The organism is Listeria rocourtiae FSL F6-920, assembly GCF_000525975.1.
In the GTDB taxonomy this organism is placed as follows: domain Bacteria; phylum Bacillota; class Bacilli; order Lactobacillales; family Listeriaceae; genus Listeria_A; species Listeria_A rocourtiae.
Map to the genome: position 1 here is coordinate 1 of NZ_AODK01000001.1, position 40,484 is coordinate 40,484.

35 protein-coding genes, 8 pseudogenes and 1 riboswitch are annotated in these 40,484 nt (G+C 40.2%); of the genes and pseudogenes, 37 read left to right on the forward strand and 6 right to left on the reverse strand.

Going from position 1 to position 40,484, the window contains the following annotated elements:
* Both PROCOU_RS00005 and PROCOU_RS00010 read left to right on the forward strand, forming a co-directional pair.
* A pseudogene (locus PROCOU_RS00005) lies at positions 1 to 285 on the forward strand (acyl-CoA thioesterase); the annotation flags it as partial.
* A gap of 66 nt (positions 286 to 351) precedes the next feature.
* Positions 352 to 478, forward strand: a riboswitch (FMN riboswitch).
* Between the two features lie 247 nt (positions 479 to 725).
* Positions 726 to 1,334 carry an ECF transporter S component gene (locus PROCOU_RS00010; protein WP_036068913.1) on the forward strand — a complete coding sequence of 203 codons (609 nt, stop codon included), beginning with the start codon at positions 726 to 728 and terminating at the stop codon, positions 1,332 to 1,334.
* 17 nt (positions 1,335 to 1,351) lie between these two features.
* Here the strand turns inward: PROCOU_RS00010 and PROCOU_RS00015 are convergent, their stop codons facing one another.
* Entirely contained in the window at positions 1,352 to 1,600 is a 249-nt protein-coding gene (locus tag PROCOU_RS00015; RefSeq protein ID WP_036068878.1) for a ferredoxin, read from the reverse strand.
* 163 nt (positions 1,601 to 1,763) lie between these two features.
* Here PROCOU_RS00015 and PROCOU_RS16185 point away from each other — a divergent pair, with 163 nt between their 5' ends.
* The 28 genes and pseudogenes from PROCOU_RS16185 to PROCOU_RS00150 all read left to right on the forward strand — a co-directional run bounded on the left by PROCOU_RS16185 (position 1,764) and on the right by PROCOU_RS00150 (position 28,247).
* Positions 1,764 to 2,015 (forward strand): hypothetical protein, encoded by a 252-nt coding sequence (locus PROCOU_RS16185; RefSeq protein WP_051993962.1) that lies wholly within the window; start codon positions 1,764 to 1,766, stop codon positions 2,013 to 2,015.
* Positions 1,978 to 2,775, forward strand: a complete 798-nt coding sequence (locus tag PROCOU_RS00020) for a helix-turn-helix domain-containing protein (RefSeq protein WP_149023593.1) — start codon at positions 1,978 to 1,980, stop codon at positions 2,773 to 2,775. Before PROCOU_RS16185 ends, PROCOU_RS00020 begins: the two co-directional genes overlap by 38 nt.
* Positions 2,766 to 4,167 (forward strand): annotated as a pseudogene (locus PROCOU_RS19140) (RecQ family ATP-dependent DNA helicase). Before PROCOU_RS00020 ends, PROCOU_RS19140 begins: the two are co-directional and overlap by 10 nt.
* Positions 4,168 to 4,176: 9 nt before the next feature.
* A complete protein-coding gene (locus tag PROCOU_RS00030) occupies positions 4,177 to 4,761 on the forward strand; it encodes a CPBP family intramembrane glutamic endopeptidase (protein ID WP_036068879.1) in 585 nt (194 codons plus the stop codon).
* Positions 4,762 to 4,777: 16 nt separating this feature from the next.
* Positions 4,778 to 5,533 (forward strand): LysM peptidoglycan-binding domain-containing protein, encoded by a 756-nt coding sequence (locus PROCOU_RS00035; protein ID WP_036068914.1) that lies wholly within the window; start codon positions 4,778 to 4,780, stop codon positions 5,531 to 5,533.
* Positions 5,534 to 5,614: 81 nt separating this feature from the next.
* Positions 5,615 to 6,577, forward strand: coding sequence for an asparaginase (locus PROCOU_RS00040; protein WP_036068880.1), 963 nt, complete (start codon positions 5,615 to 5,617; stop codon positions 6,575 to 6,577).
* A gap of 21 nt (positions 6,578 to 6,598) precedes the next feature.
* Positions 6,599 to 7,291 (forward strand): (d)CMP kinase, encoded by a 693-nt coding sequence (cmk, locus tag PROCOU_RS00045; RefSeq protein WP_036068882.1) that lies wholly within the window; start codon positions 6,599 to 6,601, stop codon positions 7,289 to 7,291.
* A gap of 259 nt (positions 7,292 to 7,550) precedes the next feature.
* Positions 7,551 to 8,699, forward strand: a complete 1,149-nt coding sequence (gene rpsA, locus PROCOU_RS00050; protein WP_036068883.1) for a 30S ribosomal protein S1 — start codon at positions 7,551 to 7,553, stop codon at positions 8,697 to 8,699.
* Positions 8,700 to 8,871: 172 nt separating this feature from the next.
* Complete coding sequence (der, locus tag PROCOU_RS00055; protein WP_036068885.1) at positions 8,872 to 10,182, forward strand: ribosome biogenesis GTPase Der; 1,311 nt, start codon at positions 8,872 to 8,874, stop codon at positions 10,180 to 10,182.
* A gap of 13 nt (positions 10,183 to 10,195) precedes the next feature.
* Entirely contained in the window at positions 10,196 to 11,215 is a 1,020-nt protein-coding gene (locus tag PROCOU_RS00060) for an NAD(P)H-dependent glycerol-3-phosphate dehydrogenase (protein WP_036068887.1), read from the forward strand.
* Between the two features lie 83 nt (positions 11,216 to 11,298).
* A pseudogene (locus PROCOU_RS00065) lies at positions 11,299 to 12,286 on the forward strand (tyrosine-protein phosphatase).
* A gap of 406 nt (positions 12,287 to 12,692) precedes the next feature.
* Positions 12,693 to 12,969, forward strand: a pseudogene (locus PROCOU_RS00070) (HU family DNA-binding protein).
* Between the two features lie 273 nt (positions 12,970 to 13,242).
* Positions 13,243 to 13,810: pseudogene (gene folE / locus PROCOU_RS00075) on the forward strand (GTP cyclohydrolase I FolE).
* A 91-nt stretch (positions 13,811 to 13,901) separates the two neighbouring features.
* Entirely contained in the window at positions 13,902 to 14,666 is a 765-nt protein-coding gene (locus PROCOU_RS00080; protein WP_036068888.1) for a heptaprenyl diphosphate synthase component 1, read from the forward strand.
* A gap of 15 nt (positions 14,667 to 14,681) precedes the next feature.
* Entirely contained in the window at positions 14,682 to 15,395 is a 714-nt protein-coding gene (locus PROCOU_RS00085; RefSeq protein ID WP_036068889.1) for a demethylmenaquinone methyltransferase, read from the forward strand.
* 9 nt (positions 15,396 to 15,404) lie between these two features.
* Positions 15,405 to 16,370 carry a heptaprenyl diphosphate synthase component II gene (gene hepT / locus PROCOU_RS00090; RefSeq protein WP_036068890.1) on the forward strand — a complete coding sequence of 322 codons (966 nt, stop codon included), beginning with the start codon at positions 15,405 to 15,407 and terminating at the stop codon, positions 16,368 to 16,370.
* 11 nt (positions 16,371 to 16,381) lie between these two features.
* The gene (gene ndk / locus PROCOU_RS00095; RefSeq protein ID WP_036068891.1) at positions 16,382 to 16,825 is read left to right on the forward strand and encodes a nucleoside-diphosphate kinase; all 444 of its coding nucleotides are present in this window, start codon (positions 16,382 to 16,384) and stop codon (positions 16,823 to 16,825) included.
* A gap of 218 nt (positions 16,826 to 17,043) precedes the next feature.
* Positions 17,044 to 18,211: pseudogene (aroC, locus tag PROCOU_RS00100) on the forward strand (chorismate synthase).
* A 3-nt stretch (positions 18,212 to 18,214) separates the two neighbouring features.
* Positions 18,215 to 19,306 (forward strand): 3-dehydroquinate synthase, encoded by a 1,092-nt coding sequence (gene aroB / locus PROCOU_RS00105; RefSeq protein WP_036068892.1) that lies wholly within the window; start codon positions 18,215 to 18,217, stop codon positions 19,304 to 19,306.
* Positions 19,306 to 19,668: a chorismate mutase gene (aroH, locus tag PROCOU_RS00110; protein ID WP_036068917.1), complete on the forward strand. Its 363-nt coding sequence runs from the start codon at positions 19,306 to 19,308 to the stop codon at positions 19,666 to 19,668. The genes aroB and aroH overlap by 1 nt, the downstream gene beginning before the upstream one ends.
* 12 nt (positions 19,669 to 19,680) lie before the next feature.
* A complete protein-coding gene (gene hisC, locus PROCOU_RS00115; protein ID WP_036068894.1) occupies positions 19,681 to 20,766 on the forward strand; it encodes a histidinol-phosphate transaminase in 1,086 nt (361 codons plus the stop codon).
* A gap of 13 nt (positions 20,767 to 20,779) precedes the next feature.
* Positions 20,780 to 21,883 (forward strand): annotated as a pseudogene (locus PROCOU_RS00120) (prephenate dehydrogenase).
* 10 nt (positions 21,884 to 21,893) lie between these two features.
* Complete coding sequence (gene aroA, locus PROCOU_RS00125) at positions 21,894 to 23,168, forward strand: 3-phosphoshikimate 1-carboxyvinyltransferase (protein ID WP_036068895.1); 1,275 nt, start codon at positions 21,894 to 21,896, stop codon at positions 23,166 to 23,168.
* A gap of 313 nt (positions 23,169 to 23,481) precedes the next feature.
* A pseudogene (locus PROCOU_RS00130) lies at positions 23,482 to 24,734 on the forward strand (tetratricopeptide repeat protein).
* 30 nt (positions 24,735 to 24,764) lie between these two features.
* Positions 24,765 to 25,298, forward strand: a complete 534-nt coding sequence (locus tag PROCOU_RS00135; protein ID WP_036068896.1) for a ReoY family proteolytic degradation factor — start codon at positions 24,765 to 24,767, stop codon at positions 25,296 to 25,298.
* Between the two features lie 100 nt (positions 25,299 to 25,398).
* Entirely contained in the window at positions 25,399 to 25,992 is a 594-nt protein-coding gene (gene lhaT / locus PROCOU_RS00140; RefSeq protein WP_036068897.1) for a lipoprotein heptaprenylglyceryl N-acetyltransferase LhaT, read from the forward strand.
* A gap of 71 nt (positions 25,993 to 26,063) precedes the next feature.
* A complete protein-coding gene (locus tag PROCOU_RS00145) occupies positions 26,064 to 26,747 on the forward strand; it encodes a zinc metallopeptidase (RefSeq protein ID WP_036068898.1) in 684 nt (227 codons plus the stop codon).
* 243 nt (positions 26,748 to 26,990) lie between these two features.
* Complete coding sequence (locus PROCOU_RS00150; RefSeq protein WP_036068899.1) at positions 26,991 to 28,247, forward strand: BaiN/RdsA family NAD(P)/FAD-dependent oxidoreductase; 1,257 nt, start codon at positions 26,991 to 26,993, stop codon at positions 28,245 to 28,247.
* Between the two features lie 65 nt (positions 28,248 to 28,312).
* On the opposite strand, the gene PROCOU_RS00155 is transcribed toward PROCOU_RS00150, so the two are convergent.
* Positions 28,313 to 29,362, reverse strand: a complete 1,050-nt coding sequence (locus PROCOU_RS00155) for an AraC family transcriptional regulator (RefSeq protein ID WP_051993969.1) — start codon at positions 29,360 to 29,362, stop codon at positions 28,313 to 28,315.
* Between the two features lie 242 nt (positions 29,363 to 29,604).
* Between PROCOU_RS00155 and PROCOU_RS17620 the strand changes: the two genes are divergently transcribed.
* From PROCOU_RS17620 to PROCOU_RS00180, 6 genes are all read left to right on the forward strand, one after another.
* Positions 29,605 to 29,781 (forward strand): hypothetical protein, encoded by a 177-nt coding sequence (locus PROCOU_RS17620; protein ID WP_159101165.1) that lies wholly within the window; start codon positions 29,605 to 29,607, stop codon positions 29,779 to 29,781.
* On the forward strand, positions 29,738 to 32,236 hold the full coding sequence (locus PROCOU_RS00160; RefSeq protein ID WP_077913268.1) for an alpha-L-rhamnosidase-related protein: 2,499 nt from the start codon (positions 29,738 to 29,740) through the stop codon (positions 32,234 to 32,236). The genes PROCOU_RS17620 and PROCOU_RS00160 overlap by 44 nt, the downstream gene beginning before the upstream one ends.
* Positions 32,237 to 32,291: 55 nt before the next feature.
* On the forward strand, positions 32,292 to 32,666 hold the full coding sequence (locus PROCOU_RS00165; RefSeq protein ID WP_051993972.1) for a PTS sugar transporter subunit IIA: 375 nt from the start codon (positions 32,292 to 32,294) through the stop codon (positions 32,664 to 32,666).
* A gap of 62 nt (positions 32,667 to 32,728) precedes the next feature.
* Complete coding sequence (locus tag PROCOU_RS00170) at positions 32,729 to 33,211, forward strand: PTS sugar transporter subunit IIB (protein ID WP_036068903.1); 483 nt, start codon at positions 32,729 to 32,731, stop codon at positions 33,209 to 33,211.
* A gap of 3 nt (positions 33,212 to 33,214) precedes the next feature.
* The gene (locus PROCOU_RS00175) at positions 33,215 to 33,991 is read left to right on the forward strand and encodes a PTS mannose/fructose/sorbose/N-acetylgalactosamine transporter subunit IIC (protein WP_036068904.1); all 777 of its coding nucleotides are present in this window, start codon (positions 33,215 to 33,217) and stop codon (positions 33,989 to 33,991) included.
* On the forward strand, positions 33,991 to 34,812 hold the full coding sequence (locus tag PROCOU_RS00180) for a PTS system mannose/fructose/sorbose family transporter subunit IID (RefSeq protein WP_036068905.1): 822 nt from the start codon (positions 33,991 to 33,993) through the stop codon (positions 34,810 to 34,812). The genes PROCOU_RS00175 and PROCOU_RS00180 overlap by 1 nt, the downstream gene beginning before the upstream one ends.
* Before the next feature lie 133 nt (positions 34,813 to 34,945).
* Here the strand turns inward: PROCOU_RS00180 and PROCOU_RS00185 are convergent, their stop codons facing one another.
* From PROCOU_RS00185 to PROCOU_RS00195, 3 genes are read right to left on the reverse strand one after another with little or no spacing between them, the layout of a single operon-like run.
* Positions 34,946 to 35,386: a DUF1801 domain-containing protein gene (locus PROCOU_RS00185; RefSeq protein WP_036068906.1), complete on the reverse strand. Its 441-nt coding sequence runs from the start codon at positions 35,384 to 35,386 to the stop codon at positions 34,946 to 34,948.
* Positions 35,383 to 36,375: a serine hydrolase domain-containing protein gene (locus PROCOU_RS00190; RefSeq protein WP_036068907.1), complete on the reverse strand. Its 993-nt coding sequence runs from the start codon at positions 36,373 to 36,375 to the stop codon at positions 35,383 to 35,385. Before PROCOU_RS00190 ends, PROCOU_RS00185 begins: the two co-directional genes overlap by 4 nt.
* 6 nt (positions 36,376 to 36,381) lie before the next feature.
* Positions 36,382 to 38,016 carry an NAD-dependent malic enzyme gene (locus PROCOU_RS00195; RefSeq protein WP_036068909.1) on the reverse strand — a complete coding sequence of 545 codons (1,635 nt, stop codon included), beginning with the start codon at positions 38,014 to 38,016 and terminating at the stop codon, positions 36,382 to 36,384.
* A gap of 132 nt (positions 38,017 to 38,148) precedes the next feature.
* Between PROCOU_RS00195 and PROCOU_RS00200 the strand changes: the two genes are divergently transcribed.
* Entirely contained in the window at positions 38,149 to 39,264 is a 1,116-nt protein-coding gene (locus PROCOU_RS00200) for an NAD(P)/FAD-dependent oxidoreductase (protein ID WP_036068910.1), read from the forward strand.
* On the opposite strand, the gene PROCOU_RS00205 is transcribed toward PROCOU_RS00200, so the two are convergent.
* Positions 39,254 to 40,375 carry a hypothetical protein gene (locus tag PROCOU_RS00205; RefSeq protein WP_036068911.1) on the reverse strand — a complete coding sequence of 374 codons (1,122 nt, stop codon included), beginning with the start codon at positions 40,373 to 40,375 and terminating at the stop codon, positions 39,254 to 39,256. The two genes, PROCOU_RS00200 and PROCOU_RS00205, sit on opposite strands and share 11 nt — an antisense overlap.
* Positions 40,376 to 40,484 lie beyond the last annotated feature (109 nt).

Genomic DNA, 40,484 nt, shown 5'->3' on the forward strand with positions numbered 1-40,484 from the left:
CTATGTGGCGTCTACGGGGCGCTCTTCAATGGAAATTTTCGTTAAAGTCATTGCTGAGAATCTAAAAAAAATGGTGAGCGTTATTTAGCAGCTACTTCTTTTTTGACGTTTGTAGCTATTGATGATAATGGGAAAACAGTCGAAGTTCCGACCGTTCAGCCTCAATCAGAGGAAGAGAAGATGATTAGCAGGGACGCGGAGGAGCGAAGTTTGGCTCGTAAAAGGCGTTTAAAACAAAGTCGTGAGCTTGCGGCATCGTTATCCACTGAAATTCCATGGGGGTAAAGAGCAACTAGTTTTGCATGTAGGTATGGCTTATGGTACAATACGGGAGTAATACAATAAAATATAGTTCATCTTCGGGGCAGGGTGTAATTCCCGACCGGTGGTTAAAGTCCACGAACTGTTTCTTTTTTGAGATGGTTGATTTGGTGTAATTCCAAAACCGACAGTATAGTCTGGATGGGAGGAGATGTTGGTTCGCTTGTTTTTTGGCGTCCCTACTTGAAAAATTGACTTGTAATGGTCTGTTTGGATTGGACATTTTTAAACTACTGTTTTTTTGTGGTTTATGAAGTCTTATTTGAATGTACCTAACTTGTTTGGAATTTCACATACCATCCCTCGAATGCTTTTTTCGGGGGATTTTTTTTCGCGTAGTGTACGGTGTGAATAAAGGGAAACCGCAGATTCTTAGGATGAACATCTAAGGAGAAGTGATTTTGGTGAAGAAGTATTCTTTAAAGACATTTGTAAGTATCGCAGTATTGGGGGCGGTGGCGTTTGTCATCATGTTAATCCAGTTCCCATTATTGCCAAGCGCACCATTTTTGAAATTGGATTTCAGTGATATTCCTGCTATTATTGGCGGTTTATTATTTGGGCCGCTAGCAATTATTTTGATTGAATTTGTGAAGAATGTGTTGGAATATTTAGTAACAGGGAGCTTTGTCGGAGTCCCTATTGGAGAGTTGGCGAACTTCTTGTCGGGTATTTGTTTTGTGTTACCAATTTATTATGTTTTCCGCTACGCACGCTCAACAAAAGCGATGATTTTAGGTGCTGGAATTGGAGCGATTACAATGACGGTGATGATGTCGTTGTTCAATTACTTTATCCTTCTGCCGTTTTATATCAAGGTTGGTGGTTTACCTGCTGGAACGAATATTGCAACACTTGTTACAACTGCTATTCTACCGTTTAATTTATTAAAAGGTATTGTTGTTGGAGTAGTATTTACCCTTGTTTACGGCAGAATGCAATCATGGATTTTGAAAAATACGATTGTAAAATTAAAAATAAAAAAAGATAAAAAGCATCACGGTATGGTGTAATGCTTTTCTACGTATAATTATGATTCGAATTTTAGTGGATTGCCTTCAAATGGGTGATCCGCTATTTTTATGGACAGAGAGGGACAGGCCTCTTCGGCGTCTATTGCCGTATTTTCGAATTGTAGGGGAATAGGGTTATTGCCAGTGTTGTCGTCGAGTGTATTGTATGCCAGGCCTTCATCATTGTAGTCGAAAATAGAAGGCGCATGAATGGAACAGGCTCCACAAGCGATACACGTAGATTGGTCGACGATAGTATATTTCATGGGTTTTTGATACCTCCTGAGTTTTGGGCTCATTTTGATATTATAGAACCATTTGCAACTTCTGTAAATAAGGGGGTATAAATTTATTTTGTAAAATAAGGTGTCGAACAGGTGTTTTCGTGTTAGAATAGGTGAAAAGAATGCGGGAAAGGAGCTGATTGGTATGGATGAATTAGATAACTATTTATTGGCAGTTATTGCAGCTTTTCCATTGAAGCGAAAATCGGCTTTTTTGTTTGCTGTGGTAACGGGGAAGCGCACCGGTCAAGCGGTGCAGGATTCACATTTATTTGATGTGACACCATTATTTGGTTGTGTGCCGATGCTTAAACAAACAAACTTCGATGCTAGATTAGAACGGCTGCGAAAAAAAAGGATTGCTTACGATTGCAGAAGATGGCGTTGGATTGCTTAAGGAGGCAGAGATATCATTTAGGACGCGCTTTCCGTATATAGATGGTTTTGCATATCAAAATCGAACGAACTCCTTTTTTGAACGGTTGCTTTTGGTGATTCAGGTTTTGAGTAACTTTAAGCATGGTGTGAAGCATTATTTTCCAATTGTGCGTGATGATGTAGCGCAGTTAGCAGTAAAATATTGGCTAGCTGGGCATTTAACGGAAAGTACAAAAGAGGTAGTGCGTGGTCGTTTTTATTTGGAATTAGAGGAGTGGTTATGTGAAGTGAACGGCGCGCTTTATGTTCCGCGCTTTTCTGGCGGGAATTATATTGGAAAAACAGCACTTCAGGTGGCAGAGGAACTTGGCTGTACGCCTTGGGATTATTATTTTGAATGGCTAAATGGTTTGCATTATTTGTTTGCAAAGATGACGCAGAACTTTCCGCTTTTAGATACACTCATGCCAAATGCTGTGCAAGGTTTGACGAGTTCGGCTCGAAAAACCTGGCAACTTACCGAGCAAGGCGTTTCATTTGAAAAACTGGCGGTAAGGAGGAATTTGAAAGAGAGTACGATTCAAGATCATATTGTTGAAATTGCTGCGACTATACCTGAATTTAGCGTATATTCTTGGGTAGACCGTAGCACAATTACAGCTATTTCAGACCGAAAATGGCAATCATTGAAAGATATAAAACAAGCTTTTCCAACATTAGATTATTTTCAAATTCGATTAGCACTGATTGCTAAAAGGAGCGACATGATATGCAGTTAGAGCGGGAATTAGAACAATTTTTAGGGTTTAGTAATTTTAGAGTTGGTCAGCGAGAGGTTGTAGCCCATGTGTTGGATGGAAATGATTGTTTTGCAATGCTGCCCACAGGAACTGGGAAAACGGTGTGTTATCAATTGTCAGGATATTTACTTGAGGGGGTAGTTTTGATTGTATCGCCGCTTTTGTCGCTAATGCAGGACCAAGTGGAGCGAATGCGTGCGAACGGGGAAAAACGTGTTATTGCACTCAATAGTTTTCTTAGTTTGGAAGAGAAGCAGTGTGCGCTAGCTGATTTGTCGAGGTACAAATTTATTTTTATATCTCCGGAAATGTTGGGGAATAGAAAGATTCGGATGGCAATACAGCGTCTGACTATTGGACTTTTTGTCGTTGATGAAGCGCATTGCATTTCGCAGTGGGGGCATGATTTTAGACCCGATTATTTAGAGCTTGGTGCTGTTCGGGAGGAACTTGGCTCACCGACGACGCTGGTTTTGACAGCGACGGCTACGAAAAAAAGTACGAGCAGACATTAAAACACAATTACGCTTGGCGTCGTGTATCGATGTGATTCACTCTGTAGACCGACCAAACATCGCTATAGTTGTGCAAAAGGTGGAGTCTAAATTTGAGAAACAAACGCAGCTTTTGAAGTTAGCGGGGTCTCTAAAAGGTCCAGGTATCATTTATTTTTCTAGTAAGAGATTGGCAGAACGATATGCTTACGAAATTGCGGAACATCACGGACTGCGTACGGCTTTTTACCACGGGGACATGAGTGGGGAGGATCGGGTAACAATTCAGCAACAATTTATTCAAAATCAGTTGCATCTTATTTGTGCGACGAGTGCATTCGGGATGGGGGTTGATAAAGGGGATGTTCGCTTTATAATTCATTTTCATATGCCGGGTGATTTAGAGGCGTATTTGCAAGAGATTGGGCGTGCAGGAAGAGATGGTGCACCAAGTATTGCGATTTTGCTATACGCAGATGGTGATGAGGCAATTCAGTTGCAATTGCAAGATAGAGATTTGCCGGAAGAAGAATTAGTATATCTTAGCTCTGCATTAACAGAACAATTACCCATAACGGAACGACGATTTTTGGAGTTTTATCGTGAGCTTGGTTTGACGCCTGAAAGAATTAAGGAAAAAATTCAGTTTCGTAAGCGTTGGAAACGTGAAAATCTGTTCACACTTTTGAATTTTATCAAGGGGATTACGTGCCGGCGCCGATTTGTTCATAACTATTTTGAGGAGGTTGCAAAGGACGATATCGTGTCTAAATGTTGTGATATCTGTGGCGTAAATCTTTCTGATTTTGAAGGTGAGAATGAGGCAATAGAAGTACAGCAAGGGTGGCAGGAATATTTGGATTACTTATTGAGATGAGGATAAAATATGGTCGGGAAAATAAAATATATGACAAAAAAAGAAATAACAAGTATTTTTTTATGGCAAAATGGGTTGTTAATTCTACTCGGAATTGGTATTATTTTTATCAGTACTGGTATTTTGAATTGGTTAGGACAAATAAGCTTTGACTGGACTGGAGCTATCTATGGGCTAATTTTAGGGATTGGTTTGGGAAGCTTGAATGTTTGGCTGGATCGCTTATTGCCAGAGCGAGTGACGGATGACGGTGGTTTGAACCAGTTAATCTTTCACAATCGAAAACTGCTGGATATATTTTTGCTATGTTGTCTGATTGGTGTCGCGGAGGAGCTTGTTTTCCGTGGTATAATCCAATTTTATTTTGGTTTTTGGGCGAGTGTTATTTTATTCGTGCTTGTACATTTTCGATATTTAATTAAAGTATATCTGTTGTTCAATGTTATAATAACTAGTATAATTATTGCAGGACTATTTCAATTTAGTAATCAGAATTTAATCGCTGTAATAATCTTTCACATCGTTTTCAATTTTATTGGTGCGTTAGATATGAGAAATAGATATCAGAATAAAGGAGGGGTCGCGCGTGGTTAAGAAAGAAGACGAAAATATGGGTAGAAACGACGATCAAGAGTTTAAGCAATTAGGTGAAGAGTACGATGATGATTATATTGATTCGATTCCATCACGCTCCCAAAGCAGACGTGCTAATAAATCAAAGAAAGCAATTTTCCGCTACCCAATATTGAATTTATTAATTATTTTCTTTTTGCTTATTCCAATTGTGTGCTTAGGTGTGTACCTATTCGTGCTTAATTTTGGCTCTAATAGTGAAGACAAAGTAACAACGGAGAATGCGCAAACTGAGACGACAACGAAACCTAAAGAAGTAAATATTGCAAGTAATGAAGAGAAACTAAAAGAAGCAAGAGAGAAAGCAGCAGCTGATGCTAAGGCAAAAGAAGCGGCTGACAAAAAAGCTGCTTTAGAGAAACAGCAAGCAGAAGAAGCGAAGAAAAAAGAAGAAGAAGCTCAAAAAGCCGCGGCCCAAAAAGCGGAGCAAGATCGTATTGCAGCTGCAAAAGCTGAGGAGACGCGTAAACAAGAAGCGGAGGCCGCAGCTCAAAAAGCAGAGCAAGATCGATTGGCAGCAGAAGCAAGACAAAAAGAAGAGGATGAAGCAGCAAAGGCTGCCGCAGAAGCCAAAGCCTCACATACAGTCGTTGCCGGTGATACGTTATACAAAATTGCACGTCAAGCTTATGGCAATTCGAACGTAGCTGCTAATGTTGCAAAAATTAAGCAAGCAAACGGTATTACAAATGATAATGTACCAATTGGCACAGTGCTTAGGATTCCACAATAAGTTTGTGAAAAAAATAAAGAAAATCGAGAATGACAGAGAACCGTTTTTCTCGATTTTTTTCTGGAAAGTAAGGTGTGTTTGTTGGCAAAAGTAGCTCTAATTACGACTGGTGGAACGATTGCGAGTACGAAAACAGAGTCGGGACGCTTGGCCTCAGGTGAACTCTCAGGACAAGAGCTGGCAGAACTTTGTGAGTTGCCCGCAGAAATTCAGATTGATATTTTTTCGACATTCCAGCTACCATCGATGCATATTACATTTCAAGATTTACTATCACTAAAGAATTTGGTGATGCAGATTTTTGAGGATGATACATATGATGGGGTCGTTGTGACGCATGGAACTGATTCTTTGGAAGAAACGGCTTACTTTTTAGATTTAGTGATTAGTGATGTGAGGCCAGTTGTTGTGACTGGGTCGCAACGGGCACCAGGTGAAGCGGGGTCGGATGCATATATTAATATTCGCCATGCGATTTTTACAGCGAGTGCGGGAGAACTTCGTGACACAGGGACAGTCGTCGTTTTTAATGAACGTATTTTTGCAGCGCGCTATGTTAAAAAAGTACATGCTTCTAATATTCAAGGGTTCGGTGCATTTGGCTTTGGTTACTTAGGAATCATCGATAATGACCAAGTTTTTCTGTACCAAAAGCCAGTAGAGCACGAATCATACTTGATTAAGCGAGCGATGCCTTCTGTCTATATCGTGAAATGTTATTTAGAGGCGGATGGCTTATTTATTGATGCTGCGCGTGAGGCCGGGGCAAATGGCATTGTCTTGGAAGGTGTAGGGCGTGGCCAAGTGGCGCCTAGAATGATGCCTGCTATTGAGCGAGCCCTAGCTGCTGATATTCCAATTGTCATTTCAACGAGTGCGGAAGAAGGAAATGTCTATACGACGTATGATTATGAAGGTAGTACGTATGATCTATATAAAAAGGGAGTCATTCTCGGAAAAGATTACGACAGCAAAAAAGCGCGCATGAAATTGGCAGTCTTAATTGCTGCAGAGGAAGAAATTTGCCAAACCAATTTTAGATGATGAAGGAGTCGACCCATAATAATGAGTAAAAAGATTTGTATCGCGATTGATGGCCCAGCCGCTGCAGGGAAAAGCACAGTGGCAAAAATTGTTGCGAAGGAATTACGCTACATTTATATCGATACCGGAGCGATGTACCGTGCTGTTACTTATGCAGCTATCTCGCAAAACATAGCGCTTGATGACGCTACAACACTGGGCAAAATGTTGGAGGAAACATCCATTCGTTTTGAGCCAGGAGAAGTACAGCAAGTTTTTATCAATGGGGAAAATGTGACGGAAGTTATTCGGTCGTTGGAAGTAACGGCAAATGTATCGGAAGTTGCGGCGCATCCTGTTGTTCGTGAAGAGTTACAGAAGCGTCAGCAAGTGTTTGCGACAGAGGGCGGTATTGTAATGGACGGGCGAGATATCGGCACGGCCGTTTTACCAGGAGCGGAGTTAAAAATATTTTTGCTAGCAAGTGTGAGTGAGCGTGCGGAACGTCGCTATAAAGAAAATGTTGCTAAAGGTTTTCCGAGCGATTTAGAACAATTAAAAAAAGAAATAGAAGAACGCGATTATCTCGATTACACAAGAGAGCACTCACCTTTGCAGAAGGCAGAAGATGCGATTGAACTCGATACAACATCGATGACTATTGCAGAAGTAGCAACGGAAATCCAACGGTTAGCGGAAGAAAAAAATCGCGGAGTAAGTCTATACAATTTTTAGGGAAGTCTAGATTTGCGAATTATTTTCATTTTAGTAAGAAAAATCACGTAAAATCGACTTAAAAAACTTGACAAATGAACGTATTTGTAGGAAGTTAGTAGAGAGAGAATTTATCTCGTTAACAGGATTTTTGTAACCAATGTTAGATTGTATCGTATTCATGGTTATTTTATCGCTTTTTGCGTTTACTTTATTCTTGAAACAGTCAATCTTGGGGAAATCCTAGCTTACGATAAACGTTTTTAGAGGAGGGCTATGCATGTCTGAAGAGTTAAATGATGTAGAAGTTAGAAATTTTGAAGAAGGCGACAAAGTCACAGGTACTGTTACTAGTGTAGAGGATAAACAGGTTTACGTTGGTATTCCTGATTCCAAATTAGATGGTGTTGTCCCAATCAGTGAATTATCTAATGTTCATATTGAGCAAGCATCTGATGTTGCTAGTGTTGGCGATACATTAGATTTAATCGTTTTGAAAGTAGAAGATGATGTATTGGTATTATCTAAACGTAAAGTAGATGCGCTTCAATCTGTCGATGATATTAAAGCAAAATTCGAATCTGGTGAAGTGTTTGAAGCAGTCGTTAATGATGTTGTCAAGGGCGGCTTAGTAGTAGATCTTGGTGTGCGTGCATTCGTTCCAGCATCCCTTGTAGAAGATCACTTTGTGGAGGATTTCGCGCCGTACAAAGATCAAACATTGACGTTTAAAGTCGTGGAATTTGAGCCAGAGAACAATCGTGTGATTTTATCGCATCGTGCTGTTGTTGAAGCTGAGAAATCCGGCAAAAAACAAGAGCGTTTGAATGAAATTAAAGAAGGTGATGTTGTCGAAGGTACAGTGCAACGTTTAACGAGCTTTGGTGCTTTCGTCGATATGAATGGCATTGATGGTTTGGTGCATATTTCTCAGATTTCTTACCAACATATCGCATCACCATCTGATGTTTTAGCAGAAGGACAAACTGTAACTGTTAAAGTTATCGGTGTTGATCCAGCGAACGAGCGTATTTCCCTATCTATCAAAGAAACGCAACCTGGCCCATGGGATGATATCTCTGAAAAAGCGCCAGTAGGTTCTGTTTTGAAAGGAAAAGTAGCGCGCCTTGTAACATTTGGTGCCTTTGTTGAAATTTTCCCAGGTGTCGAAGGATTAGTTCACATTTCACAAATCTCACATCAACACATTGGTACACCTCAAGAAGTGTTAAAAGAGGGTCAGGAAATTGAAGTGAAAGTTCTGGATGTAAATGAAGCAGACAAACGTTTGTCGCTTAGCATTAAAGAGTTGACAGAAGCACCTGCTGAGGTTTCTGATTATGAATTGCCAGAGGAAAACACTGGATTCCAACTTGGTGATTTAATAGGCGATAAACTAAAAGACTTAAAAACAACAGATGATAAATAAGCGATAAAGTATTCATCTTTTTATCCGCTGGGGCGGGAAGCTAGTATCACGTATTGTTTGCGTGCTATGTAGCTCCCCGCTTTTTATTTGTGAAATTTAAGTTGATACTAGTCCTGTTTACTGTTAAACTAAAGAAAGTCTGAAGTAATTTAAAGAAAAAGAAGGTGAAATAATGGTTAAACCAGTAGTAGCAATTGTTGGGCGTCCGAACGTCGGCAAGTCCACTATTTTCAACCGCATCGTTGGGGAACGTGTTTCGATTGTGGAGGATATTCCAGGTGTCACCCGGGACCGGATTTATAATTCGGCTGACTGGCTTGGACGTGATTTTAATATTATTGATACAGGTGGAATTGATTTAGGAGATGAGCCATTTTTAGCGCAAATCAAGGCGCAGGCTGAGATTGCAATTGATGAAGCAGATGTTATTATTTTTATTACAAATGGTCGTGAAGGTGTAACAGATGCCGATGAACAAGTGGCCAAAATTTTATACAGATCAAAAAAACCGATCGTTTTAGCTGTTAATAAGGTCGATAATCCCGAAATGCGTGACCAGATTTATGACTTTTATTCGCTTGGGTTTGGTGAACCATTCCCAATTTCGGGATCACATGGCTTGGGACTTGGCGATTTACTAGATGATGTATTTAAAAAATTCCCAGAACGTGGGGAAGAAGAGTACGATGAAAATGTTATTAAATTCTCTCTTATCGGACGTCCTAATGTAGGTAAATCATCTATCTTGAACGCTTTATTAGGCGAGCAGCGTGTCATTGTTTCTGATGTTGCTGGAACGACACGTGATGCGATTGATACACCGTATGAATTTGATGGACAAGAGTATGTGATGATTGATACGGCTGGTATGCGTAAGCGTGGAAAAGTTTATGAATCAACAGAGAAATATAGCGTGTTGCGAGCGATGCGAGCGATTGAGCGAAGCGATGTAGTTTTAGTCGTGCTAAATGCTGAAGAAGGAATTCGTGAGCAAGATAAACGAATTGCTGGCTACGCACATGAAGCGGGGCGCGGAATTTTAATCGTTGTAAATAAATGGGATGCAATTGAAAAAGATGAAAAAACGATGAATGCATTTATTGAAGATATTCGAGAACAATTCGTATTTCTATCTTATGCGCCGATTGTTTTTGTATCAGCTGTAACGAAGCAACGCTTGACTAACTTATTCCCAATGATTAATGACATTAGTAATAATCATTCCTTACGCGTACAATCAAGTCTTTTGAACGATGTTATCATGGATGCTGTAGCGATGAATCCATCACCAATGGACAAAGGTAAACGCTTGAAAATTTACTACACGACGCAGGTTGCGATACGACCACCAACATTTGTAGTCTTTGTAAATGAACCAGAAATGATGCACTTCTCTTACGAACGATTCCTAGAAAATCGAATTCGTGAAGCTTTTCCGTTTGATGGCACGCCAATACGCTTAATAGCACGCCAAAGAAAGTAAAGGAGAGAATTTAATGACGAAAAAACAAAAGATTGCTGTTCTCGGTGCGGGAAGCTGGGGGACTGGTTTGGCACTGGTTTTGATTGAAAATGGGCATGATGTTGTTATTTGGGGAAATCACTCGGAAGTGGTTGAAGAACTGAATACGAAGCATACCAATCAACATTATCTTCCTGATATGACGCTTTCACCAAGCATGCGAGCGACTCTCGTATTGGAAGAAGCATTAGAAGGTGCGGAAATGATTGTTATTGCTATTCCAACGAGCGCCATGAGGATTGTTTGTAGTCAGCTAAATAACGCCTTAAAAGAGCCAAAGCTGCTTGTGCACGTGAGTAAGGGGATTGAGCCTGATACGAATTTGCGAATGACGCAGGTGATTGAAGAGGAAATTGATTCTGAAAAACGTTCTGCAGTCGTTGTTTTATCAGGACCAAGCCATGCTGAAGAAGTTGTACGCCATCATCCAACAACGCTTTGCGCGAGCTGTAAAGATTTAGCCGCGGCAGAGTTTGTACAAGATGCTTTTTTAAATAATAATTTGCGAATTTATACGAATGAAGACGTGATAGGTGCTGAAATTGGGGGAGCTTTGAAAAATATTATCGCATTAGGTGCTGGTATTACAGATGGTCTTGGTTATGGCGATAACGCTAAAGCAGCGTTAATGACGCGTGGCATGGCTGAGATTACAAGGCTTGGTGTGACGGCGGGTGCAGATCCGCAAACGTTTTATGGCTTGACTGGTATTGGTGATTTAATCGTAACATGTACGAGCGTGCATTCGAGAAATTGGCGTGCTGGGAATATGCTTGGAAAAGGCAAGAGCTTAGAAAGCGTTCTTGAAAACATGGGAATGGTGGTTGAAGGTGTGCGCACAGCTAAAGCAGTTCATCAGTGGGCGCAAAAACTGGAAATCGATATGCCGATTACGGAGGCTATTTACCAAGTATTATTTGAAAATCAAAATCCTCAACTTGCAGTAGACCGTCTCATGGGACGTAATCGTAAGCTTGAAAAAGAAGAATATTGATGAAGAAACCTCTTGCAAATTTTTTTGTGAGGGGTTTTGTGCTAGTATAGAGGTATAGCTATGGATTTGGAGGGATAAATATGATTCAAACACAAAGAACGGGAAACCAGTTGTCGCTTACGTGGTCGCAAGGAGATATCCCGGTTGGTTCAACAATTTTTCAAAGCCGCTCATCAGAGATTGGCGCATCAAAAAAACAGTTGCTAGTAGTAGATAAGGAAACGCACCTTTTACTTTTGAACGAGGATTTACCAGTTTTCTTCATCATTCAAAAACCAGATGGAGTAAGCGAAATTGTTGGTGAACGAATAATACCATTTGAGGGTTGTTTTAATTTTCGAGATCTTGGAGGCTACGTGAATATGGCTGGAAAAAGAGTGAAATGGGGCAAATTATACCGATCTTCACTCCTTTCTAATCTGACAACTAAGGATCACGACACGTTAGAGACGATGGGCATAAAATGGATTTGTGATTTGCGCAGTACTGCTGAGATTGCTGCCAAACCATCGCCAATATTTCCAACTATCAAAAATCGTCATATTCCAATTGGCACAGCTAAAAATGAAACTAGTGAGACACAAAAAATGGAAATTCCTGATGATCCTCGTGTGTATGAGCCGCTAATGGGGGAAAGCTATCGCGTTTTTGTACAGTCAAAGGATGGATTCCGTGAAATTCTTGAATACATTATTGATAAAGCAGATTTGCCGTTTCTATTTCACTGTACGGCTGGAAAAGACCGGACAGGCGTTTTAGGGGCACTTTTATTAAAATTGCTAGATGTACCAGAAAAAACAATTTTAGCTGATTACGAGCTTACAAATAAATATGCGGATGCTATTCTAGGTGAGATGCAAGGATTGATTGAAGTTTTTTCAGGAAATACACAAAAAATCGAGCTAGAGCATTTTCGACCAATGGCAGAGGCGAGGCCAGGTTATTTAGAAATTGCTTTTGATGAAATGCGAAAGGAATACGGTTCGGTGGACGCTTATTTAGAAAAGGGTATCGGGATTAGCACGACTAAAAAAAGCAAAATTCCAGTCTATGATGTTAGAAGGAGAGTAGTAGTTGAAACCTAGAGTTGTCAGGCAAAGGCGCGGATTTTAGCTCTTTTTTTTAAGGAATTTGAACTATTTTTCCTATTTGGCGTGTTTTTACTTGCTATTATAGGTCTCTCGCGTTAGTATTATGCTTAACAGCTTGATACAATCACGTTTTCGAACTAGGACTAGGAAGGCAAGCGACATTTTTCTTTGTAAAAAAGAAAGCTGCTCTCTTCTAAATCCTTGCAGTTGTAGGGATAATGTGATAATCTTTTATCAGAATCACTGAAACGGCGATAAAGCGCCATTCCAGCCGAAATTCTTCTTAGAATTTCCATAGAAGTTTAGCTTATTTTGGAAAATGAATAATACAAGTGTTAAGTAAGACCTGCTCATTTGGTATTATTCTCTTAAGGAGGTGAAAAACAATGGCAAACAAAACTGATTTAGTAAATAGCGTAGCAGAACTTGCAGATCTTTCTAAAAAAAGACGCTGCTAAAGCTGTAGAAGCTGTTTTTGAAACTATCCAAACTTCTTTATCTAAAGGTGAAAAAGTTCAATTAATCGGATTTGGTAACTTTGAAGTTCGTGAACGTGCTGCCCGTAAAGGACGCAACCCACGTACGAAGGAAGAGATTGATATTCCTGCAAGCAAAGTTCCTGCATTCAAACCAGGTAAAGCGCTTAAAGAAGCTGTTAAATAATTACATACACTTTTTAAGCACAAAAAAAAGGAGTTCCTCGGAATTCCTTTTTTTGTTATCTAAAATTAAGTTTCATCATTCACAAATATAGTTCTGCATTATGAATGGCTAAAAATGAGTCTCTGAGGTATCAGAATGTATCTTTTAATCACGAGTTTGCCACCGATTTATCAGTGCTAATCGCAAGTCTGTAAGTGATTAACGTTTACCTAGTTTGCTTGCTATGTTAAAATAACGAGGTAGATAATGACGTGTTTATAAAGGGGATTTATTATGGAACAAATAGATAAACAAAAGATTGCAGATGCAGTCAAAATGATTTTAGAGGCAGTTGGGGAGAACCCAGAACGCGAAGGATTACTAGATACACCGATGCGTGTCGCTAGAATGTATGAAGAGGTATTTTCAGGATTAAAAAAAAGATCCTTCCATTCATTTTAATACGGTGTTTGAAGAACAGCACGAAGAATTAGTTTTGGTAAAAGATATTCGTTTTTCATCGATGTGTGAGCATCATTTGGTGCCATTTTTTGGTGTCGCGCATGTCGCGTATTTACCACAGAATGGGAGAGTAGCTGGGCTTAGTAAATTAGCGCGCGTTGTGGATGATGTGAGTAAGCGCCCACAGCTGCAGGAACGTATCACAACAACAGTTGCAGAAATAATGATGGATAAATTAAAACCGCTGGGAGTCATGGTTATATTGGAAGCAGAGCACATGTGTATGACTATTCGTGGTGTCAATAAACCTGGTGCTAGAACGGTGACAAGTGCGGTTCGCGGAGCTTTTAGAAATGATGATAAGTTGCGTAGTGAAATCATGGCATTAATTAAGAACTGATTCGTGCTAGCCAAAGCTGATAGCGATTTTTGTGGGTAGTATGGTATAATTTATGATACAGGCTAAACGAGATTTGAAGGGGATTTTGTAAATGAGTTATCAAGGTGGTGTAGCGCAATTAAAACAAGTGGAGGCGCTTGTTTTAGATCAGACAGCATATCGGTTTTTAGGTGATAATTTTGCTGGGCCGAAGATGGATAAGGATCAGATGTTGTGGCTACATGAGGCGATTAAAGGAACTAATCTAGATGATAAGGTGGCTCACCAAGTGATCGGTGCCACACTATATGTGATTTTAGCTCACGATACGCATGATGGAATTGACGAACCGAGCGATGCTATACAGAAAACGTTACAAGAAAGGCAGTTAACAGTTCTTGCTGGCGATTTTTATAGTAGTTTGTATTACAGAGCATTATCTGAGTTAGGAATGATTGATTTGCTTGCGGCTTTGCAGAGCGGTGTTCAGCAGACAAACGAAGCGAAAGCGAATCTGTACCAACTGCATATTACTGGTGATGAGGATTATTTGACGCATTTAATCATGTCTAAAGCGGCAATTTTCTCAAGATTTGCGGCGTACTTTGATTGTGATGAAGCGTTTATATGTGTTGGAGCACGTGCTATTTTATTGACGCATCTTTTAGCAGAACGCAAAAATTGGCTGTTTAGCAATCATTCATTATTTCAGGCAGCCTACGAACATGGGTATATGGCTCTAAATGTGCAGGCTGATTTTGCGGTGTGGTTAGATGATTTGATTGTAACAGTAAAGGCTGAAATCAAAGCAAATATGGGCGGGTTAGCGATTTCTGAAATGATGGAAAAGCGTTTGAAGGAGCTACTCGGACAATAGAGGAGAAATGATGATATGGTAGAAACGAAGGAAGAGAAAGTGCATAACGTGTTTGAAAAAATTTCTCCTAGCTATGATCGAATGAATAGTTTGATTAGTTTTCAATTGCACGCGAGATGGCGTCAAAAAACGATGGAATTTATGCGTGTGAAGTCTGGTTCTTCGGCACTTGATGTTTGCTGTGGTACAGCGGATTGGACGTTGGCGATGGCTGAGGCTGTCGGTGTGGAAGGTTCGGTTATTGGATTGGACTTCAGTGAGAACATGTTAGCGGTTGGTCAAGAGAAAGTGGTGGCATCCCCGTATTCTAATATTACCTTGATGCATGGAAATGCGATGGAATTGCCATTTGCAGATAATTCATTTGATTATGTAACGATTGGTTTTGGACTTCGCAATGTGCCGGATTATATGACCGTCTTACGTGAAATGTATCGCGTGTTGAAACCAGGTGGCTTATTGACGTGCCTTGATACATCGACGCCAACGATTCCAGGCTATAATCAGCTGTTTTTCTTCTATTTCCGTCATATGATGCCTTTGATGGGGAAACTATTTGCCAAAAGTTATGATGAATATGCATGGTTAGAAGAGTCCACACGAAATTTCCCAGGTATGAAAAAGTTAGCGAACATGTTTCAAGAAGCTGGATTTAATCATGTTCGTTACGTTCCTCATAGCGGTGGGGCGAGCGCAACGCATTTTGGGTACAAAAAGAAAGAGCAATAGGTGGGGCAGATGAAACTTAATTTTCTATATTCTAATATTCAAGCGGATGTTGCGGCTATTGAAGAAGAACTACGCGTAGCCGTTGCATCTGAACAGGCACCTTTAATTGAGGAGGCTGCTTTACAACTTCTAAACGCTGGAGGGAAGCGGATTAGACCGATTTTCGTCTGTCTCACAGCGCGACTTGGCCAGTTTGAATGGAATCTGGTGGAGCAGGCGGCCGTGGCGGTAGAGTTAATACATATGGCATCCATTGTGCATGATGATGTAGTGGATGATGCGGATGTGAGGCGTGGTCGACCAACAATCAAGGCAAAGTGGGGGAATCACGTTGCGATGTATACCGGCGATTTTTTGTTCGCAAAATCGTTAGAGTATATGACTAAAATCTCAAACATAGAGGCACATCAAGTTCTTTCAAGTGTAACAGTGGAACTTGCTGTTGGTGAGATTGAGCAATTACGTGCGAAATATAATTTTAATCAAAATGTGCGGACATATTTGCGTCGAATTAAACGTAAGACTGCTCTTTTAATTGCAGCAAGTTGCCAGCTTGGCGGTATTGTGGCACGGTTAGAACCGAAATGGCATCGAAAGTTGTTCTTGTTTGGCTATTACGTCGGGATGTCGTTCCAAATTACGGATGACATTCTTGATTTTACTGGAACAGAAAAATCGCTTGGTAAGCCAGCTGGTGAGGATTTACGGCAAGGCAATATCACACTACCTGTTTTTTTCGCGATGGAAGATCAGGCTTTTGCCGTAAAATTACGTGAAATTACGGAAGATACGACAAAGGATGAGATGCGAGTTTTTATTGAGGAAATTAAAGCATCTGGGGCAATTAAAAAATCAGAGGCTATTGCTGAAAACTATCTGCAGAAGGCGATTGCTATTTTGGCGGAGTTTCCGCCTTCGAAAGAATTGAAACCGTTGAAGCAGATTGTGCAGTTTTTAGATAAGAGAAAGTATTAGGAGGTATGGAGATGGAGAGAACGTATTTGATGGTAAAACCGGATGGTGTCCAGCGTTGCTTGATTGGTGAAGTGATAGCGCGCTTGGAGAAAAAAGGTCTCAAATTGGTCGGCGCAAAGTTGATGCGTATAGGTGAGGATTTAGCGAAGCAACACTATGCGGAACATGTCGGTAAGCCTTTCTTTCCAGATCTTTTAGATTTCATTACTTCGGGACCGGTTTTTGCGATGGTTTGGGAGGGCGACGAAGCAGTTGCGATTGCTCGATTGATGATGGGAACAACGAATCCACTTGACGCTCACCAAGGAACTATTCGTGGAGATTTTGCAGTGCATATGAATCGAAATGTGATTCACGGTTCAGACTCAGTAGAAAGTGCCACGCGTGAGATTGGGTTGTTTTTTGGAGCAAATGAGTTGCTTTCGTACGATAGAGCAATCGATGTATGGCTATAGAAATCAAGCGGAGGCGTTTGTATTTGGAGTGTGGTGTGAAGACCGGAATACCGGAAGTTCGCAAAGCTTCTGAGTGCGAACGCTTCTCCTATGTCCAATTAGCTGTTTACGTAGAAGATAAATTATGATATGATAACACACATACACTTTAAAGCGCTAAAATAATAACTGCTTATTTTTGAAATAAAGGAATATAAAATAGAGAGGAAGTAGAGAAAATGAGATATTTAACAGCGGGTGAATCGCACGGACCTGGACTTACGACGATTATTGAGGGGTTGCCAGCGGGTATGCCTCTTTTGGCCGAAGATATTAATAAGGACTTAACGAGACGTCAAGGTGGACATGGACGTGGAGCGCGGATGCGAATTGAGACGGATCGTGCACAGATTTCAGCAGGCGTTCGTCATGGAAAAACGTTAGGATCTCCTGTCGCCATTTTTGTAGAGAATAAAGATTGGAAAAAATGGGAAACTGTAATGAGTATTGAACCGGTACCAGCGGAAAAAGAAGCGTCACGCAAAGTTTCTCGACCACGTCCAGGACATGCGGATTTGGTTGGTGGGATGAAATATGGTCACCGAGATATGCGCAATGTATTAGAGCGATCTTCGGCACGTGAGACAACGGTACGAGTTGCAGCAGGAGCGATTGCGCGGAAATTATTGCGTGAACTAGGTATTGAAGTGGCTGGGCATGTGTTAGAGATAGGTGGAGTGCGTTCGGAATTGACGCGTGATTATTCGGTTAAGGAGATTCAAGAGATTTCAGAGGCATCTTCTGTGCGTTGTTTAGATACGGCAAAAGAGGAAGAAATGAAGCAAAAAAATCGATGAAGCGAAGAAAAATGGCGATACGATTGGTGGTATTGTGGAAGTTGTCGTTGGTGGGGTGCCTGCTGGACTTGGTAGTTATGTACAATGGGATCACAAATTGGACGCGAAAATTGCACAGGCTATCGTGAGTATTAATGCATTTAAAGGTGCAGAGTTTGGTGTTGGTTTTGAAGCGGCGCGTAAACCGGGGAGCGAGGTCATGGATGAGATTTTATGGTCTGAGGAAGATGGTTATACGAGGCGTACGAATAATCTTGGTGGTTTTGAAGGCGGGATGACGAATGGGATGCCGATTGTAGTTCGGGGCGTCATGAAGCCAATTCCAACGCTTTACAAACCATTGCAAAGCGTGGACATTGATTCGAAAGAAGTATTTAACGCAAGTGTGGAGCGTTCGGATAGTTGTGCGGTTCCTGCTGCTAGCGTTGTCGCAGAAGCTGTTGTGGCATGGGAAGTAGCGCAAGCGATTTTGGAGAAATTTGATAGTGATCGTTTTGATGTACTACGAGCGCATGTGGAAGAGCACCGCGCGATGACAAGGGAGTTTTAAAAAATGGCAGAAATCACGGTGACGACAAAGGATAAGGTGTACTCGGTCTATATTAGTCAGAATGCACTAAGCGAGCGAGCAGAGCGTTTGGTTTCAGAACTGAGCCGTTTTTCGCACGTATTTGTGATGACGGATGCGAATGTTGCCGAAGCTCATATGGCAAAAATGAACGATTTGCTCGCTCCGCTTGAAAAAGTTACTTATTATGTGGCGCCTGCGGGTGAGGGTGCGAAGACGTTTTCCGTGTACGAGGATGCGATGACAAAGGCGATTGAAATTGGACTAGATCGCAAATCAGTCTTACTTGCTTTTGGTGGTGGCGTGATTGGTGATTTAGGCGGATTTGTTGCAGCAACTTATATGCGCGGTATTGCATTTTATCAAATTCCGACGACAGTTTTGGCGCATGATAGTGCAGTAGGCGGAAAAGTAGCGATTAATCACCCGCTAGGTAAAAATATGGTTGGAAATTTTTATCAACCAGAGGCAGTGATTTATGATACATCTTTACTCGAAACCCTTTCGGAACGGGAGATGCGATCTGGCTTTGCCGAATTGGTGAAGCATGCATTGATTCAAGATCCGGCGCTGCTGGCGGAATTGATGGCAGCATACAAAACATCAAATGATTTGTATACTGTGGATTTGACGAATTATTTGGCACGAGGCATCGAGATTAAGTCCGAAATTGTGTCACAGGATGAGACGGAGCAAGGGATTCGCGCGTATTTGAACTTTGGTCATACGATGGGACATGCAATTGAGGCTTACGGTGAATTTGGTAAATGGCTTCACGGAGAATCGATTATGTTCGGAATGGTTTATGCACTGGATATGAGTGAACAGGTAATGGGTCTTTCTTTTGATAAAGAGGCATTACTTACATGGCTTACAGGACTGGGTTATGATGTGCGAATGCCTGCGAATCTTGATTTTGCTGTATTGCTAGAAAATATGAAACATGATAAGAAAACGACATTCAATGAGATAACAATGATACTGCTTGAGGAAATTGGCAAGCCGAAAATTCAAAAAGTATCGGATGCTGTGATTGAAGAAACATTCAGACGTGTGAGTCAGGAGGAACAGGAATGATCAGAGGTATTAGAGGGGCAACAACGGTGGTGGAGAATACGCCGGAAGCTATTTATGAAGCGACGGTTGCATTATTCCAAGCTATCGTGACAGAGAATAATTTGACACCAGATGTGATTTCGTCTGTTTTGACGTCGGTAACGAGCGATTTAAATGCGGCGTTTCCTGCAAAACCGATTCGTGAGCTGGCTGGCTTTCAGTTTGTACCTGTGATGGGTGTGATGGAAATTCCGGTAACAGGGGCACTAGCAATGTGCATCCGTTTGATGGTAAACGCAGAGGTTGGCGAAGTTGTACAAAAAGATGTGGTGCACGTATATCTAGAAGGCGCCAAGGTTTTACGGCCAGATTTGGCGCAGTAGGAGGAAATCGGAATGAAATGGAAAACGACGTTAAATGGCTTGCACTCTTACAAACCAGGAAAGCGTGAGGAACAAGTGATGGCTGAGCTTGGTTTGACGGAAATTACGAAATTGTCTTCAAATGAAAATCCGCATGGGGTTTCTGAAAAAGTTACAGATTATTTGAAAAATGTGGATATGAATGTTGAAATCTATCCTGATGGTTGGGCATCGGACTTACGGGCGCAGCTTGCTATATATCACGGGGTAAAGGAAGAAGAACTTGTTCTCACAAGCGGTGTTGATGAATTGATTGCACTTTTATCACGAACGTTATTATCTCCTAAGACGAGTACAGTCATGGCAACACCAACATTTCCGCAATATCGTCAAAATGCGTGTATTGAAGGAGCAGAAGTTCGTGAAATTGCGTTAACGAAAAATGGTGATCATAACTTGCCGGAAATGCTTGCAGCAATTGATGAGACAACGAGCATCGTTTGGCTTTGTAATCCGAATAATCCGACAGGCAATTACATAGCGCTTGATGAGATTATTCACTTTTTACACCAAGTACCGAAGGATGTTTTAGTTGTGCTTGATGAGGCGTATATAGAGTACGTGGAACCACAGCCAAAAACACATACGGCGCTGATTTATGAATTTTCGAACCTTATTATTACGCGCACATTTAGTAAGATTTACGGTTTAGCTAGCTCTCGCGTTGGCTATGGCATTGCAAACGCCGAGATTATTGGCCAAATTAATATTGTGAGGCCACCATTTAATACCACAACAATGGGGCAAAAATTAGCTCAAATCGCGTTGGTGGACCAAGATTTTATTGCGCAATGTCGTGCGAAAAATGCGGCCGGTCGCAAACAATATGAGCTTTTTGCAGCACAAAATGAAATGGTTTTTGTCTATCCTTCACAAGGTAATTTTGTGCTAGTGGACATTGGGCAACCTGCAGATGATGTATTCCGTTATTTAGAAAAGAATGGTTATATTGTGCGCTCTGGTTCTGCACTTGGCTTCCCAACAGCGGTTCGGATAACGGTTGGTACAGAGTCGGAAAATGCAACAGTTATCAAGTTGTTACAACACTTAGTAAAGTAAGGGGTTTTGGATGATGAAAGGAACAGTCGTTATCGTCGGACTTGGTCTGATTGGCGGATCTATCGCACTTTGTATTCGTGCGCGACATCCAAAGGCTCATATTATTGGTGTCGATATTTCAGAACAAACGATTTTAGCAGGAGATTCGCTTGGTATTATCGATGAGGGAACGACGAATTTAGCGGATGTAATTGCTGATGCAGACCTGCTTATTTTTTGTTGTCCAGTACAGCAAACAGAAAAAATTTTTAGCAGAGCTGCCAGGGTTTCCATTGAAAGACAATTTACTGATAACAGATACGGGAAGTACAAAAATGCGAGTGATGGAACATGCAGCGACGCTTCAGGAAGCGGGATACACGTTTATTGGGGGGCATCCGATGGCGGGTTCTCATAAAAGTGGTGTGACGGCAGCTAAATCGTTGCTATTCGAAAATGCTTACTACTTGCTGACGCCAAGTGAAGGTGAAGATCCGAAACATATAGCGCTTTTGCGAGAATGGCTAGAAGGAACGAACGCGAAGTTTTTAGAATTATCGGCTATGGAGCATGATAACATAACCGGGATGCTGAGTCATTTACCACATATTGTGGCGGCAGCACTTGTTAATCAGACGCGTGATTTCACACAAGAACACCCAGCTGCCTTTCGCTTAGCGGCAGGCGGTTTTCGTGATATTACACGGATTGCTTCTTCTGATCCAACGATGTGGACGGATATTTCGCTTTCTAACAAGGATACGTTACGCAAATTGCTCGGAAACTGGCGAGATGGTATGAATGAAGCGATTGCTATGCTAGAAAAAGAAGATAGTGATGGGATTTATCAATTTTTTTTGATATGGCGAAGGAATTTCGTGATTCGCTACCAGTTCATCAAGAAGGTGCGATTCCGTCTTTTTATGATTTATTTGTTGATGTACCTGATTATCCAGGTGTTATTTCTGAGGTCACCGGTTTTCTGGCACAAGAAGAAATTAGTTTGATTAATATTAAAATCTTAGAAACACGAGAAGACATCATGGGTATTTTACAGATTACATTCCAAAATGAAAAAGACCGAGAACGTGCGAAGCGTTGTATCGAAAAATATAGCCATTATCAATGTCATTTTTAGGAGGATAACGATGCAGTTAATGACGAATAAGCAAGGATTAAATGGGACCATCCGAGTTCCTGGTGATAAGTCGATTTCTCATAGAAGTATTATGTTTGGTGCTTTAGCGAAGGGAACGACAACGGTGACGAATTTCCTGATGGGTGAAGATTGCTTAAGCACGATTGGTGTATTTCGAGCTCTAGGTATCACAATTGATGTATCACCTGACAAAATAGTGGTGCACGGTAAAGGCTGGGATGGTCTGCAAAAGCCAGCCGGAATTCTTGATGTTGGGAATTCTGGAACAACGATTCGTCTGATGTTGGGAATTTTGGCTGGGCGGTCTTTTGATACGATGATTGAAGGGGATGCATCGATTGCGAAACGTCCAATGGGGCGTGTGATGGAGCCGCTTCGTGAAATGGGTGCTGCTTTTGAAGCAAAAGAAGATAATTTTGCACCAGTGAAAGTTATTGGAACAAACTTACGCCCGATGGAATATACGCTACCTGTTGCTAGTGCTCAAGTGAAAAGTGCGATTATATTTGCTGCACTGCAAGCAAAGGGTGAAACAACAATTATCGAAAAAGAAAAAACGCGGGATCATACAGAGCAGATGATTCGTCAGTTTGGTGGTGAGGTTGCAGTGGATGACCTTGTGATTCGTGTTTCAGGCAACCAACAATTCCAAGGACAAGCAGTGGTTGTTCCAGGCGATATTTCCTCCGCAGCATTTTTTATTGTTGCTGGCTTAATCGTTCCTAACAGTAAAATCCGCTTAGAAAATGTCGGTATTAACCCAACGAGAACAGGAATAATCGATGTTGTGAAAGCGATGGGTGGTAAAATTACCGTGGAAAAAACAAGCGCTGCTGGGGATGAGCCTGCTGGAACTATCACTGTTGAGACAAGCGAATTAAAAGGCATTGAAATAGGTGGTGATATTATTCCACGTCTTATTGATGAATTACCTGTTATTGCTCTTTTAGCCTCTCAAGCAACTGGGAAAACAACTATTAAAGATGCGGAAGAACTGAAAGTGAAAGAAACGAATCGTATCGATGCAGTTGTTGCAGAACTTTCAAAAATGGGTGTAGCACTCGTTGGAACAGAGGATGGTATGATTATCGAAGGACAGCAAGCATTGCATGGTGCTACAGTGAAATCATACGGTGATCATCGTATGGGAATGACTTTACAGATTGCAGCATTACTTGCAGATTCAGACGTAATTTTAGAAAATGCTGAAGCTATCAACGTGTCCTATCCAAATTTCTTTGAAGATGTGGCCTCTTTATATTAATTTGAGAAACTAAAATGCTGTACACGTAATAAAAACGTGCGCAACATTTTAGTTTTTTTTGTATGCGCCATTTATATAACGAGATCTGATTCGTGCATACCACAATGGTAACACTTGCAATGGATGGAAATTCAGGGTATTACATCTTGTTTTGGCTAGGATTGGATGCAGGGTATAGTTAAGAAGAAAGTGTTGTTTGACTTGATGGAAGAAGCCAACATAACTATGGAATCAAAAAAGACTGTTTGACTTGTTTTGACCTTTCCGTTATAATAAGCCTACGAAACTAGGAATAGATGTGAGGAGATAAATGATGAAATTTGCAGAGCAGATGTTAGCGGCCTTAGAACAGGAAAATTTACCTGAGGCGCAGAAATATTTTAAGCAAACCTTACAGGATGGAACGGATGAAGAACAATACTGGTTGGCAGAACAATTAATGCAACTAGGTTTTTTGGAGGAAGCAGAAGATTTGTATGAACTTTTGCTGGCGAAGTACAAGGATGAGGGAGAATTACTGGTTCGCGCAGCAGAGGTTGCAATTGAAAAGGATGATATTGAGGGTGCGATGGCTTATTTAGAACAAGTTAATGCGCAAGATGAGGCATATCCGGAGAGCTTACTAGTGCTCGCTGATTTATATCAGATGCAAGGTCTTTTTGAAGTGACAGAGGCGAAGTTACAGCAGGCGAAAAGTTTATTGCCAAATGAGGCAGTGATTGATTTTGCGCTAGGTGAGTTTTATTTGTCAACGGCTAGGTTCGCATCGGCGGTTCAGAGTTATCAGGCGGTTCTTGACGCTGGTGTGACAGAGATTGCTGGGAGTCAAATTTTTGAGCGAATTGCGGAGAGCTTAGCGAGTAGTGGGTCGTTTGAAGAAGCGATTCGTTATTATGAGATGGCGATTGTGGAACAAGAAGATGTGAATACGTTATTTGGGCTTGGATTGACGAGTTTTCAGGCGAAGGATTACACGAAGGCAATTTCGGCTTTGGAGCGTTTGAAAGAGCATGATCCGGGATTCACAACACTGTATACGTACCTTGCAAAGAGTTATGAAGAAAATGGCGAACAAGAGAAAGCACTAGAAGCTTTGGTCGATGGTTTGAAACAAGATGAATTCAATAAGGAACTGTTCTTAGAGGCTGGAAAATTAGCTTGGAAGAATGATCGGGTTGCGGATGCAGAGCATTATTTCCGTCAGGCGATTGCGCTTGATCCAGAGTTTATTGAAGCAATTTTAGAGGTGAATAAAATTTTGCTTAAAAAAGGATGATTATGAGAGTGTTGTGGAGCTTATGGAATCTTTGGAACGCGAAATTGTTACAGAGCCGCAAATTTTTTTGGGACGTAAGTGTTGCATATCAAGCATTAGATAACTATAATAAAGCAAAAGAAAACTATGAATTGGCGCACCCTCATTTTATCCAGAACCCAACATTCTTGAAAGAGTTTGGCTTATTTTTACGAGAAGATGGAGATATGGTCCAGTCAGGAGAAGTATTGGCTCAGTATTTGAGGCTTGAGCCTGGTGATGAGGAAATTTTAAGTTTGTTAGGTTATTAATCCCCATTTTAATGGGAAGGAGTGAGTGAAATGGAAGCATCAATTAGCATTGAAGACAAGAAGGAATTTGTTAGATGGTTATTAAATAAGCACCAGATGAAGATTAGAGAGTCTATGTGGATTCTAAATTATATTGCTGGTCATGATCAAATTATGAAATATGTTCACTTCGTTGATAATGCGGAAGGGTGCCCTCGTGGACTGGTACTCACTGCTCTCGGGGTGGATGATGAGCCGTTTCGTTTCTTTAAGGGAAATATTGTGACAACAAATCCAGAGAAGGCGTTTCATGATATTCGTTTAAACTGGGATGAGGATATTTATATTCAGTTGCATTTCCCAGATAGTTTGACATCGCCTCGCTATGCTTTTGTACGAGAGGACAATCCATTTGAGGAGCTGTTAATTTCGGATAAGGAAAAAGAACTGGCATCACAGTTCTTGGATACGGTTGTGGAGCATTTTTCAAAAGAGAAATTGTTGCTAGAAATCGATGAAGCGCTAGATGCGCATGATGAAGAGCGATTCCAAAGTTTGATGGAACGGTTCAAGCAATATAATTAAATGTATAGCACTTATCCTTTTCCTATGGGGTGAGTGCTTTTATTTAAGTTTTGTAATTTTTTTGGTATTATAGGAAATAGAGTTTAAACGGGGGTGTAGGATGTATCGTTACTTAGTGAATAGGTCATTTTTACGGTTGCTGTTTGTTGTTAATTTTTTGGGAGCTGTATATGGATACATTTGGTATATTCCGCAATTGAAAATTACCGAACCACGGTTTTGGGTGTTTGTACCGGATAGTCCCACGGCAATTTTGTTTTTTGTGTTTGTATTGGTTGCTTGGATGGTGAAGAAACACTGGCCATTGATGGAGGCGTTGGCTTTCGTTTGTCTGGTGAAATATGGATTATGGGCTGTTGGTATGAATATTGCTTATATGATAAATCTGGGCTATTTAGATATGATGAGTTTGATGTTATTGACGTCGCATGGTTTGATGGCGATACAGGGACTTGTCTACGCTCCGTTTTATCGCATAAAGTTTGAGCATTTTGCAATTGCTTCGATTTGGGTGTTACATAACGATGTCATCGATTACTTATTTGGCCAGATGCCTATTTATGGCGGATTAGATCAATATTTAACAACGATTGGTTATTGCACATTTTGGTTGACGATGTTTGTTTTGTGGACGGTTTATGAAAAAACGCTAAAAAAGAACGCTTTTAAATTAGAATTTCCTCATGAAACTTAAAAAGTGTTGAGGTTTGGTGCTTTCTCCTATATAATTATTGGTATACGTAGTAGTTAGGATGGGGATGTTTAATGAGTATTCAAATGTATATTATTTATTTTCTGGTTGTAGCACTAATTCCTTTATGGGCGCAGTATCGTGTAAAAAGTACGTATTCACACTATTCAAAAGTCGCAATTCGTACGGGGTTGACGGGTGCACAAGTGGCACGTCAAATTTTAGATGCGAACGGTTTGTCTCATGTTCCTGTTCAAGAAACAGGTGGTGTTTTGAGCGATCATTATGATCCTCGCAAAAAAGCAGTGTTCTTATCATCGGCGAACTTTAGTGGTCGTTCGATTGCGGGAACAGCGGTAGCAGCACATGAAGTTGGGCATGCAATTCAAGATGCGCAGAATTATTCCTTCATGCGTTTTCGTTCAGCGCTTGTCCCGATTACAATGTTTAGTTCGAATGCCTCATGGGTGTTCTTAATTATTGGGATGTTGGCAACATTACCGAATATGATGTTAATTGGAATTGTTTTAATGGCAATCGGTGTCTTGTTCCAATTGATTACTTTGCCGGTTGAGTTTGATGCCTCTAAACGCGCACTTGTGCAGATTAATCAGCTTGGTCTTGTTGAATCAGATGAATTACCGCAAGCTCGTAAAGTGCTAAGTGCAGCCGCAATGACATACGTTGCAGCTATGGCAGTAGCCGTTTTAGAGCTTCTGAGATTGGTTTTAATTTTTACAGGCATGAATCGAAATTAGTATAACAAAGACGCTCTTAGATGGGCGTTTCAGATTGTAGAAAAACCAGTTTTCGTAGACTATTCGCTGAACTTCAGCGTGTTGACAAATGCTTAGATTCTAGGCAAAGTCGAGCACTGAAGCGGAGCATACATGGGTATGTGAGCATCGGCGCGCAGGCTTTAACAACGGAGATGAGTGTTTGTCGACACGCTGAGACGCTCTTAGATGGGCGTTTTTTTTGATGGGGAGGAGGGGTTTATAATGGATTTTGATGTCATTGTTATCGGTGGCGGGCCTTCTGGACTTATGGCGGCCATCGCAGCAGCAGAGAAGAATAAGCGAGTATTGCTCGTTGAAAAAGGTCCAAAATTGGGTAGAAAACTGATTTTATCTGGTGGCGGTCGTTGCAATGTCACTAATCGTAAGCCTGCAGATGAAATTATTAAGAATATACCGGGAAATGGTCGTTTTATGTATAGCCCGTTTTCGGAGTTTAATAACGAAGATATCATTGCTTTTTTTGAAAAACTAGGCGTTGCGTTAAAAGAGGAGGATCATGGTCGGATGTTTCCGGTAACGGACAGCGCGCGTTCTGTTGCAGATGCGATGATTTCGAGGCTTGAAAAGCTACATGTGAAAATCTACATGAAAACACCGGTAAAACGCGTGAACTATCAAGATGGACAAGTCTCTGGGGTTACACTGATGGACGGGCAAGAAATTGGTGCTTCAGCTGTTATCATAGCTGTTGGCGGGAAATCGGTGCCACGAACTGGTTCAACCGGAGATGGCTATGCGTGGGCAAAAGAGGCAGGACACACCATTACAGAATTGTACCCGACAGAGGTGCCAATTACTTCGCGTGAATCATTCATCAAAAGTAGGGTATTACAAGGGATTTCTCTACGTGATGTGGCGCTTTCGGTGTTGAATCCAAAAGGAAAACCGATTATCACGCATCAAATGGACATGATATTCACGCATTTCGGTGTATCAGGACCAGCAGCACTTCGATGTAGTCAATTCGTGATTCAAGGGTTAAAAAAATTCGCCGTTCCGGAGTTGACCATGATGATTGACTTTTTCCCTGATGTAACAAAAGGAACACTGGAACAAGAAGTAATGGGATTTGTAAAGGATAATCCTAAGAAGGCTGTGAAAAATGCGCTGAAATCAATCATGCAAGAACGAATGCTAATATTTTTATTGGAACGTGCGGAAATTGATATCGATGCGGATTGTATCTCAGTGGCACAGAAAAAATGGCAGGCATTTATCGAAGCATTGAAGAAATTTACATTCCAAGTGAATGGGACACTAGATTTTGAGAAGGCCTTTGTGACGGGTGGTGGCGTTTCTGTGAAGGAAATTATGCCTAAAGAGATGCAATCGAAGTTGATGGCAGGCTTATTTTTCTGCGGTGAAATACTAGATATTAATGGATATACAGGTGGTTATAATATTACATGTGCGCTTGTGACAGGCCGCCTGGCTGGGAACAATGCAGCATTGCGCTAATTTTGAAGGGTGGGAGATGTTTTCTCTGCCTTTCTCTTTTTTTAGGATAAATATAATAATGTGTATCATTCTTCTACTATTTTTCTATAACTATTGCGATATTTTTTTGGAGTACAATGAAAGGTTTCCGTGAATTTTTTATAAAAAAAGGTAAGATTTCGATAACCAATTTGCTGACAAATTTCTTCGATAGAATAAGTCGAATTTTTAAGTAATGCACAAGCATGGTTGAGACGTATATCTTGAATCATTTTCATGAAAGTGGTGCCCGTTTGTTTTTTTAGATAGCGACTCAGATAACTGGCATTGAAATTGAAGTGGGTTGCGACATCTGTTAGCGAACAAGTTGCATAATTTTTTTCAATGTATTGCAGGACGTCACCAATGTACTGTTGATTAGTACTACGGCATTCAAGTGATTTTTTTTGCGTGTAAGACTTTAATAACTCGGAGAAAATGATAATCATGTAAGCATTGATAGCATCTAGTGAGTAGGATACAGGGTCCAAATAGTACACTAATAAGCCACTAATTGCATCTTGTAATATTTCGCTATCATCGGTGGTAAAAACAATGTATTGGTCATGGCTATGGGTTTCGGAAATAGATCGGACTGCAAATTCTGAAATAATATTATTAGATGCTAGACGATTTAACATATTAGAGGAAAAATACTCCTTCTTCATTAAAATATTCACTAAAATATCAGAATCTGAGGTATTCGAAATTCGATGTACTACATCTGTGTCCAAAATACATAAGTCGCCTTTTTCTAATATAAGTGTTGTATCGTCAATAGTGATATGTGCTTGACCACTGTATACATAGTTAATTTCAATAAAATCATGGGAATGCAAAGGTGTATATGCATAGCGATTATGCTTAAATACTAATAGCGGAGAAGTATGCAGATGTGTTGATATATGTCTGTTAGAATCGATAGCCTTTTGTAGATGCTTTTCAAATGTATACTTAAAAACACTATCCCCAGATGCATTCGTATATACCTCAAAATCAGAATAATCATCCATTGACTCTGATACTTGATTATTTTTATACAGTTTTTCTCGTTCTGTTAGTTGATGCAGATAATTATTTATGTCATTTTTGTTCATGATAAAATCCTTCCTGTGTAAAAAACGGTTAGTCAATTTGTCATAAAATGATATTATAAAATGTGCCTGACTTTGCTACAATAAAATTGTTAGCGTTATCATTACTTTAACTACTTCATCTAAAAATGTCAATGATACATCAACAAATAGAAATGATAAGCGACGCAACTCGTCAGTAGCAGAGTTCGTTTTCCTAGAAAAAAGCAGTTGTAAAAATATAGCAGACAGTGAGAGGTGTTCATTTGAAAAAAATAAATAAAGTAAAGATAAATGGTTTGAATGTACCGCTTGCAATCGATGTCCATAAAGAAATTTTAATTGATTGGAGCAAGGAGGCGGTTTGTCAAAGGCACTATCATTTAGCAGTGATACACGATGGAAAGTGTATTTATCAAGAAAAAAAAACAGGAGGAGAGTAAAAAGAGAACATGGATTAACCTTCCATCTTCGTTAGCTCATACAGGTAGAGAGCGATTCATTGTTACATTATTTATTGAAGATGGATCTGGACAAGTAATCGAACTAGAAAAAGAATTTTATTCAAGCAACCCACACATAAAAAACGCCAGTTGGATTACTCGCTTAGATAATCCAATTAAAAAAGAGTACGAATATTTTAAAGAAGAGCGCACAATTATTCTAGAACGCTTGTTTTGGATAGAAAAAAAGCCAGAAACTACTTTTATCGATCTATCGGGATTGGGTTATTATACATTAAAGGTCAATGGTAGGCGTGTGCATGATACGTATCTTACAAGTGATGTAACGAATTATGATTGCGTCGTTTACTATGACACTTTTGAAATTAGTGACAAACTTATACAAGGCGAGAACATCATTCAAGTGGAACTAGGGAATGGTTGGTATAATCCAGCGCCTCTTCATATTTTAGGAAAGTATAACGTTCGCAAGCATTTAGCAATTGGGAAACCTTGTCTCTTAGCACAGCTGACAATGAATTATGGAGGCAATGAGACAGAAATAATAAACACAGACTCAAAATGGCAGACACAATTTGGACAGTTATTAGCTAATGATGTCTACATAGGGGAGACGTATATAGACGAAAAAGAGCAACGAGAAGCACAAACGGTTATCATTCATGGGCCAAGCGGTCAATTAATACCTAGTAAAATACCTAAAGTTAAGCGAAAGAAAGCATTTAGACCAAAGTTAGTGCGGCAACAAAGAAATGAACAAATCTATGATGTAACGGAATTGATTTCGGGGCAAATCGCTATGGACATTAGTTCGTCATTTTTTGGGACTATAAAAATGAGCTTTGCTGAAAAAATAGACGTTACGCAAGATTTGGATTTTACGACAAGTATTAGTGGGATTTATGGAATTGATGGTGGACAACAGCGAATAAATCATGATGATCCAATTATTCAAGTAGATCGCATTCACAAAACGAAAAATAAAGCACTTCACTTTGAAAATGAATATACTTACCATTCTTTTCGCTATTTAAAAATAGAGATAGAGGACTGTGAAGTATTTCCTGATTCACTAATTAGTAATCTAGTAGCTTATAAAGTGCATACAGATTTAGAGGAAATCGCAACTTTCACATCATCGAGTCAGGAATTGAATGCGTTATGGCAAGCTGGAATTAATACGAAATTAAACAATATACATTCTTACTTTGAAGATTGCTCGCGGGAGCGGTTTGGATACGGTGGGGATATCGTAGCTTTACTGGACTCACAATTAGTATCATTTGAGGTGCAACATTTATTGGAAAAGGTTTTTACTGATTTTGCGAATAATCAAACGCCTCATGGAGGAATTACTCAAACAGCACCTTATGTTGGAATAATGACTCATGGACCTTCTAATGGTGCAGGATCTATTGGTTGGCAATTAGTTTTTCCAAAAATAGCGCAGGCGTTACTGAGCAGGTTTCAATCAGTTTCATTTGTTAAATCTTATCAAAACAAGCTAGAAAAGCATATCGATTATTTACTAAGCTTTGATTATGATTACATTAAATACTGTTGTTTAGGTGATTGGGGCTCAAGCGATACAATTATTAAAAATGGTAAAGTACACACCCCAGATCAGCTATTTTGCACGGCCACTATGTATGCGATTATTTTACAGGCATATCTTCATTTATTTAAGACACTGGATCAAGGCAATGTTCGCATCGAACGAATGCTCCAGAAAATAGCGAGTGTTAAAAATAAGATTGTGGAAGAGTTTTATCACGAAGCAGGATTTTTTGCTTCTGGCACGCAGTCAAGTTACATTTTTGCACTATATGGTGAGTTAGTTGACGAAAATAAAGACCTGGTGGAGCATAATCTGTTAGCCTTGCTTGAAGAAAGACAATGGGTTTTAACGATGGGGATTTTTGGTATGTCATGGGCATATGAAATCTTGCCAACATTAGGACAAAATGTGAATATTTTCAAGTGGTTAACGCTTGATTCAAAAGAAAGCTATCAAGGTATGTTAGAAAGTGGAAATAACGTTCTTAGTGAATATTTTCCTGCGATGCCTACTACTGCTGTTCAAGAAGAGTCATCCATCAATCATGCGATGTTTTCCTCATTTAGTAAATGGTTCATTCAAGATTTAGTTGGTCTGAAATTAAGTGAAGATCATAGTTTTCTAATGATTCAGCCTTTTTTTGCTGAAGGGTTGGAGAATGTTAAAGGTCAAATTGAATCGGATTACGGCACGATCAGCTTGAAGTGGGAACGACATTCTGCAGAAGCATATATCGTTAAGGTTAATATCCCAGTTGGCCTTGACTATGTGATAAAGGAAAATGAAGAACAAACGATTGTGGGAAAAGAAGGGAAGTTTATAGAAGGTGTTTACGAATTAGCAATTAGCTATCAGATAGTGGCGAGGGAGGACTAATTGTATTGTCAGTAGTTCAAGGTTTTACTATAGTAAAAGAGGAGGAGAACGCTAAATGAAAGAAGAAATTGCTCTAATTTTAGCTAGTCATGGAGATTTTGCTAAAGAGGCATTAAATAGTTTAGAAATGATTGTAGGACAGCAAGAGAATGTGAGTACTTTATCGTTGTACCCTGGTGAGGACTTGCCAGATTTTACAAAAAGGATGGATGATGCCTATAAAAATTTAGATCATATAAAAGGTGCGATTATCCTTTGTGATATTTATGGAGGAACACCAAGTAATGCTGCTATGGGTATGTTAATCAAATACCAAGATGCAAAAGTTGCTGCCTACTCGGGCTTAAATTTACCAGTTTTATTAGAATTATCTGCATCCAGGAAACTAGACTATATTGAAATAAAAAAAAATTATAGAAGAAACAGCTAAATTAAGCTGGATAGAGTTAAAAAATAATAAAAACAATACAGCGATGGAAGGCGGGCTCTAAAATGGGGATTGAATTAGTAAGAATTGATGATCGCTTGATTCATGGACAAGTAGTTACAACATGGGTAAAGCAAAAAGAGATTGAGCAAATATTAATCATTAACGATAAAATAGCGAATGATGAGGTTCAAAAGTCAGTTTTTGATTTGATGGCACCGCAAGATGTAAATGTTCGGACTTTTGGAGTGGAGGAGTTTATTCAAATAACAAAGAAAACACAGATAAAGAGGAAAACATTACTATTATTGACAAATCCGGAAGATGTATTAAACCTGAAAGTTGGAGGGGTTTCTTTTTCAAAATTAAACCTTGGGGGGATGAAATTCACTCCTGAACGCAAGCAATATACCAAATCAATTTCTTTAGCTGAGAGAGATAAAGTAGCTTTGAAAAAATTATCGGAATTAAATGTTGCTATTTCTGTTCAAATGATTCCGTCAGACAAACCGATTCTACTTACCGAGTTGTTAGGGAAGGAGGGATAATAGATGCTTTTTGAGTGTATCTTATTAGCCTTATGGGCCGGGATTTGTACCGTTGATGAGAGGACTTTTTGGTTCGGTACTCCAAAGGCAATCATAGCGGGGTCTGTAGCGGGTGTTATCATGGGAGACATAACGACTGGCTTAATTATTAGTGGTACATTACAGATGATGTGGCTAGCTAATTCAGCTATTGGAGCCTACATACCACCAAATGAAGCAACTGGATCTATTATTGGTGTTGCGATTGCTATTATGTCTGGTGGAGGGCTTGCGACAGGATTAGCAGTTGCTATTCCAACAGCGCTATTGTGTCAACAAATCATCATGCTGACTAACACATTAAATATTATTTGGGTTCATAGAGCGGATAAGGCTGTAGAAACAGGAGATTTTGATAAGGTAGCCCGTTATAATTTATTAGGTATTCCGTTAAGCTTTGTTGCAGGGGCTATTCCGGTATTTATTGCCGCTTATTTCGGTGGTCCCGCAGTCGAATCAGCTCTAAAATTTATTCCAGAGCAAGTTTTTGATGGGCTAACCGTCGCAGCTGGTATCATTCCAGCAGTTGGTATGGGAATGTTACTCATGATGATGATGGGAAAAAACATGTGGATATTTTTACTTTTAGGATTTGTGTTTGCAGCTTACCTTGATTTGGGAACAATTGCGATATCGATACTAGGTATTTGCTTCGCTGTATTATATGATTTAATTATCAATAAAAATGAAGAGCAGAATAAAGCAGTGAATTCAACTATAGATGAGGAGTATGATCTTTAATGAGTGAGGTAAATGAGGGAAAAATCACGAAATCCGATTTGAATAAAGCGTTTATCCGTTCTAACTTTTTGATGGCTTCTAGTAATTTTGAGAGGATGCAGGCTCTTGGCGCGTATTATTCGGTGGTCCCAGCATTAAAAAGAATCTACGCAGATCGCCCAAAGGAAGAACGGGTAGAAGCAATTAGAAGACATCTGGAATTTTTTAATACCAATCCGTATGTATATGGACCGATTTTAGGAATAACTATGGCAATGGAAGAGCAGACAACCGAAGTAGAAAAAGAACCTGTTATTTCTGTGAGGACAGGCTTAATGGGACCATTTGCTGGGCTTGGGGATAGCTTGCTGGCAATGACTGTAGTACCTATCTACATGAGCATTGGTGCTGGTTTAGCTATTGAAGGAAATCCTCTTGGTCCGATTCTTTTCTTCGTATTGTTTAGTGTCACCATATGGCCGATAAAATATAAAGGCTTATTTTTAGGCTATAACAAAGGTTCAGCGTTATTGACAGGGGATAACAGTAGTAATATTTTAAGAAGGGTTTCGACGATGGGGAATGTTGTGGGAATGATGGTAGTAGGCTCGTTAATTGTTTCTACGGTTAAAATAACGACACCCATTGAGTATTCTGTTGGAAAGTCTACCTTTAAGTTGCAGGAGATGATTGATGGCATCATGCCAAATTTCTTCCCGTTATTAGTAACCATACTAATTTATGTATTATTAAAAAGGAAAAGCGCTAAAAATGCTGTAGTGATTATATTGGCAATTATGGTTATTGGAATGGTGCTCTCCATGTTGGGGATTTTAGGGTAGTAATTTAGCATGGGGAATGGAATCGTTTAGGCACAACTTAAATAAATCAGCACTATATGTAAAGAAAGATTCACCTCCTAGCGAAAAAAAGGAGGTGAATCTTGTTTTTATGTGGAAATGAGCTTTCCTCGTGTTATTTTTTCATTATTTCTTCATATTGCCTAACCCATTCATCTACGGTGACTTTACTAGCTAGTTCACCGATAAGTTCGTATGGGATTTTCTTTGGATTTGTGAACCGGATGCAACCTTTCCCCATATTGAGCTTGGTTGTCATATGATTAGGATATTCTGCTTGAAACCATTCTAAAAGTGGGGGATTGCCTTGTAATCCCATGTGATAGACAGAGATGTGCTGTTTTTGCGCGGCTATGGCAAAAAAAGGAAGAGAAATGTTTGGATCACAGTGATAACCATCTGGGTAGCGTGATTTTGGAACGACATAGGATGGCATACCATATTGGATTTCTTTTTCAAAGCCCTCTGGAATATTTGTGTCAACTATTTGCATTAATTGGGCAAAAGCTTCTTTTTTATCGGGTGCTACGTCGTCAAGGTATTCTTCAATTGTCATGTTCTTCCTCCTAAATCTTGCATAAATTGTGCCACAATTTGATCACGGCGCTCTAGAAAAATCGTATTATCCCGACTTGGATGAACGCGGTTTGTGAGTGCGATTAATGCTGTTTTTTTAGACAAATCGATAACCATAAAAGTACCAGTGAAACCAGTGTGGTAAATAGCAAAATGGTCGCCAGATGGGACTAAATCCCAACCAAGGCCACGAGAACGATTCAGATTAGGTGTGTAATTTTTAGCAATACGAATGATGCTTTCTTCTTTAAGAATTGGTGCGCCATCATGAAGTAGCGCTTTTGTATAACGAATCAGATCCGGAAGGTTACTGAATAAACCAGCATGTCCGGCAATACCGTCCATTTGCCATGCCTTGAAGTCGTGTACAATACCTGTAATTAGACCACGATTTGGGTGATCTTCGGTTGGAACGCAGGTATGTGGTGAATTGGGATGATAGCTGGTATTTTCTAAACCTAGTGGCATCAAGATGTTGCGTGTGACTTGGGTTTCTATGTCATCACCAAGCTGTTCGATGATATAACCGAGCAACAAAAAATTGGCATCAGCATATGTGACGTCTGTTCCTGCAGGAGTGATTTGTGGAGTTGCTATACAATATTGGTATACATCTTCTTTGGATTCAATTGTGTATGCCGGAATATTTTTGGCTAATCCGGAACTGTGAGTTAAAAGGTGTAAAATAGTAACTTCTGAGTAGCGAAAATCTGGCAAGAAGTCCTGAACTTTATCAGATAGTTGCAGGTTTCCAGATTCTATTTGTTGCAAAATAAGTGTTGTCGTCGCAATTACTTTCGTTAAGGATGCAATATCATACACTGCATCAGGTTCTAAAATTACTTTTTCAGGGAAGAATTGTTTCATTCCAATCACGTGTTGTTTCGTACGGTGAGGTGTGATAATGGCGTATGAAATTCCAGGCACAATGCCATCGCTGACTAGCTTTTTTAACATTGTATCTAACATAAGCGTTCACTCCTTGTATTCAGGAATCCAAATGGCATCGTTTACTGCTTCCAATGGATTCGAAATGGTACGTCTATTTAATCCAAGCTCAATCGTTTTTTCGACAACAGCTAGTGTCACCGCATGGGAGGTTTCGCGTAAAGTTGCGACGGATGGTAATAAAGCTGCGCCAATTGTATGAATATCTTGGACTTGAGTAGCGACTGCATGGCTAGCTGCTGCTAACATATCATTTGTAATTTCACGGGCCTCAGTAATAACTGCAGCTAGGCCTAATCCTGGGTAAAGTAGAGCGTTGTTGGCTTGCCCGATAAAATAGGTGTTGCCATCGTATAAAACCGGTTCTGATGGACTTCCAGTGACAACGAGGGCGCTACCTTTTGTCCAAGTAATTAAATCGTGCGCAGTAGCTTCCGCGAGCCTTGTTGGGTTAGATAATGGCAAAATGGCCGGACGATCAACATGACGACTCATTTCTAGTACAATCTCCTCTGAAAAAGCTCCTGTCACACCGGAACAACCGATAAGCATCGTTGGTTTTACGTGTTGCACAATGCTCTGTAAATGCGTCAACTGTTCTGAAAATTGGCCAGCGTCCCGCGCATATTTTCTCTGTCCAGAAGTAAGGTCTGGTAAGTCGGAAGTAAGCAAGCCAGGGCGGTCAACTAAGTAAAAACGAGATTTTGCCTGTTCAGCAGTTAATCCTTCGTTTACCATCATTTCGGCGACCAACTGATCCGCAATACCAATACCTGCTGTCCCCGCCCCAAAAATAACAATGCGCTGCTCGCTTAATGGCATTTGAGAAACACGTGTTGTTGCAAGTGCAGCGGATACGACCATTGCGCCTGTACCTTGAATATCATCATTAAACGTACATAATTGCTCACGGTACATTTCCAAAATTCGGCTCGCATTATCACGACCAAAGTCCTCCCAGTGAAGGACAGCTTTGGGGAAACAAACTTTAACAGCATCTACAAATCGAGCGATAAAGGCATCATATGCAGTCACTTTTAAACGTGGCGACTTGTTTCCAAGGTAGCGTGAATCCTCGCGCAATGCCTTGTTATTTGTTCCTGCATCAATAACAATAGGCAACACGCAATCCGGCGCAAGCCCAGCGGCAACTGTGTATACAGCCAATTTTCCAATTGCGATGCTGACGCCGTTTAAGCCCCAGTCTCCAATACCTAAAATTCCCTCTCCATCAGTAACTACAATCATTTTAATATTATCTCGGTTTGGCACATTATTGTTGAAGATAGCGACTAAATCGAGCGTGCTATCTGCTTGCAGGAAAAGCGCATCTTGCGGGTTTTCCCAATTCTTATGGTAGTGCATCACAGCATCACCAATCGTTGGTGTATAAATAATAGGCATCAATTCCGTTACGTGATCGATTACCACTTTATAAAACAAAGTCCGGTTCTCATTATAAAGCGCCATCAAAAATAGATGTTTCTCAAGCGGTGTTGTTTTCGTATGTAAGGCCTCGTAAGCTCGAGCCGCCTGCTGATCTATTGTTTCAATTGTTGCAGGAATCAAGCCATCCAATCGCCACTTTTTTCGTTCCGCAATTGTAAAAGCTGTTCCCTTATTTTGCAATGGGTCATGTAAGCGTGTATATCCATTCATCATTTTGCATCCTACTCCTTTAGTCATCTTGTTTATATTCTACACTAGAAGTAGCTAAAAAATCGACTAATTTCCCTGCGCTTGTCAGAAATGTTCGGAATTTGTATAATGAGGAGAGTGAGGTGGGTACATAAAATGGAGAAAATCGTTATTATTGGTGGAGGAATCGTGGGAATGACAGCTGCGTATTTACTCGCTAAACAACAAAAAGAAGTCATTGTTATTGATAAAAAGGAGGCAGGTCAGGCAACGGTTGCAGCTGCTGGTATTGTTTGTCCATGGTTATCAAAACGTCGAAATAAAGTATGGTATGAATTAGCGAAAGATAGCGCCCGTTATTACCCATTATTGATGCAAGAACTAGCACAAGATACGACGCGGAATACAGGATACAAAATGGTTGGTACGCTTTGTTTACGGGAAGACGAAGCGAAGTTGGACGAGCTTGAACAAATTGCGCTTAGTCGTCGTTTGGAAGCGCCAGAAATAGGTGAAATCAAACGCTTATCAAAAGCTGAAACGAAAGCGAAATTTCCAATTGTGGATGCAGCATTTGGGGCTGTTTTTGTGAGTGGAGGCGCACGTGTAGACGGGAAATCACTGGTTTTAGCTTTGGCAGATGGAGCAGAGAAATATGGGGCCAAGATTATTCGCGCTAAGGCACGTCTTAAACAGCAAGGGAAGACGACTGTAGTCATAGCAGGAGATCAGACAATCCTTGCTGATAAAATCATTCTCGCAGCTGGCGCCTGGTTGCCAGAATTAATACAACCGATTGGGTTAAAAGCGGCGATTCATCCGCAAAAAGGGCAATTATTACATCTTCAATTTGAAGATATGGATACAGATGATTGGCCAGTCGTTTTACCACCAAGTGCTAAAAGTATTGTGCCATTTGACTGTGGTCGAGTAATTATCGGAGCGACACACGAGAATGCAGGTGGATTTGATTTAGAAGCGACAAAAGATGCTACGATAGAAATCCTAACAGAAATTGCGCGCTTTGCTCCGGCTGTGAAAAATGCAAAATTGGCGGAAATCCGGGTAGGTACACGACCATTTACACCAGACTTCACGCCAGTTATTGGAGCCTTGCCGACTGCCAAGCATATTTTTGTAGCGAATGGATTGGGTTCATCAGGACTTACAACAGGGCCTTATGTTGCCCAAATTCTTGTTGATTTGATGCAAGGGAAGACACCGAAAACAGATATTACCGGTTTTGATCCGAATAATGCTATTACTTCATGATGCGTCGAAGCTGTTTCAAATATTGGTGTTTCACGAAAAAATAATAGACGGATTGAACGACGACAAAGATACCAATCACGATACCAACATTTTGCCAAATATTGAAATCAAGTAAATTCTGTAGTGCGACGAATGCTACAAGTGAATGAATAACGGCTACAAAAAGTGGTAAGAAGAACATAATACGCAACTGCCTTGCTACAATTTTGTGCAGTTCTTGTTTGGTTAAACCAATTTTGAATAACATTTTGTACTGTTGCTCGTCTCGTTTCAAATCGCTATGCAGGCGTAAGTAAATGAAACCTGCCGAGAATGTGTAGAATACAGCACCGCAAAGAACAGTGAGTAAGAGAAGTATGCCATTTAGTTGTTGTATGTTTTGCCATTGTAGGGCGAGTGATTCAAACCCTACATATTCTCCTCTTTCGGTGTTTTGTTTTTTAGTATTCCAATTTTCAATATAGGTTTGGAGTTTTTTCCCGATGACCGCTGTCTCTTCCCAATCATCTGTGTGGAAAATAGTATACGCTTGAATAGTATTAAAACTGTCTTCCGGTTTTTTGTTCGTTTTTTGTGCCGTTTTCCATACCATATCAATATCCTCTTGATTAGCTAGCATTATATTCTCATAATTAGACAAAAAGCGATTAATTGGCGTTGCTCGATCCACGGGAAGCGTTATTTTTGTCGTTTCTAGTTGAATTGTCATGCTTTTTGGTACTCCATCTCTAGGATTAAAGTTTATGCTTGGAAGCAAAGCCACACTACCGATAGGGATTTGGATTTCTTTCTCGTTTCTTAATTTCATCAACTTGTTGTAGTCTTCGATAGATAAGAAAGTGAAACTCTTATTGATATCGGTATTGACCACACTAAAAAGATGACCATCTGCTTGTTTATAAGTGCGTGTATCATCTTGTTGAAGCAGCTTTTTTGTGTATGAAATAATATCTGGATGAACTTTATCTTGATCAAAAGCTGTATAGGTAATCGCGTACGGGTTTTCTGACATTTCTGCAATACCGCTACTACCAATCGCTGAGCTTGTTCCCATCGCTGTAATTGCAGTTGCTGAAATGACAGCTACGAGAAAAAAAAAAAGTGCTGACATTATCACGCATCTGATAAATCAACTCAGAAAAAAGTAAGCAAATTAGTTCGCTTGAAAAAGAACGATTGGCGTCTCCGAAGACGTGTTAGCACAAAAAACAAGCAATTGA

Excerpts from the sequence above, each read along its gene's own strand:
- PROCOU_RS00015 (WP_036068878.1), bottom strand. The coding sequence starts at position 1,600 with ATGAAATATACTATCGTCGACCAATCTACGTGTATCGCTTGTGGAGCC.
- PROCOU_RS16185 (WP_051993962.1), top strand. The coding sequence starts at position 1,764 with ATGGATGAATTAGATAACTATTTATTGGCAGTTATTGCAGCTTTTCCA.
- PROCOU_RS00030 (WP_036068879.1), top strand. The coding sequence starts at position 4,177 with ATGGTCGGGAAAATAAAATATATGACAAAAAAAGAAATAACAAGTATT.
- PROCOU_RS00035 (WP_036068914.1), top strand. The coding sequence starts at position 4,778 with ATGGGTAGAAACGACGATCAAGAGTTTAAGCAATTAGGTGAAGAGTAC.
- cmk (WP_036068882.1), top strand. The coding sequence starts at position 6,599 with ATGAGTAAAAAGATTTGTATCGCGATTGATGGCCCAGCCGCTGCAGGG.
- rpsA (WP_036068883.1), top strand. The coding sequence starts at position 7,551 with ATGTCTGAAGAGTTAAATGATGTAGAAGTTAGAAATTTTGAAGAAGGC.
- der (WP_036068885.1), top strand. The coding sequence starts at position 8,872 with ATGGTTAAACCAGTAGTAGCAATTGTTGGGCGTCCGAACGTCGGCAAG.
- PROCOU_RS00060 (WP_036068887.1), top strand. The coding sequence starts at position 10,196 with ATGACGAAAAAACAAAAGATTGCTGTTCTCGGTGCGGGAAGCTGGGGG.
- PROCOU_RS00080 (WP_036068888.1), top strand. The coding sequence starts at position 13,902 with ATGAGTTATCAAGGTGGTGTAGCGCAATTAAAACAAGTGGAGGCGCTT.
- PROCOU_RS00085 (WP_036068889.1), top strand. The coding sequence starts at position 14,682 with ATGGTAGAAACGAAGGAAGAGAAAGTGCATAACGTGTTTGAAAAAATT.
- hepT (WP_036068890.1), top strand. The coding sequence starts at position 15,405 with ATGAAACTTAATTTTCTATATTCTAATATTCAAGCGGATGTTGCGGCT.
- ndk (WP_036068891.1), top strand. The coding sequence starts at position 16,382 with ATGGAGAGAACGTATTTGATGGTAAAACCGGATGGTGTCCAGCGTTGC.
- aroB (WP_036068892.1), top strand. The coding sequence starts at position 18,215 with ATGGCAGAAATCACGGTGACGACAAAGGATAAGGTGTACTCGGTCTAT.
- hisC (WP_036068894.1), top strand. The coding sequence starts at position 19,681 with ATGAAATGGAAAACGACGTTAAATGGCTTGCACTCTTACAAACCAGGA.
- aroA (WP_036068895.1), top strand. The coding sequence starts at position 21,894 with ATGCAGTTAATGACGAATAAGCAAGGATTAAATGGGACCATCCGAGTT.
- PROCOU_RS00135 (WP_036068896.1), top strand. The coding sequence starts at position 24,765 with ATGGAAGCATCAATTAGCATTGAAGACAAGAAGGAATTTGTTAGATGG.
- lhaT (WP_036068897.1), top strand. The coding sequence starts at position 25,399 with ATGTATCGTTACTTAGTGAATAGGTCATTTTTACGGTTGCTGTTTGTT.
- PROCOU_RS00145 (WP_036068898.1), top strand. The coding sequence starts at position 26,064 with ATGAGTATTCAAATGTATATTATTTATTTTCTGGTTGTAGCACTAATT.
- PROCOU_RS00150 (WP_036068899.1), top strand. The coding sequence starts at position 26,991 with ATGGATTTTGATGTCATTGTTATCGGTGGCGGGCCTTCTGGACTTATG.
- PROCOU_RS00155 (WP_051993969.1), bottom strand. The coding sequence starts at position 29,362 with ATGAACAAAAATGACATAAATAATTATCTGCATCAACTAACAGAACGA.
- PROCOU_RS00160 (WP_077913268.1), top strand. The coding sequence starts at position 29,738 with ATGGAAAGTGTATTTATCAAGAAAAAAAAACAGGAGGAGAGTAAAAAG.
- PROCOU_RS00165 (WP_051993972.1), top strand. The coding sequence starts at position 32,292 with ATGAAAGAAGAAATTGCTCTAATTTTAGCTAGTCATGGAGATTTTGCT.
- PROCOU_RS00170 (WP_036068903.1), top strand. The coding sequence starts at position 32,729 with ATGGGGATTGAATTAGTAAGAATTGATGATCGCTTGATTCATGGACAA.
- PROCOU_RS00175 (WP_036068904.1), top strand. The coding sequence starts at position 33,215 with ATGCTTTTTGAGTGTATCTTATTAGCCTTATGGGCCGGGATTTGTACC.
- PROCOU_RS00180 (WP_036068905.1), top strand. The coding sequence starts at position 33,991 with ATGAGTGAGGTAAATGAGGGAAAAATCACGAAATCCGATTTGAATAAA.
- PROCOU_RS00185 (WP_036068906.1), bottom strand. The coding sequence starts at position 35,386 with ATGACAATTGAAGAATACCTTGACGACGTAGCACCCGATAAAAAAGAA.
- PROCOU_RS00190 (WP_036068907.1), bottom strand. The coding sequence starts at position 36,375 with ATGTTAGATACAATGTTAAAAAAGCTAGTCAGCGATGGCATTGTGCCT.
- PROCOU_RS00195 (WP_036068909.1), bottom strand. The coding sequence starts at position 38,016 with ATGATGAATGGATATACACGCTTACATGACCCATTGCAAAATAAGGGA.
- PROCOU_RS00200 (WP_036068910.1), top strand. The coding sequence starts at position 38,149 with ATGGAGAAAATCGTTATTATTGGTGGAGGAATCGTGGGAATGACAGCT.
- PROCOU_RS00205 (WP_036068911.1), bottom strand. The coding sequence starts at position 40,375 with ATGTCAGCACTTTTTTTTTTTCTCGTAGCTGTCATTTCAGCAACTGCA.